Origin of the sequence: Flavonifractor sp. An52 (genome assembly GCF_002159385.1) — a bacterium.
GTDB lineage: Bacteria > Bacillota > Clostridia > Oscillospirales > Oscillospiraceae > Flavonifractor > Flavonifractor avicola.
This window is the reverse complement of sequence record NZ_NFIB01000001.1, coordinates 55,025-110,938: the sequence shown is the minus strand read 5'-3', so window position 1 is coordinate 110,938 and position 55,914 is coordinate 55,025. Positions and strand designations below refer to the sequence as shown.

54 protein-coding genes (1 of these 54 running past the window's edge) are annotated in these 55,914 nt (G+C 59.8%); 22 read left to right on the top strand and 32 right to left on the bottom strand.

Annotated features, from left to right (window positions below; all coding sequences use genetic code 11):
• The first annotated feature begins 216 nt into the window (after positions 1–216).
• Entirely contained in the window at positions 217–390 is a 174-nt protein-coding gene (locus B5G06_RS00555; RefSeq protein WP_158094644.1) for a transposon-encoded TnpW family protein, read from the top strand.
• 91 nt (positions 391–481) lie between these two features.
• Entirely contained in the window at positions 482–2,164 is a 1,683-nt protein-coding gene (locus B5G06_RS00550; RefSeq protein ID WP_087187166.1) for a recombinase family protein, read from the top strand.
• A gap of 103 nt (positions 2,165–2,267) precedes the next feature.
• Here B5G06_RS00550 and B5G06_RS00545 read toward each other — a convergent pair whose 3' ends face one another.
• From B5G06_RS00545 to B5G06_RS00520, 6 genes are all read right to left on the bottom strand, one after another.
• Positions 2,268–3,086, bottom strand: a complete 819-nt coding sequence (locus B5G06_RS00545) for a cyclase family protein (RefSeq protein WP_087187165.1) — start codon at positions 3,084–3,086, stop codon at positions 2,268–2,270.
• 45 nt (positions 3,087–3,131) lie between these two features.
• A complete protein-coding gene (locus tag B5G06_RS00540) occupies positions 3,132–3,404 on the bottom strand; it encodes a hypothetical protein (RefSeq protein ID WP_087187164.1) in 273 nt (90 codons plus the stop codon).
• Positions 3,405–3,406: 2 nt separating this feature from the next.
• A complete protein-coding gene (locus B5G06_RS00535; RefSeq protein WP_242955286.1) occupies positions 3,407–4,573 on the bottom strand; it encodes a DUF362 domain-containing protein in 1,167 nt (388 codons plus the stop codon).
• Positions 4,488–4,748 carry a hypothetical protein gene (locus B5G06_RS14120; RefSeq protein WP_087187163.1) on the bottom strand — a complete coding sequence of 87 codons (261 nt, stop codon included), beginning with the start codon at positions 4,746–4,748 and terminating at the stop codon, positions 4,488–4,490. The genes B5G06_RS00535 and B5G06_RS14120 overlap by 86 nt, the downstream gene beginning before the upstream one ends.
• A 236-nt stretch (positions 4,749–4,984) precedes the next feature.
• Positions 4,985–6,151 carry an iron-containing alcohol dehydrogenase gene (locus tag B5G06_RS00525; protein WP_087187162.1) on the bottom strand — a complete coding sequence of 389 codons (1,167 nt, stop codon included), beginning with the start codon at positions 6,149–6,151 and terminating at the stop codon, positions 4,985–4,987.
• A 14-nt stretch (positions 6,152–6,165) separates the two neighbouring features.
• Positions 6,166–7,344, bottom strand: coding sequence for a thiolase family protein (locus B5G06_RS00520; RefSeq protein ID WP_087187161.1), 1,179 nt, complete (start codon positions 7,342–7,344; stop codon positions 6,166–6,168).
• Between the two features lie 302 nt (positions 7,345–7,646).
• Between B5G06_RS00520 and B5G06_RS00515 the strand changes: the two genes are divergently transcribed.
• The 4 genes from B5G06_RS00515 to B5G06_RS00500 are packed head-to-tail and all read left to right on the top strand — an operon-like array spanning position 7,647 to position 10,490.
• Entirely contained in the window at positions 7,647–8,492 is an 846-nt protein-coding gene (locus B5G06_RS00515) for a 3-keto-5-aminohexanoate cleavage protein (protein WP_343214214.1), read from the top strand.
• 19 nt (positions 8,493–8,511) lie between these two features.
• A complete protein-coding gene (locus B5G06_RS00510; RefSeq protein WP_087187159.1) occupies positions 8,512–9,963 on the top strand; it encodes a 4-hydroxyphenylacetate 3-hydroxylase family protein in 1,452 nt (483 codons plus the stop codon).
• Between the two features lie 6 nt (positions 9,964–9,969).
• Positions 9,970–10,281, top strand: a complete 312-nt coding sequence (locus B5G06_RS00505; RefSeq protein ID WP_242955285.1) for a NifU family protein — start codon at positions 9,970–9,972, stop codon at positions 10,279–10,281.
• Positions 10,266–10,490: a hypothetical protein gene (locus B5G06_RS00500; RefSeq protein WP_087187158.1), complete on the top strand. Its 225-nt coding sequence runs from the start codon at positions 10,266–10,268 to the stop codon at positions 10,488–10,490. The genes B5G06_RS00505 and B5G06_RS00500 overlap by 16 nt, the downstream gene beginning before the upstream one ends.
• A 66-nt stretch (positions 10,491–10,556) precedes the next feature.
• Here the strand turns inward: B5G06_RS00500 and B5G06_RS00495 are convergent, their stop codons facing one another.
• The 4 genes from B5G06_RS00495 to B5G06_RS00480 form a co-directional block, all read right to left on the bottom strand.
• A complete protein-coding gene (locus tag B5G06_RS00495) occupies positions 10,557–12,902 on the bottom strand; it encodes an ABC transporter permease (RefSeq protein WP_158094643.1) in 2,346 nt (781 codons plus the stop codon).
• On the bottom strand, positions 12,890–13,552 hold the full coding sequence (locus B5G06_RS00490) for an ABC transporter ATP-binding protein (protein ID WP_087187156.1): 663 nt from the start codon (positions 13,550–13,552) through the stop codon (positions 12,890–12,892). Before B5G06_RS00490 ends, B5G06_RS00495 begins: the two co-directional genes overlap by 13 nt.
• On the bottom strand, positions 13,542–15,263 hold the full coding sequence (locus B5G06_RS00485) for a zinc ribbon domain-containing protein (protein WP_087187155.1): 1,722 nt from the start codon (positions 15,261–15,263) through the stop codon (positions 13,542–13,544). Before B5G06_RS00485 ends, B5G06_RS00490 begins: the two co-directional genes overlap by 11 nt.
• Before the next feature lie 246 nt (positions 15,264–15,509).
• Complete coding sequence (locus B5G06_RS00480; RefSeq protein WP_087187154.1) at positions 15,510–15,827, bottom strand: hypothetical protein; 318 nt, start codon at positions 15,825–15,827, stop codon at positions 15,510–15,512.
• Between the two features lie 200 nt (positions 15,828–16,027).
• Here B5G06_RS00480 and B5G06_RS00475 point away from each other — a divergent pair, with 200 nt between their 5' ends.
• Complete coding sequence (locus B5G06_RS00475; protein WP_087187153.1) at positions 16,028–16,813, top strand: hypothetical protein; 786 nt, start codon at positions 16,028–16,030, stop codon at positions 16,811–16,813.
• Between the two features lie 125 nt (positions 16,814–16,938).
• On the top strand, positions 16,939–18,483 hold the full coding sequence (locus B5G06_RS00470; RefSeq protein WP_087187152.1) for an IS1182 family transposase: 1,545 nt from the start codon (positions 16,939–16,941) through the stop codon (positions 18,481–18,483).
• Here B5G06_RS00470 and bcp read toward each other — a convergent pair.
• From bcp to B5G06_RS00425, 9 genes are all read right to left on the bottom strand, one after another.
• Positions 18,468–18,926 (bottom strand): thioredoxin-dependent thiol peroxidase, encoded by a 459-nt coding sequence (bcp, locus tag B5G06_RS00465; RefSeq protein WP_087187151.1) that lies wholly within the window; start codon positions 18,924–18,926, stop codon positions 18,468–18,470. The genes B5G06_RS00470 and bcp overlap by 16 nt on opposite strands.
• Before the next feature lies 1 nt (position 18,927).
• Positions 18,928–19,677 carry a peroxide stress protein YaaA gene (gene yaaA, locus B5G06_RS00460; protein WP_087187150.1) on the bottom strand — a complete coding sequence of 250 codons (750 nt, stop codon included), beginning with the start codon at positions 19,675–19,677 and terminating at the stop codon, positions 18,928–18,930.
• 14 nt (positions 19,678–19,691) lie between these two features.
• A complete protein-coding gene (locus B5G06_RS00455; RefSeq protein ID WP_087187149.1) occupies positions 19,692–20,858 on the bottom strand; it encodes a pyridoxal phosphate-dependent aminotransferase in 1,167 nt (388 codons plus the stop codon).
• A gap of 24 nt (positions 20,859–20,882) precedes the next feature.
• A complete protein-coding gene (locus B5G06_RS00450; protein ID WP_087187148.1) occupies positions 20,883–21,314 on the bottom strand; it encodes an ACT domain-containing protein in 432 nt (143 codons plus the stop codon).
• A gap of 15 nt (positions 21,315–21,329) precedes the next feature.
• Positions 21,330–22,631: a phenylacetate--CoA ligase family protein gene (locus B5G06_RS00445; protein WP_087187147.1), complete on the bottom strand. Its 1,302-nt coding sequence runs from the start codon at positions 22,629–22,631 to the stop codon at positions 21,330–21,332.
• A 19-nt stretch (positions 22,632–22,650) separates the two neighbouring features.
• Positions 22,651–23,223 carry an indolepyruvate oxidoreductase subunit beta gene (locus B5G06_RS00440; protein WP_087187146.1) on the bottom strand — a complete coding sequence of 191 codons (573 nt, stop codon included), beginning with the start codon at positions 23,221–23,223 and terminating at the stop codon, positions 22,651–22,653.
• Positions 23,224–23,225: 2 nt separating this feature from the next.
• A complete protein-coding gene (gene iorA, locus B5G06_RS00435) occupies positions 23,226–24,968 on the bottom strand; it encodes an indolepyruvate ferredoxin oxidoreductase subunit alpha (protein WP_087187145.1) in 1,743 nt (580 codons plus the stop codon).
• A gap of 153 nt (positions 24,969–25,121) precedes the next feature.
• Positions 25,122–26,699 (bottom strand): sodium:solute symporter family protein, encoded by a 1,578-nt coding sequence (locus B5G06_RS00430; protein ID WP_087187207.1) that lies wholly within the window; start codon positions 26,697–26,699, stop codon positions 25,122–25,124.
• A 42-nt stretch (positions 26,700–26,741) separates the two neighbouring features.
• Positions 26,742–28,379, bottom strand: coding sequence for a class I adenylate-forming enzyme family protein (locus B5G06_RS00425; protein ID WP_087187144.1), 1,638 nt, complete (start codon positions 28,377–28,379; stop codon positions 26,742–26,744).
• Between the two features lie 225 nt (positions 28,380–28,604).
• Between B5G06_RS00425 and B5G06_RS00420 the strand changes: the two genes are divergently transcribed.
• Positions 28,605–29,057 carry a zinc ribbon domain-containing protein gene (locus B5G06_RS00420; RefSeq protein ID WP_158094642.1) on the top strand — a complete coding sequence of 151 codons (453 nt, stop codon included), beginning with the start codon at positions 28,605–28,607 and terminating at the stop codon, positions 29,055–29,057.
• Between the two features lie 38 nt (positions 29,058–29,095).
• Complete coding sequence (locus B5G06_RS00415; RefSeq protein ID WP_087187142.1) at positions 29,096–29,656, top strand: TetR/AcrR family transcriptional regulator; 561 nt, start codon at positions 29,096–29,098, stop codon at positions 29,654–29,656.
• A 44-nt stretch (positions 29,657–29,700) separates the two neighbouring features.
• On the opposite strand, the gene B5G06_RS00410 is transcribed toward B5G06_RS00415, so the two are convergent.
• Positions 29,701–30,402: a zinc ribbon domain-containing protein gene (locus tag B5G06_RS00410; protein ID WP_087187141.1), complete on the bottom strand. Its 702-nt coding sequence runs from the start codon at positions 30,400–30,402 to the stop codon at positions 29,701–29,703.
• Positions 30,403–30,628: 226 nt separating this feature from the next.
• Here B5G06_RS00410 and B5G06_RS00405 point away from each other — a divergent pair, with 226 nt between their 5' ends.
• Positions 30,629–31,456, top strand: coding sequence for a TrmH family RNA methyltransferase (locus B5G06_RS00405; protein ID WP_087187140.1), 828 nt, complete (start codon positions 30,629–30,631; stop codon positions 31,454–31,456).
• 39 nt (positions 31,457–31,495) lie between these two features.
• Here B5G06_RS00405 and B5G06_RS00400 read toward each other — a convergent pair whose 3' ends face one another.
• The 7 genes from B5G06_RS00400 to B5G06_RS00370 form a co-directional block, all read right to left on the bottom strand.
• Complete coding sequence (locus tag B5G06_RS00400; RefSeq protein ID WP_087187139.1) at positions 31,496–32,893, bottom strand: MATE family efflux transporter; 1,398 nt, start codon at positions 32,891–32,893, stop codon at positions 31,496–31,498.
• Positions 32,894–32,964: 71 nt separating this feature from the next.
• Complete coding sequence (locus tag B5G06_RS00395) at positions 32,965–33,204, bottom strand: hypothetical protein (protein ID WP_087187138.1); 240 nt, start codon at positions 33,202–33,204, stop codon at positions 32,965–32,967.
• A 157-nt stretch (positions 33,205–33,361) separates the two neighbouring features.
• Positions 33,362–35,503, bottom strand: a complete 2,142-nt coding sequence (locus B5G06_RS00390) for an ATP-dependent helicase (RefSeq protein WP_087187137.1) — start codon at positions 35,501–35,503, stop codon at positions 33,362–33,364.
• A 250-nt stretch (positions 35,504–35,753) separates the two neighbouring features.
• Positions 35,754–36,200 carry a hypothetical protein gene (locus B5G06_RS00385; protein ID WP_087187136.1) on the bottom strand — a complete coding sequence of 149 codons (447 nt, stop codon included), beginning with the start codon at positions 36,198–36,200 and terminating at the stop codon, positions 35,754–35,756.
• 227 nt (positions 36,201–36,427) lie between these two features.
• A complete protein-coding gene (locus B5G06_RS00380) occupies positions 36,428–36,811 on the bottom strand; it encodes a metal-dependent transcriptional regulator (protein ID WP_087187135.1) in 384 nt (127 codons plus the stop codon).
• A gap of 68 nt (positions 36,812–36,879) precedes the next feature.
• On the bottom strand, positions 36,880–39,258 hold the full coding sequence (locus tag B5G06_RS00375) for a phosphoketolase family protein (RefSeq protein ID WP_204220703.1): 2,379 nt from the start codon (positions 39,256–39,258) through the stop codon (positions 36,880–36,882).
• A 156-nt stretch (positions 39,259–39,414) separates the two neighbouring features.
• Positions 39,415–40,110, bottom strand: coding sequence for a hypothetical protein (locus B5G06_RS00370; protein ID WP_087187133.1), 696 nt, complete (start codon positions 40,108–40,110; stop codon positions 39,415–39,417).
• Between the two features lie 139 nt (positions 40,111–40,249).
• Between B5G06_RS00370 and B5G06_RS00365 the strand changes: the two genes are divergently transcribed.
• The 9 genes from B5G06_RS00365 (at position 40,250) to B5G06_RS00325 (ending at position 49,828) form a co-directional block, all read left to right on the top strand.
• Positions 40,250–41,113, top strand: coding sequence for a class I SAM-dependent methyltransferase (locus tag B5G06_RS00365; RefSeq protein ID WP_087187132.1), 864 nt, complete (start codon positions 40,250–40,252; stop codon positions 41,111–41,113).
• Between the two features lie 12 nt (positions 41,114–41,125).
• Positions 41,126–41,986 (top strand): energy-coupling factor transporter ATPase, encoded by an 861-nt coding sequence (locus B5G06_RS00360; protein ID WP_087187131.1) that lies wholly within the window; start codon positions 41,126–41,128, stop codon positions 41,984–41,986.
• 198 nt (positions 41,987–42,184) lie between these two features.
• On the top strand, positions 42,185–43,048 hold the full coding sequence (locus tag B5G06_RS00355) for an energy-coupling factor transporter ATPase (protein ID WP_087187130.1): 864 nt from the start codon (positions 42,185–42,187) through the stop codon (positions 43,046–43,048).
• Positions 43,049–43,861: an energy-coupling factor transporter transmembrane component T family protein gene (locus B5G06_RS00350; RefSeq protein ID WP_087187129.1), complete on the top strand. Its 813-nt coding sequence runs from the start codon at positions 43,049–43,051 to the stop codon at positions 43,859–43,861.
• 44 nt (positions 43,862–43,905) lie between these two features.
• Positions 43,906–44,655, top strand: a complete 750-nt coding sequence (gene truA / locus B5G06_RS00345; RefSeq protein WP_087187128.1) for a tRNA pseudouridine(38-40) synthase TruA — start codon at positions 43,906–43,908, stop codon at positions 44,653–44,655.
• On the top strand, positions 44,655–45,884 hold the full coding sequence (locus tag B5G06_RS00340) for a DUF5711 family protein (RefSeq protein ID WP_087187127.1): 1,230 nt from the start codon (positions 44,655–44,657) through the stop codon (positions 45,882–45,884). Before truA ends, B5G06_RS00340 begins: the two co-directional genes overlap by 1 nt.
• Before the next feature lie 15 nt (positions 45,885–45,899).
• Positions 45,900–46,607: a CvpA family protein gene (locus tag B5G06_RS00335; protein ID WP_087187126.1), complete on the top strand. Its 708-nt coding sequence runs from the start codon at positions 45,900–45,902 to the stop codon at positions 46,605–46,607.
• Positions 46,608–46,651: 44 nt separating this feature from the next.
• Entirely contained in the window at positions 46,652–47,191 is a 540-nt protein-coding gene (locus B5G06_RS00330; RefSeq protein WP_087187125.1) for a CDP-alcohol phosphatidyltransferase family protein, read from the top strand.
• A 90-nt stretch (positions 47,192–47,281) separates the two neighbouring features.
• Positions 47,282–49,828 carry an ATP-dependent Clp protease ATP-binding subunit gene (locus B5G06_RS00325; protein ID WP_087187124.1) on the top strand — a complete coding sequence of 849 codons (2,547 nt, stop codon included), beginning with the start codon at positions 47,282–47,284 and terminating at the stop codon, positions 49,826–49,828.
• Positions 49,829–49,885: 57 nt separating this feature from the next.
• On the opposite strand, the gene proC is transcribed toward B5G06_RS00325, so the two are convergent.
• Both proC and B5G06_RS00315 read right to left on the bottom strand, forming a co-directional pair.
• On the bottom strand, positions 49,886–50,959 hold the full coding sequence (proC, locus tag B5G06_RS00320; RefSeq protein ID WP_087187206.1) for a pyrroline-5-carboxylate reductase: 1,074 nt from the start codon (positions 50,957–50,959) through the stop codon (positions 49,886–49,888).
• Positions 50,960–50,964: 5 nt separating this feature from the next.
• Complete coding sequence (locus B5G06_RS00315) at positions 50,965–51,918, bottom strand: tRNA dihydrouridine synthase (protein ID WP_242955292.1); 954 nt, start codon at positions 51,916–51,918, stop codon at positions 50,965–50,967.
• Between the two features lie 194 nt (positions 51,919–52,112).
• Here B5G06_RS00315 and B5G06_RS00310 point away from each other — a divergent pair, with 194 nt between their 5' ends.
• Complete coding sequence (locus tag B5G06_RS00310; protein WP_087187123.1) at positions 52,113–52,676, top strand: DUF3793 family protein; 564 nt, start codon at positions 52,113–52,115, stop codon at positions 52,674–52,676.
• A 28-nt stretch (positions 52,677–52,704) separates the two neighbouring features.
• Positions 52,705–53,130 (top strand): flavodoxin, encoded by a 426-nt coding sequence (locus B5G06_RS00305; RefSeq protein ID WP_087187122.1) that lies wholly within the window; start codon positions 52,705–52,707, stop codon positions 53,128–53,130.
• 45 nt (positions 53,131–53,175) lie between these two features.
• Here the strand turns inward: B5G06_RS00305 and B5G06_RS00300 are convergent, their stop codons facing one another.
• The 3 genes in view from B5G06_RS00300 to B5G06_RS00290 are tightly spaced (at most 31 nt apart) and all read right to left on the bottom strand, a layout consistent with a single transcriptional unit that may run on beyond the window.
• The gene (locus B5G06_RS00300) at positions 53,176–54,171 is read right to left on the bottom strand and encodes an asparaginase (protein WP_087187121.1); all 996 of its coding nucleotides are present in this window, start codon (positions 54,169–54,171) and stop codon (positions 53,176–53,178) included.
• Positions 54,172–54,777 carry an FMN-dependent NADH-azoreductase gene (locus B5G06_RS00295; RefSeq protein ID WP_087187120.1) on the bottom strand — a complete coding sequence of 202 codons (606 nt, stop codon included), beginning with the start codon at positions 54,775–54,777 and terminating at the stop codon, positions 54,172–54,174.
• A gap of 31 nt (positions 54,778–54,808) precedes the next feature.
• Positions 54,809–55,914, bottom strand: partial view of a DUF2812 domain-containing protein gene (locus B5G06_RS00290; RefSeq protein WP_087187119.1) — the 3' portion only. 25 nt of this gene lie beyond the right edge of the window; the window shows 1,106 of its 1,131 coding nt (coding positions 26–1,131); its start codon lies off the right edge, out of view — the gene reads right to left on this strand; the stop codon is at positions 54,809–54,811.

Below are 55,914 nucleotides of genomic sequence, written 5' to 3'. Positions count from 1 at the left end.
GAGCGACAAAACCAGGCCGCGAAACAGGTGTGGCAACCTGTGGGCGAAGATGCACAGACAGGACAATGAGACTCCCGCGTTGAACGCCCTCAAAGCATTGCGCGGCGCACCCATCAGCATGGGCCGGGGTGAAATTCCCGTGGAGCTGCGGCCAGCAGCCATCCGTTTTCTGCCTCTTTTATGGTTTTAATGAAATGGCATGAAAGGGGCTTTATCATGCAGAAAAATCAATCTGAAAATAAATATGCCCCGCCTATGCGGAGCAAAAAGAAGATCGGCAACACGACCTTTATCGTCAATTCTTTCTTTCCTCAAAAGGGAAATCAAACGATCGCCTCCAAACTGGAGAACTTGATAAAAGCCGATGTCCAGAAAGAAACTGTGACTTGAAATCCTCCTAACAGGCAGACAGGAAAAAGAAAGCGCGGTATAATGAAGTTGGACTTCAATATCGTGTTTGACTGCCAGATGGGAGGTATTTATGTATTATCAGTCAAACACCGCTGCCGCGCTTCAATTCCCTTACACAGCTATGAGTTCCGAAGAACTTACTGCTCTGTATTGTCGCTTATCCCGTGACGATGAATTGCAGGGTGACAGCAATAGCATTGTAAACCAGAAAAAAATCCTGGAAAAGTATGCCCGTGAGCATGGATATAGCAATTTCAAATTCTATGTTGATGACGGCATCTCAGGTACGACCTTCAACCGCCCAGGCTTTCAGCAGATGATTGCAGATATTGAGGCAGGTCTTGTCAAGCGTGTTATCATTAAGGATATGTCGCGTTTCGGACGTGATTATCTGCAAGTCGGCATGTATACGGAGATCATGTTTCCCGAACATGATATTCACTTTATTGCGGTGAATGATGGTGTAGACAGTACCCAGGGCGACAACGAGTTTACGCCCTTCCGCAATATCATCAATGAATGGTACGCCAAAGACACCAGCAAAAAAATCCGTGCCGTTATGAAAGTGAAAGGCAATGCAGGGGAACATTTGACTGTCTTGCCTCCGTATGGATACATAAAATCGTCTGATGACAAAAAGCAATGGGTGAAGGATGAAGAAGCCGCCCAGGTAGTTTATGAAATTGGTCTCTATATCATGGACGGTTTGGGACCCTCGCAGATCGCAAGAAAACTGACGGAAAGAAAAATCCTTACTCCGGCTGCTTACTATGCGAGTAAAGGCAGGACAACCAATGTCACAAAGAAAGGTTCTCCTTACGCTTGGGATTCTTCTACGATTGCCGACATCATGGATCGCTGGCGTGAATACCTGGGGCACACGGTTAATTTCAAAACCCGTAAAAAATCCTACAAGAGCAAAAAGACTCTGCTCAATCCAGAAAGCGAATGGAAGATTTTTGAGAATACCCACGAAGCTATCTGGACAGAGGCGATTGCCGATGCAGCAAGGCTCGCAAGGCAGACGCGGCGCCGACCAACAAAGATGGGAGAAATGGGGATGTTCTCCGGCATGATGTTCTGTGCCGACTGCGGTTCCATCATGTATCAATGCAGGGCAACCAATTTTCGGCGCGATCAGGAATACTACCTGTGTTCGGGCTATCGGAAAAGCCGTGATGTATGTGGGCAGACACATTCTATCCGAACTGTTATCCTGGAGGAATTGGTTCTGCAAAATCTGCGCGAGATCGTTTCCTTCGCATCACAGCGCAAAGACGATTTTGTGAAGATGGTGATGGATGCGGATATGCGCCAGCGTAACCGAGGTTTGGCAAAACGGCAGAAAACATTGGCTGATGCCGAAAAACGGATCACAGAGCTGGACACCATTTTCAAGCGGCTCTATGAGGATACTATTTCGGGAAAACTTTCTGACGAGCGTTTCCAAAAGCTCTCCGCTGACTACGAGAAAGAGCAGCATCAGCTTCAAGAGGTAGCGGCTGTCCTCCGTGGTGAAATCGAAGCAGAGGAACAAAAAAGCGCCAATGTAGAAAGGTTTCTCTCCGTTGTAGAACGGTATACGGAAATTCCTGAATTGACGCCATGTATCTTACATGAGTTTGTCGAAAAGATCGTTGTCCATGCTGCCAGCGATCCAAAGGGTAAGAACCGCACCCAGGAAATTGACATCTACTATAAGGGCATTGGAGCCCTGGAAGTATCCAAAGTCACTTCATCAAGGCAAGAATGAGAAAAACGGCATAGCCGAAGCTATACCGTTTCTCTCTTGCCTCACGATGTTTTCTTATCGGGAGGCACCTTTTGGCCTGTCATCTCTTTTTTATGGATATGGATCAATACACACCGTACTTGTAGACGCGGTCGGGCACGTCCTTGTTGATCTTGTCCTCGTCGATCATGGCCACGGCCCGGACGATGGTGCCGTCGCCCATGTACCAGCGCAGGGGGAAGGCGCAGAAGGTGAAGCGCTGACCCTTGACCTTCTCGATGTCGCCGCCCAGGTTCTCGATGCCCATGACGTTGTTGCTCAGCAGGATGGTGTGGACGGGCTCCCACTCAGGGAAGTCCTCCAGGGGCTCATGGCCGAACTCCTTCTTGTACTCGTCCACGATGCGGGGGACGTAGGGCCCGGGGCCGTGCTGGGCGGCGTAGGTGTACAGGATGTGATCCAGAGCCTGCAGGTCAAAGCCCACGCCCTTGACCTTGTGATCCACCAGCCAGTGGGCGCCCTCGATGGACATACCGGGGGAGTACATGAAGTAGTCGTCGTTCTCGCCCCAGCGCTTGTTCATGCCGGTGCAGATAAGGACCCAGTCGCCCTCCTGAATGCCGCCTTCCACCTTGGCAGCGGCCTTTTCGATGTCCTCCACGGTGATGAGCTCCCAGTGCTTCTTGGGAATGTCCAGGCAGACAGCGGGGCCGTAGTAATTCTCCAGGGGCAGCTCATGGGTGAAAGCGCCCTCGGGAATCACGTGGGAGGGGGAGTCGGCGTGGGTGGAGTTGTGCATATGGAAGTCGTTAAAGGTCTGCAGCAGGCGGTAGTGCATGGGCATATGCTGCACGCGGTCGATATGGAAATCGCCGTTGGACGGCCACAGGGGATTGCCCCGGCCAAAGGGATGAGACAGGTCTACAAGAACGGTCTTGCTCATAATAATAACTCCTTTTCGTTTAGAATGGATTTGGAATCTTTAAATTCAGGAACAGGCGGCGGGCTGAAAGCACTGGTCGGCGGCGGTGCGCACCATCTCCCCCCAGGAGGAGAACTGGGTGCTCTCCTGCACAAAGCGGTCCAGCAGAGCCTCATTATAGATGAGTTGGTCGGAATTCCAGTTGACGAACACCGCGCTGGAGTAGCGGAAGCCCTCAAAGGATTGGAAGCGGGTGTGGGTCTGCATAAAAGCGTCGCTGAAAATGCGGCTGAGCAGATCCTTCATTTCCTGGGGATAGTCCACATATTGAAACGCCATGGTCAACCTTCCTGACTGCCGTAGAACTTCTTGGCCTGCTCCTCCACATACTTGCGCCACACCGGCTGGTCGGCGGCCATACGGGGACGGATGTACTCGCTCATCTGGCCGCCCTTGCCGTGGACCAGCTCACCGTTGCTGATGGACATATAGAGCAGCGGCTCGGAGGGGGGGCAGCCCTCGATGTGGATGGCGTTGGGGTGATCCTTCAGGTACTTGCGGGTGCAGTTGCCGTGGAGCACCAGCTTCTTGTCGTCCACGTCGGCAGGGATCTGGTTCTTGCCGCCGGCCACCACCACGAAATCGGAGCGGCGCTCGTAGTCGCCGATGGCCTTCAGCGTCTCCATGTTGATGGCCAGCAGGGCCTGGCAGCTGGAGCAGGCGCCGTCGCACAGCACCTTGTACTCGGGCCAGCGGGTGCTCATGTCGCCGATGTAGGGAACCCACATCTTCTTGTAGCAGTCCTTGACGGAGGCACCCACCACGTCGATGTCCTCCCGCTCGGTGATGCCCAGGCCGGTCTCAGCGGCCACCCGGAAGTAGTCCACCGCCTCAGCGTCGATGCCTACCAGGTCACAGGCGATCAGGTCCACGGCCACGGGGTCGGTGGAACCCAGGATGCAGCCCACCTCGATGGGCACGGGGGTGTGGGGGGAGTAGCCGCTGGCGGGACGAATGGCGTCCACGATGTTGATGTCGGCCCGGCAGACGCTCCACACGTCCATCATGGCCATGGTCAGGTTCTGCTGGTGCATCTGCAGGTGAACGGCGTCCTGCACCACGCCCTTGATGTTCTTCAGGGCGCAGGAGAATACCATACTGGCGTGGGCCTTGAGGATGGGCAGGTTGATCAGGTGGTCGGCCTCCAGCAGACGGCGGGGCAGCTTGACGTGGTGCAGGTTGGAGCGGTAGCCCCGGACAGCCACATTGATCAGGTCCTTGTCGGCCTTGATGTCGTAGAGCTCCACGCCCTCCTCCCGGGCCACGTCGGCGATGCCGGAGACCTCATAGCACTCCATGGTATCGCAGCCGATGGCGGCGGCCTCGGCGATGACGATGCTCTTGGGATTGGCCTTCTTGACCTCACGGATGACGGCACGCACCACCTCGGGGTTGGTGCACACGGAGGTGTCGGCGGGGGAGGCGTGACCGGCGTTTGGCTTGAGCATTACGGTAGTCCACGCCGGTGGCCTCGGAAAAGGCCGGGGCCACGATGTTCAGACCGTCAATGGAAAAGCCGATCAGGAAGAAGAACATCAGGGCCTGATAGAGAATGATGCCCCAACCTTTGGAGAAATTCATCTTCATGTTTTCACTGGCGATCTGGGGATTCTTTTTACTCATAGTTTTACTCACTCCTCATTTTCGCTGTAGGATGTGGATGTTGGCTGCGCTGTGCCGGGTTTGCTCCGGCTGCAAGACGTGCCTCCTCTCTCCGCACTTGATTTAGCGAAACAGAATAAAAGCAATCCTGATGCCAACACAAATACCGAAAAATAGGGCCGAAAACGGCTGCTGAGCGGGAGGAAAGGTACTTACCTGTTGCGCAGCGGCAATGAACATTTCCGAATTGCAACAGCTTACCCCTGCGCCAGCTGCAACAAGCTCAGCACCGCGCCGTAATCCAGGGGACGGAAATTGCCGCCCAGAGTGCCGGACCCGCCGGGCAGAGCCTGCTGGGCCAGCTCCTCCAGGGAGACATTGCCGAAACCGGCCTCCCGCAGGGTGACGGGCAGGCCTGCCGAGCAGAGGAAATCCTGAAAGGCTGAGATCCCGTTCTGGGCGGTCTGGATCTGGCTGGAGCAGAGGGGAACCTGCCACACTAGGGTAGAAAAGTCGGCAATGGCCTGGGTCTCGTCGGTGAGCATATACTTGCACCAGGCCGTCATAAGGATGCCCAGGGCCACGCCGTGGGGGAGCCCCAGGGCGGTGGTGAGGACGTGGGAGATGGCGTGACAGGCGAAATCCCCCTCAAACCCCAGCATATCGCTGTGGGCCACGGTGGCGGCCCACATGAGCTGGCTGCGGGCGTCGTAGTCGTCGGGGCGGGCCAGAGCCTTGGGCAGCTCGGCGATAACAGTGCGCATCACAGCGGCGCACATCTGGCTGCGGAGGGTGCCCTGCTGACCCTTGTGGAAGTAGCGCTCAAAGGCGTGGGAAAAGATGTCCACTCCGCAGGAGGCGGTCTGCCGGGGAGGCAGGGAGAAGGTGAGGGCCGGGTCCATCAGGGCGAAGCGGGGGCGGGTCAGCGGCTCTTCCAGAGCTACCTTTAAATGAAGTTCATCGTGACAGAGCACTGATACGCTGTTGGCCTCGCTGGCGGTGGCGGCGGTGGTGAGCACCACCCCGATGGGCAGAGCCTTTTGGGCTTTTCCCTTGCCGGAGTAGATGTCCCAGAGAGGGGCGGTGCTTTTGGCCCCCAGGCTGACGGCTTTGGCGGTGTCAATGACGCTGCCGCCGCCCACGGCCAGCAGGAGGGTGATCTTCTTCTCCCGGGCCAGCCGCCGCCCCTCCTCCGCCTTGGAGAGGAGGGGATTTTCCTGAATACCTCCGAACAGAGTGACCGTCAGGCCGTGGGCCTCCAGATCGGCGGTGAGCCGGTCCAGCAGGCCGCTGCGGCGGATGCGGTCGCTGCCGTAGAGAAGCATGACATTTGGGCCGAAGGGGGCGGCCAGCTCCCCGGCCCGCCCCTCCGCATCCCGCCCGAAGATGACCCGGGTGGGGAAGGAAAATTCAAAATCTTTCATAGGCGTACCGAAGCTCAGGCCATCTCAATGAGGACGGCGGTACCCATGCCGCCGCCAGCACACAGGGTGGCCAGGCCGTATCTGCCGCCACGGCGCTTGAGCTCGTGGAGCAGGGTGACCACCAGACGGCTGCCGGTGGCGCCCACGGGGTGGCCCAGGGAGATGCCGCCGCCGTTGACGTTCAGCTTGTCCTCGTCGATGCCCAACTCCCGCTGGCAGGCCACGCACTGGGCGGCAAAGGCCTCGTTGATCTCAAAAAGGTCGATATCGGCCACAGTGAGGCCGGCCTTCTCCAGGGTTTTCTGGGTGGCGCTGATGGGACCGATGCCCATCAGGTCGGGGGAGACGCCGGTGGTGGCAGTGGCCACCACCCGGGCCAGCACAGGCAGCCCCAGAGATTTGGCCAGCTCCTCCTCCATCAGCAGCACGCCGGAGGAGGCGTCGTTCATGCCGGAGGAGTTGCCGGCGGTGACCCGACCGTCGGCCTTGAAGGTGGGCTTTAGCTTGGCCAGCTTCTCCAGGGTGGTGTCCCGGCGGACGTGCTCGTCGGTGGTAATGACGGTGTCTCCCTTTCTGCCGTGGACAGTGATGGGGATGATCTCCTCTTCAAACTTACCCGCATCGATGGCGGCGGCGGCCCGCTGCTGAGAGCGGAGGGCGTACTGATCCATGTCCTCCCGGGTGACGTGATAGGCGTCGGCCACATTTTCGGCGGTGATGCCCATGGCGGGGCCCACGCCCAGGTTGGTCAGGGAGTCCCACATGGAGTCCCGCAGCTCCATGTGGCCGTATTTCTTGCCGTAGCGGGCGTCAAATACCATAAAGGGAGCGGCGCTCATGCAGTCGGCACCGCCGGCCATGATGCACTTGGCCTCTCCTGCCATGATCTGATAGAAGCCCAGCTGAATGGAGGACATGGAGGAGGTGCAGTTGCGGTGGACGGTGATACCGGGCACGGTTTCGGGCAGACCGGCCTTGATGGCAGCCACCCGGGCCAGGTTGTTCTCCAGATAGGTACGCTGGTAGTTGCAGCCCCAGATCACATCATCAATCAGGGCGGGGTCCACGCCGGAGCGCTTCACCAGGGCCTGCATCACCGGAACGGACAGGTCCAGGGCGGTGAGGGTTTTGAACTGGCCGCCGATGGTTCCGATGGGGGTGCGGCAGGCGGCAACAATGGCAACATGATTCATAAGTATGTCTCCTCTCTGAATGTGGTAAGGTGGATTCAGGAGAGAGATGATGCAAGCCGGATGCCAACAATCTCGGAGCGTTTTTTATAAAACCGCCCGGTTGAGTTGTTGCACGATGCAAATATGCAACAGAGAAGAGAAAACAACGGACGGGTTGTTTCCGAAATGCAATAGCGAAGGTGGATGAAGCTGCAAACCGGCCCGGAAAGACGAAAATAAATTGGCATGAGTCTTGCTTCTTATCTTTGGCGTTATGAGATCCGTCCCAATGGGCGGACATCATGTTTTAAGGAGGAATGGAAATGAGCCAGGATAAGACCATTATTACTGTGGCCACCACCGGCGCGTGGCCCAAGAAGGAAAACAACCCCAACGTGCCCATGACCCCCGCCGAGATTGCCGAGGATATCTACGCCTGCTGGAAGGCGGGAGCTGCCATCGCCCATATGCATATGCGGGACGATCAGGGCAACGGCGCCATGGACAAGGATAAATTCCGTGAAACGGTGGAGCTGCTGCGGGGCAACCATCCCGACTGCGACATCATTTTGAATATGACCACCTCCGGCGCTGCCTCTTTCCCCAACGAGGAGTGCCGTTACGAGCACATTGTGGAGCTGCGCCCCGAGATGGCCTCCTACGACTGCGGTTCCATGAACTGGATGCACACCGGCCTGTTCCTCAATCCCCCCGCCTTCCTGGAGAAGCTGGGCAAGATCATGGAGGACAACCACATCAAGCCGGAGATCGAGGCCTTTGACCCCGGCATGATCGCCAACGCCCAGTATTACCTCAAAAAGGGTGTGCTCAAGGCTCCGCTGCACTTCCAGTTCTGCATGGGCTGCGCCAACGGTATCCCCGGCACCATGAAGAACCTGATTTTCATGAAGGAGACCATGGAGTCCCTGTGCCCCGGCTCCACCTGGAGCTGCTTCGGCGTGGGCCATTCCGCCCTTACCATGTTGTACGGCGCTGTGGCCCTGGGCGGCCACATCCGCGTGGGCATGGAGGACAACGTGATGTACAGCAAGGGTGTGCTGGCTGAGAGCAACGTCCAGTTCGTGGACCGGGCCCGTCGGGTCATCGAGGAGTTCGGCAAAAAGGTTGCCACTCCCGACGAGGCCCGGGAGATCCTCAGCCTGAAGTAAGAGAAAGGAAGGGAACAACATGGCACTGATGACAGGGGAACAGTACATTGAGAGCATCCGCAAGATGCATATGCAGGTCTATATGTTCGGCAAGAAGGTGGAGCATCCGGTGGACGATCCCATCCTCCGCCCCTCGCTGAACAGCGTGCGCATGACCTATGATCTGGCCCAGAAGCCGGAATACCAGGACCTGATGACCGCCACCTCCAACCTGACCGGCCAGCAGGTCAACCGCTTCACCCACATCCACCAGTCCGCCCAGGACCTGGTGAAGAAGGTGAAGATGCAGCGGCTGCTGGGCCAGCAGACCGCCGCCTGCTTCCAGCGGTGCGTGGGTATGGACGCCTTCAATGCTGTTTACTCCACCACCTACGAGATCGACCAGAAGTATGGTACCAGCTATCATGAGAATTTCAAGAAGTTTGCCGCCTATGTTCAGGAGCACGACCTGACGGTGGACGGAGCCATGACCGACCCCAAGGGAGACCGGTCCAAGGCTCCTCATGAGCAGGAGGACCCAGATCTGTTCCTGCGTGTGGTGGAGCGCCGCCCCGACGGCATTGTGGTCCGGGGCGCCAAGGCCCACCAGACCGGCGCGCTGAACAGCCATGAGATCATCATCATGCCTACCATCTCCATGGGACCGGAGGACAAGGACTATGCCGTATCCTTTGCCGTGCCCATGGACGCCGAGGGTATCTTCATGATCATCGGCCGCCAGAGCTGCGACACCCGGAAGCTGGAGGGCAGCGAGCTGGACGTAGGTAACGCCGAGTTCGGCGGCGTGGAGGCCCTGGTGGTGTTCGACGACGTGTTTGTGCCCAACGACCGCATCTTCATGTGCGGTGAGACCGAGTTCGCCGGTATGCTGGTGGAGCGGTTTGCCGGTTACCACCGCCAGAGCTACGGCGGGTGCAAGGTAGGCGTGGGCGACGTGCTGATCGGCGCGGCGGCGGTAGCCGCCGACTACAACGGCTGCGCCAAGGCCTCCCACATCAAGGACAAGCTCATCGAAATGACCCACCTGAACGAGACCCTGTATTGCTGCGGCATCGCCTGCTCCGCTGAAGGCCACGCCACCGCCAGCGGCAACTACATCATCGACCTGCTGCTGGCCAACGTGTGCAAGCAGAACGTCACCCGCTTCCCCTATGAGATTGCCCGGCTGGCCGAGGACATTGCCGGCGGCGTGGTGGTTACAGCTCCCGCCGAGGCCGACCTAAAAGACCCCAAGCTGGGGCCCTATGTGGAAAAGTACTTCAAGGCGGCCCCCGGCGTGTCGGTGGAGAACCGCTTCCGCATCCTGCGCCTCATTGAGAACCTGACCCTGGGTACCGCCGCCGTGGGTTACCGAACCGAGTCCCTCCACGGCGCCGGTTCTCCTCAGGCCCAGCGCATTATGATCGCCCGCCAGGGCAACCTGCCTATGAAGAAAGAGTTGGCCAAGAAGATCGCCCATGTCAAGGAGTGAGGAAACGTGTCTGAGTACAGTGAGATCCTGGACCGGATCGAAGAGGTTTTGGAGGATAAGGTGCGCCCCAACCTGGCCCTTCATGGCGGCAATATCCGCAGCCTGGACTGCAAGGACGGAGTTTACCGCTTCCAGCTCACCGGCCAGTGCGCCGGTTGCCCCTCCGCCATGCTGACCACGGAAAACCTGATCCGCTCCGCTCTGCTGGAATCCATTCCTGAGCTGAAGGATGTGGTGCTGGTGGGAGGCGTGAGCCAGGAGCTGCTGGACCAGGCCAAAGCCATTCTGCGGGGGGAGCGTCCGTGCGGATCGGAGTAAAATACTGCGGCGGCTGCAATCCCCGGTATGACCGGGTGGCCCTGGTGGAGCGCATTCAGAGGGAGCAGCCGGAGGATACCTTTGAGCGGGCGATCCCCGGAGTCTGCTACGACCAGCTGCTGGTGGTATGCGGCTGCTCCGCCCAATGCGCGGATTTGACAGGGCTGACAGGACGGGAGATCCGCAGCCTGTGGCAGGACCATCCCTGAAATTCCAATCAAACAAAAGAAAGCCTGTAACCATTGTGGTTACAGGCTTTTTTTGTAGGCTGGTTGCTATTTTCTGCGTGGACGAAGGCCGATAATGAAGAGGACCGCCGCAGCGCACAGCAGGGCCAGCAAAGCGGGCCAGGTGCCCCGGGAGGCCTCCAGAGCCAGGCCAGGCGGGGTCAGCAGGGAGACGGTCCGCAGGGCGGGGGAGAGTTGGGACAGGTCCATAAAGCACCCACCCAGCAGGCAGAGGATCAGAGCCAGGAAGGGGGCCAGTCCGTCCACCCGCCCATCGGTATTGGTGAACCGGATGAGCATCAGGGCTAGGGCGGAGACGCACAGGGTGTAGGCCAAGGTGGCCGCGGCGGTCCATAGGTCGGTACAGCCGCCGAAGAGCAGAATGCACAGGGAAACCAGAAGCCCCAGCCCCACTAGGGCCAGACAGTCGCTGCCGTAGGACAGCACCCGGCCAAAGGGGAGGGACCACATCCGACGCTCCACCAGACGGCCGTCCCGGCCTCCGGTCCAGGCCGCCGAGGTCAGCAAAGTAAACAGAACCATCAGCGCTGTAAAGCTGATCTGGCTGGGGACGAAGGGCAGGGGAGCGGAGGCACCGTTTTGCATCTGCATCTGGTAGAGAGGCGGCATGGAGGCTTCGGCCTCATCCATCAGGGTCTGGAGCTGAGCAGATTCCTGGGCGGAAAGGGTCCGCCCCAGATGGGCTTCCGCGTTGCCGTTGGCCTGGGCCCGGCTGCGCTGGAGGGAAACCTGCCCGGCGATGATCTCACGGGCGCCCTGGAGGGAGACGGACGCCGAAGCGCCCTCATAGCGGAGGGGGATTTGCTCCTCAGTGGTCAAAGACTGGCTATAGCCCTCTCCAATTGTGAGCAGACCTTCCACCTCTCCCAGCAGGAGCAGGTAAAGCCCCTCCTCTTTGCCGCAGCTGCGTACCGAGAGCTCGGCATGCTGTCCCAGACGCTGGACCAGCTCCTGGGACATAGCGCTTTGATCCTGGTCATAGACCGCTAGGCACAGCTGCTGCCTGCCACCAGACTGAACGGAGGAGGCGGCCATCCCGCACAGCAGCGCCACTGCCAGCAGAGCAACCAGTCCCCGCAGACCGCCGGACATGGCGGTGAGCTTGATGCCGGACAGGCTGGCCAGCCGGGCTGGGAAGGGAAGCAGGGCGGGGACAGCTGTGGGTTTGGCAGGGTTGCCGTGGGTGGTGCGGGCGGATTTGCTCCTCTTGTTCCGGTGCAGCATGAACAGGGCGAACAGAAGGCCGGCGACTCCCATGGCCAGAATGGGCCAGAGCAGACCCAACAGCTTCACTGGCGGCAGACCGTAGGCGGCAGCCTCCAGTCCCAGTCCGGCGTAGTAGGGCAGGGCGAATTTACCCAGCAGAGGCAGGGGCATGGGGAGAAGCTGACGGGACCAGAGGGTGCCCCCCAGTACCAGGGAGAGAAAGAGCAGCAGATTGCCCCACCGCTGGACCGAGGCGGGATTGCCCAGCCACGCGGCCAGCCCCAGCAGAATCCCGAAGGCGGAAGCCAGCAGGAGAAGGGCAAGGCCTAGAAACAAAATGGGGTGTTCCGGCTGAAAGACTGCCAGCATCAGGATCTGGGTGGGCAGGGTCAGCAGATAGGCCACCAGGAACTTGGACAGTACAAAGGCTCCCGTGGAACCGCCCAAAGCCCTGTAGCGGGGGAGAATACCCAATCCCAGCTCCTCGGGCAGGGTTTTGACAGCGGCGATGGAGAAGAAGAGGGCCAGCACCGACAGCACACAGGCTGCCAGCCGCCGCTCCAGCGCTCCTTGAAGGTCGGCCTGGACTGCCTCATTTTCAAAAACATTCTGGCGGCCCAGGGCGTCATGAAGCAGATTGACGGAGGATTCCTGATAGAGGGCCCACTGCTGCTCATTGTCCAGGTCGCCGTAGCACAGCTGGTATACGGCGGTGTAGGCCACCTGATTGCCCCGAATGATGTCCATCACAGAGCCGAAGATGGAATAGATCAGGGTGGACTCCAGCTGCATATCTCCGTTGAGGACAATGGAGACTGGGCAATCGGTCATGGTGTACAGATCGTAGAAAAAGTCCTTGGGGATGGTGATAACCGCCGCCGCGCCCTGGTCCAGAGCCTGGGCGTCACTGGTTTCCTCCTCCAGAACGGCCACATCGGAGAACAGTTCGATGCGCTTCATCTGGGCGATGAGGGAGCGGGACATGATGGTATCGTCCTCATCCCGCACGGCGATGGGAAAAGGCTGCACATAGCTCTGGGTGGTGAGATCGCCCAGCCCGATCCGGAAGGCCGCCAGCAGCAGGAAAGGCAGCAGTAGGGCGGCCACCCCGGCGCCGCTGAAAAACAGCTTCAGGTCTTTACAGAGGGCGGCTTTCAGTCCGGACATGGGTTTCCCTCCTCCGGGACAGGCCGGCCGGCTTCCAGGGTGAGGATCCGGCTGCATACCCGCTCCAGCTCGCCGGGCTGGTGGGAGATGATGGCGATGGCACAGCCCATGTCCCGCAGGTGCTCCACCATGGACAGGATAAGCTCCACCGAGCGGGCGTCCGCGCCTACGGTAGGTTCGTCCAGCAACAGCACTTTGGGTGTGATCATCAGAGCGCTGGCCAGATGGAGGCGGCGCTGCATCCCGCCGGAGTAGGCGGAGACCGGCTGCTTTCCCTTGTCGCTCAGGTCCAACTGCTCCAACAGCCAGCGGCTGCGGATAGAGATGGCCTGACGGGGCAGACCGCAGGCTCGCCCCCAGAACCGCAGGTTATCCAGCCCGGTAAGGGTGTGGTAAAGGGAGAGCTCCTGGGGCACATAGGCCACCTTGCCCACGGCCTCCGGTGCCAGATGATATTCTCCGGCATCGGGCCGCAGTACCCCGGCCAGGATGGACAGCAGGGTGCTCTTGCCCGCGCCGTTGGAGCCACGGACGCCCAATACCTCCCCTTGGGACAGGGTCAGGAAAATGGGGCCCAGCACAGGGGCGGCATGGCGGGAGTAGCGCTTTTCCACCTGCCGCAGGGTACATAAAACCGCGTTACCATCCATAGGAAGTATCCAGCAGCGGCTCCAGATTGCGGATCAGATCCTGCTCCACAGCCATACCCAGTTCCTGGAACAGCTCATAGTAGTCCTCATAGGTGAAGTCACTGATGTCGTAGGGGGGCACATCGGGGGCTTTGACGGAAGAACCATCCGTGGTATTGATGTTGATCTCCAGAGAGCTGAACGCACCGTCAAACACATAGGAATCACCCTGGATTTGGAGGGTGTGGTCCACGCTGTTGTCCTGTCCCTGGGTTACGTCCAGCGTCAGGTTCACAGGCAGAATATCCGAGTATACTTGATAGGAGCCCTGGGGGATGCCCAGAGGAGATTTTTTCTCCGAATCCATATCGTACCGCATTTCCAGAGAGCCGCCGTAAGGCTGGGTAAGGCTGATGATGCCATCGGAAACGCTGCCGTTTTTGGTGTAGGAGTGAGTCAGCAGGAACTGGGGCTCACCATAGACCTCTACATAGAAGGCCTCCTGTCGCCGGTCAGACTCCGCGCCCTGGGACTCATAGACCAGAGTGGTATCGGAATAGTCGGTATACAGACGGATCATACGGACCTGGTTGCCCTCCACATAGAGCTCCCAGGTAAAACCGGACTCCTCCACCTCACGGCCTGCATCGGCGGCGCTGTATTCCAGCTCATCCGCCAGAGAGAGCAGGGCATTGTCCAGCTCCTCCTCCAGATCATAGCCGCTGAAAACATCGTAACCGAAGGCGGCGGTCAGCATATCAGGGTTGATGAGCTTCAGGATCAGCTGTCGCAGGGTTTCGTCCTCACGCAGGGTCTGGGCCAGCTTGAGCAGCATGGCCTCCACATCCTCTGCCCGGGGCTGGAAGGTGTAGCGGGTACCAGTCATGGAGCTGCCCAGCTGAGGCAGGTTAAAGGACACGCCGTCCTCCACCATTACATTTTCTTCGTTGACAACTGTATAGACAATATCCAGATAGGACTCCAGCAGAGAGCGCCACTCCTTGCCCGAAATCTCAGGCAGAGCCAGCGCACTCAGGTCTACGTCCTGACCGGTGAGGGCCTCCACTGTCTGGGAGAGATCCATGGTATAATAGGTATCCTGGATCTCGGGCAGATAAAAGCCCAGAGTTCCTTTGTCATAAGACAGCAGGCCTGTGAGGATGGGGCTGCCCATCAGGGTGAACTCTCCGTTGGCCAGTAAGGTGTCCCGGTCCAGATCCACCTTCAGGCAGACGGAGGAGTCCTCCAGGTACTGGTTGATCTCTGCGCTGTCCGTGATGGCGGTGATCGTCAGATCGGAAGAGAACGCGCCGCTGCCGATGGTGTCCACACCTTCCTCCAGCATACCAAGCGCGCGATCAGCAAACAGGTCCTGCTGATAAGAGACGAATTGCTTGGACGGAGCGGAAAAGAGCCGGGGAATCACTAAAATACCCGCAGCCACCACGACTACAGCGGCAATGGCGCCGGCGATTATTTTCCCTTTGGGACGGCGGGCGGCGGGGGCAGCTTTAGCCTCAGGCTGGGGTTCCTGAGATACAGCAGATGCCTGCTCTACGGGAGTGCCGCAGTTGACGCAGAATTTTGTATCCGGGGTGAGCCGCTCGCCGCAGTTTCTGCAAAAGGCAGGGGTGTTGGCGGGGGCGGGGTCCTGAGGAACCGGGGTGCCGCAGTTTTGGCAGAAGGCGGCCCCGTTGTGCAGCGGATGGCCGCAGTTGAGACAGTTTTTCATGGTTCTTCCTCCCTCGATAAGATGGCAGCAGTTCTGCTGCGCATAACGTATATTTCCTCTGTTTGCACACACCTCGATTGTACGGGCAGTAGGAAAAGAAGTCAACAGAAAATTACAAATAGTTCCATAAAAGGCGGGATTTCTTTGCTGGTTGTCTCTGAGAAACCCTTTATGATCGCTATGTTTAGGTATGGTGCGGTATACCTAAAAACACAGCCCGCAAGATTGTACCTGCGGGCTGTGTTTTTAGATTCTGTTGTCCAGAGAATCTGCCTGGGCTTCCAGCTCATCGATGCGGGCAGCCAGACGATCCGCCTGGTCTCTCAGGCGAAGAACCAGCGCCTCCTGGGTGCTGTCACCCGCGGGCCCCTCTGTCAGCCGGGCCAGATCATCCTCCAGATTGTCCAGCTGTACCTGAAGGGTACTGATCTGCCGCTCCAAGACCCGCAGCATCTCACTGTTGTCTTGTTCCTCCTCCAGAATGGAAAAGCCGGTGGATGCCTCCAGCAGTTCGGTTTCATCCGCGTCATCCAGTTCAAAGTTGTGGTTCCAAGGTCCATTCATATTGGCTACGTCCTTCCGGTCAGAATTTATTTGATAAGCTCGACGGCATTCTTGGTTTAGTTCTATTGTAGCAGAGAGCTGTGATCATGAACAGACAGACAAAAATAAAAAATTTTTTTGCCTGGTATAAAACCAGAGGTCATGCCGGTGGCTCTTACTATTGACATCGCGAGATGGACCGAATGACAGGAGGAAAGAAAATGAAAAAGAGAGTGGTTATGATTCTGATGGCGCTGAGCATTGCCTGTACGGCGACAGCCTGTTCTTCCGGTGAGGATCGGGTTATGGAATGGTGTGAAGAGTCCTTTTCCCAGACAGAAGACCAATGGTATCAGGACGCTGAAGAGATTATGGCGGAAGAGGAGCATCTGGACGGCCTGCTGGAGACTGGCCCTGTGGACATAGATCAGCTGCCTTCCATCCTGGAGCCTATCCCTGGATATTACCCCTATGTAATCCGCTTCTATAATCAAGAAGGAGAACTGGCGCGGGATTTGGTACCTGGCTTTTTGGTGGACGGCAGTCGCTATACCATTCAGAACGCGATAAAAGAGGATATCATTACAGGCGTAGCAGCTTATACGGAGGATGGGTATCCCTGCAAGGTTAGTGAACTGGCAGAAGTGGTAGATTGGGAAACCGGAGCCCACCAGGTGACTTGGAGTGCTGTATATGTATTTTATGTGAAGGAAGGTCTGGATGTTGAGATTGTGCCCTACGCGAGTGAGGATCTGCTTATGGCAGGTAGCCTGACCAGCTTTACTATGTATTGGGGAAGAGCAATGCAGGAGAAATTTGGATACGGATGGACTTATCAGGTCTGTGCTCTGGAGCCTGAGATGGGAAGTAGTTTGGATGGTACGGTAGGCGTGATCGAGGATCATATGGACTGGATACAGGGGCCAAGTTCTATCGATGGAGTTATCCACTACTACTGTTATTTGACGAGAGAGAACTTTGAAACCGTAGAAATGGGTGGCTGGTAAACTGTACCACCCCGTAAAAAACGCCTGTGGCCTCTTGGCCACAGGCGTTCAGCCTGTCGAAAAAGTCCAGCAAAAGCTGGGCTTTTTCATTTAGATGAGATAAGATAGAGGTGGAGGTGAGGGAGATGCTGGAACGTGGAAAAAAAGATCGTGATGTAATAGAGATTGTAGGAATAGACAGCCTGGTACCGAAAGATCACCTGCTTCGGAAAATAGATCAGGCAGTGGATTTCGACCGTATATACGAAATGGTGAAGCCGTTGTATAGCGAGGACAACGGCAGACCAAGCGTAGACCCCGTGGTGCTGATCAAAATGGTACTGATCCAGCATCTGTACGGATTGCCGTCCCTTCGGCGGACGGCAGAAGAAGTAGGCTTAAATGTAGCATACCGCTGGTTTTTGGGGTATACATTACAAGAGGAAACGCCCCACTATTCCACGGTGAGCTATAACTTCCGGCACCGTTTTACCGAGGAGACCGTAGACCAGGTATTCCACTGGATTCTGGAGGAAGCGGCGGAAGCGGGCTACCTTTCTCCTAAGGCGGTATTTATTGACGGCACACACATCAAAGCCAGCGCGAACACCAAGAAGAAGGTCAAGGTCCAGATCCCGGTGGTATCCAGGCACTATGCCAAGGAACTGATGGAAGAGGTAAACGCAGACCGGGAGATCCATGGCAAGAAACCCTTTGACGATGATGACGAGCCACCGGCTCCGGCAAAGAAGCCCAGAGACAATACCTCCAAGAAGAAGCTGGCCCGGCGGAAGAAGGAGAAGCTGCGTACGGTGACCCGGAGCGTAACCGATCCAGACAGTGGCTTGTTTGTAAAGGGAGACCACAAGCGGCAGTTTGCCTATGAAGCCCACACCGCCTGTGACGAGCATGGATTCGTTCTGGAGACAGTAATTACCCCTGGAAATGTACATGACAGTGTGGCATTTGATGAAGTCTATGACCGTGTGACAGCGGATTTCCCGGAAGTGGAGACGATCGTTGCCGATTCCGCCTATAAGACCCCGCATATCTGCAAAAAGGTGTTTGAAGACGGATGTGTGCTGTCCACCGCTTATAAGCGGCCTCAGACCATGAAGGGCGGTCACGAGTGGTGGAAGTATGTGTATGACGAGTACTATGACTGCGTGCTCTGCCCGGAGTACCAGGCGTTGGCCTACCATACCACCAACCGGGATGGCTACCGGGAATACAGGAGTGATCCCAGCATCTGCGTCAACTGCCCCACCCGCCATCTGTGCACCCATTCCAAAGACTGCGTAAAAAAAGTACAGCGACACATCTGGAGAGACTATGAGGAGTTGGCGGACGACGCACGCTATACACCAAAATACCGGCAACTCTACAAGCGGCGTAAGGAAACCATTGAACGGGTCTTTGCCGACGCCAAGGAAAAACACGCTATGCGTTATACCCAGTACAGAGGCTTGGCCCAAGTGTCCAACTGGGTGAAGCTTAAATTTGCTGCCATGAATCTGAAAAAACTGGCCAAGTGGTTGTGGAAGGAGAAGCTTTCTCCATTCACGCTTGTACTTCTTTGGCCTCTATATGCCAGAAACCCGGCTTATGCTTCATGCATAAACCGGGTTTCTCGACAGGCTGAAAGGTGCCCTCCTATGGAGGGCACCTTTTTGGTTTATCCGCGCAGGTAGGCCAGAATATCGGCGGCGTTGGTGTCCGGCTTCACCTTGGGCATCACCTTTTCGATGACGCCGTCGGGGCTGATAACGAAGGTGGAGCGGACCACCCCCATGGACACCTTGCCGTAGTTCTTCTTCTCCTGCCATACACCGTAGGCCTGAATGGCGGTCAGCTCCGGGTCGGACAGCAGGATGAAGGGCAGCTCGTGCTTCTGGGCGAATTTCTGGTGAGAGGCCACCGAGTCCTTGCTGATGCCGATGACTACCGTATCCAGAGTCTGGAACTCATCGTAGGCGGCAGCGTAGCCACAGGCCTGCCGGGTGCAGCCGGGGGTGTTGTCCCGGGGGTAGAAATAGACCACCACCCGCTTGCCTCTAAACTGAGACAGGGTGACAGGGTTGCCCTCCTTGTCGGGGAGGGTGAAGTCGGGGGCGACGGTACCCACTTCCAGCATATCAGGGTTCCTCCTTCAGGAAAACGTAGTGTTGGGGATCGGAATGGGCGGGGGAGAAGGTGTAGCCCAGCCGGTCAAAATCTCGCAGCTCCTCCGCCTGTTGGACATGATGCTCCGCCATCCAGCGGACCATCTCTCCCCGGGCCATCTTGCACATGGTGCCCTTCTCCACCACCTTGCCGTTCTTCTTCTCCCCGAAGGTGCAGGTGAGGAAGGCGACGGCGGGGGGCAGGTGGGGGGAGACAGCTTTGCTGTACTCCTTGGAGGCCAGATTGACCACCAGATCGGTCTGGGCGGCCAGGGTCTCTGCCAGCTTGCTCCCCCAGAAGGCGTACAGGTCCTTGTGTCCGTCCACCTTCAGGGGGGCGGCCATCTCCAGCCGGTAGGGGGTCACCCCATCGAAGGGGCGCAGTAGCCCGTAGAAGCCGGAGAGGATGCGCAGGTGTTCCTTCACATAGTCCAGCTGCTCCCGATCAAAGACGCCGGGGGCCATATACTGGTACTGGATGCCCTCGTAGGACAGCAGGGCGGGGGTGAGGCGGCCCTCCAGGTCCATATGGGCCAGCCGCTCCAGGTTGAGGGCGGCGATGGAGTCGTTGCACTTCCACAGCTTTTGCAGGGCGGGGCCGTCCATGGCCTTCAGCGCCGCCAGCAGCCGCCCGGTCTCGGGCAGAAAGGCGGGCAGGCCCTCGGGGGCAAAGCTGTCGGTGTCCACCCGCATTTTCTTGGCGGGGGAGATGATGATGCGCATGGATTCCTCCCGGCTCAGGCCATTTTCTCCTTGATGTGGGACAGACGGTCCAGGGCCTCCAGCAGGGTCTCATCCTTCTTGGCGAAGTGGAGGCGGACGATGTTGGGCACGTCCTCCATGAAGAAGGAGGTGCCGGGTACGGCGGCCACGCCCACCTTCTGGGTCAGCTCCTCACAGAACTCCACGTCGGTCTGGCCCTTCTTCAGGTAGGGACCGATGTCGGCCAGCACGAAGTAGGTGCCCTGGGGATCGGTGTAGGGGATGCCGATGTTGTCCAGCCCCTTGGTGAAGAGCTCCTTCATGTGGGCGTAGTGGGCCCCGAACTCCTCATAGTAGCTGTCGGGCATCTCCAGACCAGCGATGGCGGCCTCCATCAGGGGAGAGGGGGTGCCCACGGCATTGAAGTCGTGGTACTGCTTGATCTTGTCCATCAGGTGCTTGGGGGCGATGGCGTAGCCCAGCCGCCAGCCGGTGATGGAGTAGGTCTTGGACAGGGAAGAGCAGGACACGGTGCGTTCCCACATACCGGGGATGGAGTTCATATAGGTGTGCTTGTGGGGGGCGTAGACGATGTGCTCGTATACTTCATCCATAATGGCGTACACATCGTACTTGATGCACAGGTCCGCGATGAGCTTCAGCTCCTCCTCGGTGAACACCTTGCCGCTGGGGTTGGAGGGGTTGCAGATGAGGATGGCCTTGGGGTGCTGCTTGAAGGCGTCCTCCAGTACGTTGGCGTCGAAGCCGAAGGCGGGGGGCACCAGAGGCACATAGATAGGCTCACAGTCGGCAAAGAGGGCCTGGGCGTGGTAGTTCTCAAAATAGGGGGAGAAGAGGATGATTTTGTCCCCGGGGTTGGTGAGGGCAAAAATGGTATCCACCATGGCCTCGGTGGAGCCGATGGTCACTACCATCTCAGTCTCCGGGTCCAGGGTGCGGCCCATGAAGCGGCCGCACTTCTTGGCCAGAGCCTGGCGGAAGTTGGGGGCGCCCATGGTGATGGGGTACTGGTGGGGGCCGGCATGGGCCACCTCAGCCAGCCGGTCCAGCAGCGCCTTGGGCGGGTCGAAGTCAGGGAAGCCCTGGGCCAGATTGATGGCGTTGTTGGCAATGGCGATGCGGGTCATCCGGCGAATGACGGAGTCGGTGAAATACTGGGTTTTCTTGCTCAACGGCTGCATAACAGTTCAACCTCGCTTTTCTCGTTAATGGACGCCCAGCGCCTCGCCCCGGGCGGGGGGCATGGCGTTGGCCTGGAGCAGGCTGGCCAGCCCCACGGCGTCGGCCACACGGAAGATCATGCAGGCCTGGCCGTCCACCTGGCCAAAGACCGAGTAGACGTACTCCACATCAATGGATTCCTTAGCCAGCAGGGACAGAATACGGCCCAGGCCGCCGGGCTCGTCGGGTACCAACACTGCTACAACCGGGGTCATGGAGACGATGAAGCCGTGTTCCAGCAGCAGGGAGGCGGCCTGCTGGGGCTGATCCACGATCATGCGCAGCACGCCGTAATCGCTGGTTTCGGCGATGTGGAGGGCCCGCATATTGATCTGATGTTCGGACAGAATGGCGGTGATCTCCGCCAGCTGCCCCGCCCGGTTTTCCAGAAAGACAGAAATCTGTTGGATGGTCATAACCTTGCTCCTCTCTTAGATCTTCCGCTTGTCGATGACGCGGACCGCCTTGCCCTCGGAGCGCTGGATGGACTTGGGGGCCACCAGACGGACCTTGGCGTAGATGCCCAGCATGGCCTTGAGAGCGGCCACAACCTGCTTCTCCTTTTCGGCCACCTGGCTCAGCTGGTCGGAGAACATCTCCGGGGTCATCTCCACCAGCACCTCCATGGTGTCGGTGTTGTTCACCCGGTCCACGATGATCTGATAGTTGGGGGCGAAGCTCTGGCCCATGAGTACCGTCTCGATCTGGGACGGGAACACGTTGACGCCCTTGATGATGAGCATATCGTCGCTGCGGCCCATGGGCTTGCTCATCTTGATGTGGGTGCGGCCGCAGGGGCAGTCCTCATGGTGAAGCACACAGATGTCCCGGGTGCGGTAGCGCAGCAGGGGGAAGGCCTCCTTGGTGATGGAGGTGAACACCAGCTCGCCCTTGGACCCCTCGGGAAGGACCTCCCCGGTCTCGGGATCGATGATCTCGGCGATGAAGTGGTCCTCGTTGATGTGCATTCCGCTCTGGGCGGAGCACTCAAAGGCCACGCCGGGGCCGGACAGCTCGGTGAGGCCGTAGATGTCATAGGCCTTGATGCCCAGGGTTTCCTCGATGTTCTGCCGCATCTCCTGGCTCCAGGCCTCGGCGCCGAAGATACCCGCCTTCAGGGGAATCTGGTCGGGGGTGAGGCCCATCTCCTTCATGCTCTCAGCCAGATAGGCGGCATAGGAAGGGGTGCAGCACAGAATGGTGGCGTTCAGGTCCCGGATGAACATGATCTGCCGCTCGGTGTTGCCCGAGGAGGTGGGAATGGTAAGGCAGCCCACCTTGTGGGAGCCGCCGTTGAGGCCGGGACCGCCGGTGAACAGGCCATATCCGTAGCTCACCTGACACACGTCCTCGTTGGTGCCGCCGGCGGCCGTAATGGCGCGGGCGCAGCAGTCCTCCCACAGGTCGATGTCGTGCTGGGTGTAGAAGGCCACCACCCGCTTGCCGGTGGTGCCGGAAGTGGACTGGATGCGGACGCAGTCCTTCAAAGGCCGGGCCACCAGGCCGTAGGGATAGGCCTCCCGCAGGTCGGCCTTGGTGACGAAGGGCAGCTTGTGCAGATCGTCCACACCCTTGATGTCCTCGGGGGTCAGGCCCTTCTCCTCCATCTTCTTGCGGTAGTAGGGGACGTTGTCCCATACGTTGCGCACCTGCTTGACCAGACGCTCATCCTGCCAGGCGCGGATCTGCTCCCAGCTGGCGCACTCAATGTCTTTCTGATAGTAACGCTCCATGCTTCTCTCTCCTCGCGGCTCAGGAATTTCTGCCCAGGTGGAAGGCTTTGCGGTTGAGTTCCAGGAATTTTTCCGGTACGCTGCGGGTCAGAGCCTGCTGCCAGGCCTCCTCCGGCAGGTCAAAGTACCGGGACAGACGGCCCATGAGCACCAGGTTCACCGCCTTGGGAGAACCGGCCTCCTCGGCCAGAGCCAGGGCGTCCATGGCGTCCACCAGCACCCCGGCCTCCTTCATCTGGCCCACCAGGTCCTGGGGATAGGCGGCGGCGCCGGTGATAACAGGCATGGGGTTGATCTGCTGGGTGTTGGTGATGATATGCCCGCCGCTCTTGAGAAAGGCGGTGTAGCGGGCGGCCTCCAGCAGCTCAAAGGAGACGATGAAATCGGCCTCCCCCTGGTCGATGATGGGGGAGTATACCTTGTCGCCGAAGCGGACATAGGTAACCACGCTGCCGCCCCGCTGGCTCATACCGTGGACCTCGGATACCTTCACGTCATAGCCCTGGTCCAGCAGCAGACGGCCCAGCAGCTTGCTGGCCAGCAGGGAACCCTGGCCGCCCACGCCTACGATCATAATATTTTTCGTATCCATGTTCACACCTCCTCACCCGTCTGGAGGGCGTCAAACTTACACAGCTGCTGGCACACGCCGCAGCCCACGCACAGGGTGGCGTCCACCCCGGCCTTGCCGTCCGTCACCGAAATGGCGGGGCATCCGATCTTCATGCAGGCCTTGCAGCCCACGCATTTGCCAGTGTCTACCGTCAGGGGCGCCTTGTGCTTGACGTATTTCAGCAGGGCGCAGGGACGGCGGGAGATAACCACCGATGCCTCGGGGGCGGCCAGCTCCTCCTTGATGACCTGCTCGCACTGGCTCAGGTCGTAGGGGTCCACCACCCGCACCCGGCGGATACCCACGGCCTTGCACAGGGACTCCAGGTCGATCTTGGTGCAGGGGTCTCCCTTCAGGTTGAAGCCGGTGGTGGGGTTCTGTTGATGGCCGGTCATGCCGGTGATGGAGTTGTCCAGAATGATAACGGTGGCGTTGGACTCGTTGTAGGCGATGTTGACCAGGCCGGTGATGCCCGAGTGCATGAAGGTGGAGTCGCCGATGACCGCCACCGTCTTGCCGTCCATCTGGCCGCCGGAGGCCTTCAGGAAGCCGTGGATGCCGGACACCGAGGCCCCCATGCAGATGGTGGAGTCAATGGCGGACAGGGGAGCCACCGCGCCCAGAGTATAGCAGCCGATGTCGCCCAGCACGGTGAGCTTCATCTTGTTGAGGGTGTAAAACAGACCACGGTGGGGGCAGCCGGCGCACATGACGGGGGGACGGTTGGGGATGTCGGTCTCCAGGGTTTTGCCCGCCTCAGGTTCGGTACCCAGCTTGGCGGCCACCTTATTTTGGCTGAGCTCGTCGATGAGGGAGAAGGAGGCCTTGCCCTCTACATCCAGGCCCAGCTCCCGGCACCAGGTCTCCAGGAAGCCGTCCAGCTCCTCCACCACCACCAGCTTGTCCACGCCGGCGGCGAAGTCCCGGATTAGCTTGGAGGGCAGGGGCCACACCATGCCCAGCTTGAGGACGGGGTACTTGTCTCCCACCACTTCCTTTACATACTGGTAGCTGGTAGAGGAGGTGAGGATACCCATGCTGTGGTCGGTGCCTGCCTCGACCCGGTTGAAGGGGCAGCTCTCCGCCCAGTCGGCCAGGGCCTGGGTGCGCTGCTCCACCACCGGGTGGCGCAGCTTGGCATAGCCGGGCATCATGATGTACTTGGCGGGGGTCTTCTCGTAGGGCCGGGCGGGAGGCTCTACCCGCTCTCCGGTCTCCACCACGCTCTGGGAGTGGGACACACGGGTGCACATCTTGAGGAGCACCGGGGTATCGAACTGCTCGGACAGCTCATAGGCCGCCTTGGTGAAGGCCAGAGCCTCGGCGGAGTCGGCGGGCTCCAGCATGGGCAGCTTGGCCGAGCGGGCGTAGTGGCGGGAGTCCTGCTCGTTCTGAGAGGAGTGCATCCCGGCGTCGTCGGCCACAGCGATAATCATACCGGCGTTGACGCCGGTATAGGCGATGGTGAACAGGGGATCGGCGGCCACGTTGAGGCCAACGTGCTTCATACCGCAGAAGGACCGCTTGCCCGCCAGACAGGCGCCGAAGGCGGTCTCCATGGCCACCTTCTCGTTGGGGGCCCATTCGGCGTACACCTCGGGGAACTTGGCTACTGCCTCGGTGATTTCGGTGCTGGGGGTGCCTGGGTAGCTGGAGACAACGGCGCAGCCTGCCTCATAGAGGCCCCGGGCCACGGCTTCGTTGCCGAGCATCAGGGTTTTCATGGTGCATTTCTCCTTTTCCAGAGGCTATCGGAAAATAAAAAACGTCCTCTGCATCGGATGCAGAGGACGACGATTTTCCGGCGAAACGGCCTCTACCTGGTTCCGTTCTCGCAAATTTGAACGGTATTACTTTATCACTTTTTGTCGGTAAAGTCAAATCTTTTTTACAGGACCTTCCTCTGCCAGATCGTCCCTGGGACCGATGGAGTCGGTGACTGCCACGGTGACGGTGCGCTCATAGCAGGAGAAGATCTCCTTCACCCGGCCGGAGCCGGGGGCGGGGGTAAACAGGCTGACCACCGGTACGATGATCAGGCCTGCCAGCATACAGAAGGCGCCGCAGTTGATGGGGGACTGAAGTACCGGCGGGAACCAGGCCCCGGCGAAGATGTTGGCCAGCATGACCACGGTAGAGAAGAGGAAACATACGGCGCAGGCGGCCTTGGTGGTGCGCTTCCAGTACAGTCCGTAGAGGAAGGGAGCCAGGAAGGCCCCGGCCAGTGCGCCCCAGGACACGCCCATAAGCTGGGCAATGAAGGTCAGGTTGGACCGGTACTGAACAATGGCCAGTACCACGGAAATGGCGATGAACACCACCACCAGGGCCCGCATCCAGCGGACCTGCCGCTTCTCATCCATGTCCTTGATGAGGTTGTCCTTGATGAAGTCCAGGGTGAGGGTGGAGCTGGAGGCCAGCACCAGGGAGGACAGGGTGGACATGGAGGCGGAGAGCACCAGAATGACCACCACCGCAATGAGGATGGAGGGCAGACCGGAGAGCATGGCGGGGATGATGGAGTCGTAGCCTTGAGCGGCCACCGTCTCCGGGGTGGAGAAGAGCCGCCCGAAGCCACCCAGGAAGTAGCAGCCTCCCGCCACCACCAGGGCAAAGGCCGTAGAGATCACAGTGCCCTTGGTGATGGCCGACTCGCTTTTAATGGCGTAGAACTTCTGCACCATCTGGGGCAGGCCCCAGGTGCCCAGGCTGGTGAGCACCACCACGCCCATGAGGCTGGGCAGGTCGGGGCCGAAGAAGGAGGCGAACACGCCGGGGGTATCGGACACGGCAGGGTCGCTGACCCGGGCCAGGGCGTCCAGGGCTCCGGTGAGACCGCCCTGGGTGTTGAGCACCGCAGCGATGACGGCGATGATACCGAAGATCATGATAATGCCCTGGATGAAGTCGTTGATGGCGGTGGCCATATAGCCTCCGGCGATGACATATACCCCGGTGAGCACCGCCATTACTACCACGCACACGGCGTAGTCGATGTCGAAGGCCATGGCGAAGAGCCGGGACAGGCCGTTGTACAGGCTGGCGGTGTAGGGGATGAGGAAGATAAAGATGATGACGGAGGCGGTGATCTTCAGCCTGCTGCTGTCAAAGCGGCGGCCGAAGAACTCGGGCATAGTGGCGCTGTCCAGGTGCTGGGTCATAATGCGGGTGCGGCGGCCCAGCACCACCCAGGCCAGCAGGGAGCCCAGAAAGGCGTTGCCCAAGCCTGCCCAGGTGGCGGCGATGCCGAAGCGCCAGCCGAACTGGCCGGCGTAGCCCACAAAGACCACGGCGGAGAAGTAGCTGGTGCCATAGGCGAAGGCGGTGAGCCAGGGGCCCACCGACCGGCCTCCCAGCACGAAGCCGTTGACGTTGGTGGTGTGGCGGCGGCAGTACAGCCCGATGCCCACCATGACGGCGAAAAACAGGACAACTAGAGATACTTTGATGAGCATATCGGTCACAGGGGAACACTCCTTGCTGCCCGGCGGACTGGATCAGTTGGAGATCTGTGCCTCCACCAGACGGCCGTGGCAGTATTTCTCACGCAGCACCGGCTTTTCGATCTTGCCGGTGGGGTTGCGGGGTACATGGTCGAAGATGATCTTCCGGGGCCGCTTGTACCGGGGCAGCTCCTGACAGAATGCGTTGATCTCCTCTTCGGTGCAGGAGACACCCTCCTTCACCTCCACAATGGCGGCGGCGATCTCGCCCAGCCGGGGATCGGGCAGGCCGATAACCGCCACGTCCTTCAGCTTGTCGAACTTCCGCAGGAAGTCCTCGATCTGCACCGGGTACAGGTTCTCGCCGCCGGAGATGACCACGTCTTTCTTCCGGTCCACCAGATAGATAAAGCCGTCCTCATCCACCTCGGCCATGTCGCCGGTGTACAGCCAGTCGCCCTTAAGGACCTCGGCGGTGGCCTCCGGGTTTTTGTAGTAGCACTGCATCACGCCGGGGCCGCAGACGATAAGCTCGCCCACCTGGCCCTGGGGCACCTCCACACCGTGCTCGTCCACCACCTTGGCGGCCCACAGATAGCCCGGCTTGCCGATGGCGCCCACCTTGTCGATGTTCTCCACCCCCAGATGGACGCAGCCGGGACCGATGGACTCGGACAGACCGTAGTTGGTGTCGTACTGGTGGTGGGGGAAGAACTTCTTCCACCGGTGGATCAGGCTGGGCGGTACCGGCTGAGCGCCGATGTGCATGAGCCGCCACTGGTCCAGCAGGTAGTCGTCCAGATTGACCCGGCCGCTGTCGATGGCATCCAGGATGTCCTGGGCCCAGGGTACCAGCAGCCACACGATGGTACACTTTTCCTCGGTGACCGTTCGGAGGATCCACTCCGGGGACACCCCTCGCAGCAATACCGCCTTGCCGCCGCTGGCCAGGGAGCCGAACCAGTGCATCTTGGCGCCGGTGTGGTACAGGGGCGGAATGCACAGGAATACGTCCTCATGGGTCTGGCCGTGGTGGTGCTGCTCGGTGAGGCAGGAGGAGAGCAGGGCCTTGTGATTATGTAGAATGGCCTTGGGGAAGCCGGTGGTACCCGAGGAGAAGTAGATGGCCGCCAGATCGCTCAGCTCCAGATGGACCGGAGGGGGCTCAATGGTGCAGTACATGACAAGCTCCCGATAACTTTCAGCGAAGGCGGGGGTGTGGTTGCCCACATAGAACCACTGGCGCACCCGGCCCAGGTCGGGAAGGATGGGCTCCAGCCGGTCGATGAACTCAGGGCCGAACACCAGCGCCTCCACATCGGCCAGATCCAGGCAGTAGCGGATCTCGTCGGAGGAATAGCGGAAGTTCATGGGGACGGCCAGACAGCCCGCCTTCAGGATGCCGAAATACACCGGCAGCCACTCCAGGCAGTTCATCAGCAGGATACCTACCTTGGTGCCCCGCTTCAGTCCCCGGCTGAGCAGCAGGTTGGCAAAGCGGTTGGCCTTCTTGTCAAACTGGCCCCAGGTGATCTCCCGGCGGTAGGGCTCGTCGGGACGGTTGCGCTCGATGAGGCTGAACTCCCGCCAGGTGGTGGCCTTGTCCCGCTCCTCCGAGGGGTTGATCTCCACCAGGGCGGGCTCGTCCCGGTACAGCCGGGCGTTGCGCTCCAGAAAGTCTGTGATAACCATGACAGCTGACTCCTTTGCGCCTCCCGGTTCCGCACAGCGGGGGAGGGGAGGCGGATGTTTTTCCAACTGGAAATTGTATCGTTGTGTATTTTACTGCTTTAAAGCGAAAAAGTCAAGAGGGAACAGGACAGTTTGCTCCGGTTGAAAAAGAGGGGCGGCTATGTTATATTGTGAGGGAAATCAAATCCAGGCCCCACCTGGAGGTGGGGAGAAAGGAGCATGAGTATGTCTCAGTTTTTGGATGGGATCGGCAAGCGGCTGTCCGATGCAGGGCAGGGAGTGGCCAAGCACACCAAGAACTTTACGGAGGTGACCCGGCTCAACGGAGCCATTGCCGAGCAGGAGCGGCAGGCAGCAGCCCTGCTGCGGGAGCTGGGGCAGGCCTGCTATGACCGGCACCAGAACGACCCGGACTATGAATATGCCGCTCAAATTGAAGGAATCCGGGCCGCCTATGCCCAGATTGCCCAGTATCAGGCCCAGATCCGCCAGATCAAGGGCATTCGCATCTGCCCGGAGTGCGGGGCAGAGGTGGGACCGGATTCCGCCTTCTGCGGCGGCTGCGGTGCCAAGATGGAGCCGCCTGCCGCCGAAAGCGGACGGGTATGTCCCAAGTGCGGCAGCCCGGTAGATGGGGACAGCCTGTTCTGCGCCACCTGTGGGACACGGCTGGAGTAATGCCGCCGGACCGGTGATCAAAGAGAGAGGTGAGTCTGATGCGGAATGCGGTGATTTCCCGGGACGAGATCCTGGAGGCCAGCCGCCTGATGCTTCAGGAGAAGGGGTGGTCAGCCATCCATATGCGCTCGGTAGCGGTACGCTGTGGCGTGTCCGTGGGATCGCTGTACAACTATTTTCCCTCCAAGACAGAGCTGGTGGCGGCCACGGTGGAGAGCGTATGGCAGGAACTTTTCCATGTACCGGAGGATCTGACGGGGGAGGAGCGTTTTTGCAAGGTAATCCAGTGGCTGCATGACAGTATACAGGAGGGAAACCGCCGTTATCAGGGATTTCTGACCCTCCATGCCATGGGCTTTACCACCGGGGAAGGCAAGGTGGAGGGCCGCCGGATGATGGAACGGGTTCAGGGCCAGCTGCGGGAGTCCCTGTGCCGGATGCTCCGGGAGGACGGACAGGTCAACCAGTCGGTATTTGACAGCCGCCTGACCCCGGAAGGATTTGTAGAGCTGGTATTTTCCATGCTGATTACCGCCCTGCTGCGGGGGGAGGAGGATTGCGAACCCCTGCTGGCGGTGGTCCGCCGGGTACTCTATTAAAGAAAAAAGCCGGATGGCCATGCCATCCGGCTTTTTTGTGCAAATCAGTTGACAAACAGGGAAGCGCGCTTTTTGAAGTAGACGTTGTTAAGTGCAATCATCAATACGGAGAGTACAAGTCCCAATACATACGAACCTGCAAGCGAAGAGGAAAAGAAGATGTCGCCAGCCAACGCGGCTGTCAAAATCAGACGGGCAGCTGAATGTGCGGTGCTAATACTTAAAAATATAAGCAAGTAGGAAGGGGCATCTTTCCGAAACTGAACCAATTTTTGCCGGACAAAAATGGCCATTACACCCAGCGCGATCATAACAATTCCGCTAAGCAAATCAACGATCCGCAATTCACCGAAGAAGAGATAAATTAACTCCGACTCTTCTCCATAAGCTTTTCCGGCTATTAAAAGGATACCGGAAATCACACCACCCACACAAGATGCAAACAGCGAAAAATAAATTAAAAATTTATACCATTTCATGGGATAACCGTTGAAAGCGGAGACGCTGCTGGGGCTCTGGTAGCCGCCGTTGGGACGGTAGCCGCCGACAGGCGGGGGCGTAGTGGGAGTGTAGTTGGGATAACTGCCGGGCTGGCTGGGGGGTGTTTGCTGGGTAGGGGGAGTCTGCTGGTAGGAGGAAGCCCCAGCCTGGGGCGGTGTTTCCTGCGCGGAATTCAACTGGTTTCCACAGCCTGGACAAAACAGACTGCCGTCTGCGATCTGACGACCGCAATACTTACAGAACATGATATGACCTCCTGCTCTCTCTCTTAGTCCTCCCGATGGGAGTATCCTTATTTTAAACACTTTGACGAATTTTGTAAATAGCTAGAAGAAGATTTGCAGAAAGACCGTGCCGGAAGAATGTGCGTTGCCACAGGCGAGCGGGTGCGGTATAATAAAAAATAACTCTGTACCAAGAGAGAACAACCTTCTGAATGAAGGGTGAAGAGAAGGCAGGAGAAGAGACACCATGGCCAACATTATTGAGATCACCGACTATTCCGATCCTCAGCTGGACTGCTACGCCCGGCTTACCGAGGCCCAGCTGCGCAACCGGCTGGAGCCGGAGAAGGGCATCTTCATCGCCGAGAGCCCCAAGGTGATCCTGCGGGCCCTGGACGCCGGGTATGAGCCCCTGTCTCTGCTGATGGAGCGCAAGAAGATCGACGGGCCCGCCAAAGAGGTGGTGGCCCGGTGCGGTGACCTGCCCCTCTACACCGCCGACCGGGAAGTGTTGGAGGGTCTCACCGGCTATGAGGTGACCCGGGGTGTGCTGTGCGCCATGCGGCGGCCGGTGCTGCCCACAGTGGAGGAGCTGTGCGCAGGTGCCCGGCGGGTGGCGGTGCTGGAGGGTATTGTGGATTCCACCAACGTGGGGGCCATCTTCCGTTCCGCTGCCGCCCTCCACATGGACGCGGTGCTGGTTACCCCTACCTGCTGCGACCCCCTGTACCGCCGGGCGGCCCGTGTGAGTATGGGCACCGTATTCCAGATCCCCTGGACCCGCATCGGGGACGACCCCTCCCAGTGGCCCAAGCCGGGGCTGAGCCGCCTGAATGCTCTGGGCTTTAAGACAGTGGCCATGGCCCTCAGCGATACTGCCATCAGCATTGAGGACCCACGCCTGCGGCAGGAGGACAAGCTGGCCATCGTGCTGGGTACCGAGGGGGACGGCCTGTCGGATCACACCATCGCCGCCTGCGACTACACCGTGTGCATCCCCATGTCCCACGGGGTGGACTCCCTCAACGTGGCGGCGGCCAGTGCCGTAGCGTTCTGGGAGCTGCGGGCCCGGTAAGAATCAAAAACGCCTGTGACGCTTGTCACAGGCGTTTTTTCAGGCCCTGAGGGTCCGGTAGGTGGACCGGATGAGTACGACTGCAATGAGAAAGGTCAGCAGGTCAGATACCGGCATGGAGTAGAGCACGCCGTCCAAGCCGAAAAAGCGGGGAAGCAGCAGGGCGAAGCCCACGCCGAATACCACCTCACGGATCATGGAGAGGGCAGTGGAGGCCAGGGCCTTGCCCAGGGACTGGAGGTAGATGAAGGTGCCCTTGTTGACGCAGGCCAGGATCATCATGCACAGGTAGATGCGGAAGGACTTAACGGCAAAATCGGTGTAATAGCTGCTCTCATTGGCGGCACCGAAGATGGCGATGAGCTGAGTGGGGAGGAGCTCCACAATGAGCAGGGCTACCGCGCCTACTGCCGCCTCGGCCAGCAGCAGGTGGGTAAAGAGGTTCCTGGCCCGGTCCTTCCGCCCGGCGCCGATGTTGTAGCCCACAATGGGGATGCACCCGGCGGCAAGCCCCACGGCGATGGAGATGACGATCTGGAAGAACTTCATGACGATACCAACCACTGCCATGGGGATCTGGGCGTACTGGGTCTGGCCGAAGATGGGGTCCAGGGCACCGTATTGCCGGATCATGTTGTTAATAGCAGCCATGGCTGCCACCAGAGAGATCTGGGACAGCAGGCTGCATACCCCCAGGGAGAGAAACTTTGCGATGACGTTCCACTGGAGGGCGAAGCAGCTTCGGTTCAGGGATACCGCCTTCATATGGCACAGATACCACACGGCCAGAGCGGCGGTGAGGATCTGGCCCAGTACGGTAGCCACGGCGGCTCCCATCATGCCCCACTGAAAGCCGAAGATGAACACCGGGTCCAGGATCAGGTTGACCACCGCTCCCGCCAGGGTGGAGGCCATGGCAAACCGGGGGCTGCCGTCGGAGCGGATGATGGGGTTCATGGCCTGACCGAACAGATAGAAGGGTACGCCCAGGGTGATGTAGAAGAAATACTCCCTGGAGTGGAGGAAGGTCTCCTCGTTGACCCGCCCGCCGAACATGGTGAGGATAGGGTCCTGGAAGAGAAGGTAGAGGGCGGTGAGGATCAGACCGGCGGCCAGGCTGAGCACCACGGCGTTGCCGACGCTGCTGCCCGCCCGCTTGTGCTCGCCGGCCCCCAGGCAGATGCTGACCAGAGCACAGCAGCCGTCGCCGATGAGCACGGCGATGGCCAGGGCTACCACCGTCAGGGGAAACACCACCGTGTTGGCGGCGTTACCGTAGGAGCCCAGATAGGACGCGTTGGCGATGAAGATCTGGTCCACGATGTTGTACAGGGCCGCTACCAGCAAGGATATGACGCAGGGCACGGCGTACCGGGCCATCAAAGACCCGATGGAGTCGGTGACCAGGAAGGAATTGGAGCGCTGTTCCTGTTCCATTTCAAATGACCTCCCAACAAAAGAAAGTGTGTGGCCAGTGCTGGATTTACGCCGTTGGCCACACGCTTTTCTTAATTCAGATAATCGCCCACCGGGCTTTGATTGTACTGCTTTATAATCTTCAGCAGGATGGAGCCGTCGGGCAGCGTATTCTCCTCCAAAATCTTATATTGGGTGCCGTTCCGCTCCAACTGCCTTTTGTAGTAGGCTACTTCCTGACGGACCGACTCTACCGCAAAGTTGTGTTCCACGCCTTCTTTCAGCTGAAAGTGCAGGGTCTGGCAAACACACGCCGCTTTGATCCGTTTCATATAAGTTCCGCCCATTCAGTGTATAAAAGAAACAACGTGCAGATATCAACCGGATTTACGCCGATGATAGCTACACGTTGTATTTTTATTATAACTTATGGGATGGGGACATTCAAAGGTGGTTTTCCACAAAAATAGCGCCCTGAATTTTGGACGGTCAATCATCAATCTGACCATAGTCTCCAGACGGCAGCCGGTGGCCCTCCAGGGTGAACTGGCCCATGCCCAGGGCGGTTGGGAGAGAGAAGGGCTTTACCGTGCCGTCGTCAAAGCGGACGGTGATCCGGTCCCCCTCCCGGGTGGTGAGCAGGCCGGGACCATAGCGGGCGTGGCGCACCCGGGCGCCGGGGATGTAGTCCTTGGCGGCGGCGGCCAGTTGGGCGGACAGCACCGCCGGGTCGGGACTTTTGCGGACAGGGGACTTCTTCTTCTGGAACTGCTGATCGGGGAAGAGGAAGGAGGAAAAGCTGGAGGCCAGCTCCGGCTTGCGGAAGCGCATGACCCACAGCTCCCGGCGGGCCCGGGTCATGCCCACATAGAAGAGCCGCCGCTCCTCCTCCCGCTGATTGATTTCCTCCTCGGTCTCGTCCTCCTTGGGTGTGGGAGGCAGCTTGGGCAGCAGACCGTCGGCCACGTCCATCAAAATCACCCGGTCGTACTCCAGCCCCTTGCTGGAGTGGATGGTAGACAGAATGAAGGGACAGTCCGGGTGGGCTGAGCCCCGGCGTACCACCTCCTCCAATTCATCCAGCCGCTGAAGCAGTCCGGCGGGGGTGGGCTCGTTGGCCCCCAGAGCCTCCAGAATGGGCAGCTTGCTGTTGTCTGCCCCCCGGTCTTCCAGGTAGGCCCCGTAACCCATGAAGTGGACGATGCGGTATACCGCCTTGTCTGCCCGCTCCTCCAGCAGGTTATTCATGTGAGTCTGAAGAGCTTTACACTGCTTGCGGCTCCAGGGAGAGAGGGTGGAGCAGCCCGCCAGATATTCCAGCAGGGTCTCCCCGGTGGGGGAACACTGGCTGACTGCCTCCTGGGCGGCGGCACGGCTGATGCCCGCCCCCAGCTTGTAATATAGGTCCAGGAACAGCTCTCCGTTCCAGGGGTTCTGGGCCAGTCGGATGATGTTGGTCACATCCCGCACCACCCGGTGGGTGAAAAAGCCGCTGTCCACCTGGCGGCAGCGATAGGGGGTACCGGAGCGCTCCAGCAGGTCCATGAGGGGGAGGGCGCTGTCGTTGTCCCGGTAGAGCACCGCCGTCTCCTGATCGCAGTTCTCCGCCACCTTGGCCAGATACTGATACTGCCGCTGCCGGTCGTACACCTCTACCTGCCGGATGGCCGGGCCGTCCCCTCCGGCGGCGTGCATGGTCTTGGGGCGGCGCTGGGTGTTGAGCCGGATGAATTTGTCCGCCGCCGCCACGATCTGGCGGGTGGAGCGGTAATTCTGCTCCAGCAGCAGCACCTGAGCACCTGGATAGGTGTTCTCAAAGGCGTGGAGAGCCTGGGGACAGGCGGCCCGGAAGCCATAGATGCTCTGGTCCTCGTCCCCCACCATGAAGAGCTGTACCTGATTCCCCGCCAGCAGGCGGATGATGGCGTGCTGGATTTGGGAGGTATCCTGTGCCTCATCCACACACAGGTAGGGGTAGCGGCGCTGCCACTCCTGAAGGATTTGAGGGTAGCGGCGCAGAATTTGATACGCATAGCCCAGCTGATCGTCGTAGTCCATGAGCCGCCGCTGCCGCAGAGCTTGGTTGTAGGCCTTATAGACAGCGGGAAATTCCACCCCCTCCACCTCAACGTCGTTCAGATCGATCTGGCCGGGAAGATGGTTTTTTACATAGGTGATGGCAGTTTGAATGGCCTTGATGGTGGCCTCCGGGGCGTATTCCTGGGTGAGATTACGGCAGATCTCCCCGATGAGGGCGGCCTGCCGCCCGGTGTCCTCCAGCAGATCGAAGGCCTTCTGGTCCACCAGCTGCTCGCACCGGCGGATGATGGAGGAACATACCCCGTTGATGGTGCGGAAGGACAGCCGTTCCGCCAGCTCGGGGCCAAAGAAGGAGGCAAAGCGCTGGCGCATATCCCGGGCGGCGGAGACGGTGTAAGTCATGGTGAGGATGGACCGAGGGTCCACACCCAGGCCCAGCACCAGATAGCCGATGCGGCTCACCAGTACGGTGGTTTTGCCGCTGCCGGGCACCGCCAGCAGCAGCACTGGGCCGTCCACAGCCTGAACGGCGGCCTCCTGCTGCTTATCCAGGCACAGACCGTAGGCTTTTTTGAATTGGGCAAAGGTCATACTTGTTTCTCCTGTGGCAGATGAAGGATTCCCACGAAAAATGGCCGCCATTGGCGGCCATTTTTTCAGAATGACAGGGGATAGGGGGCACTTAGGGCTGGGAGAGCCCGCCGTTGCCCAGAGCGTGCTCCTTGATCTTCTGGAAGGTCTCGTCGCTGAGGTCGTGCTCCACCTTGCAGTATGCAGTATAAAGGGTATTATAGAATAATGTCGCTTAAACATTATTCTAGTATTGCGCAGTGTGACATTATCAATTATCGATCAGTATGACAATTACGCTACCGCCTCCTCCGCCAAGTGCTGCGATCAGACCCACTATGGAAAGGATGGAAAATAGTTCAGAGTTACTTATGCTTAATATAGTAAAGAAAAAAGCAAGAGCCATTACAAGGATAAACCCAACGATAAGCATCAGAATAGGTAAAAAAATAGCAGTTGCAATAATTGATCCAATGCTATTATCATCGTTGATGATTGAAGCAAATAACAGTCCAAATACGGCACCTAAACCGGCGCCTAGGGTTACACAAAAGAATATATCGTCAGGCTTACTAATATAAGGAGATAGAAAAACAGTAGCCATGATGAGCCCAACTACTACACAGTATAAATAACCTAAAGCTAAAGGTGGGCATTTCACTAACATAATTATTGCCACAATAGCGGTAATGGCTAAAACAATAATCATTATTTGCATAAAACGCCTCCTTAACAACCATGATAAAATGATACTAACATCAGGAAATTGACGCACAAAATAGTTTATAAAAACGAGTTTGCTGCGAAATCTGCTCAATGATAATATTTAAAACCAATGCATATGACTTGTTAAATGCACTTCTCTTGTATGGAAAGTTAAAAATGAATGATGTGGCTTTCATACAATAGATAAATATTTAAAATGGCAAGATAACAGTGGTACAGTTACAGCTGGGAGACCCCGCCCTTGCCCAGGGCGTGCTCCTTGATCTTCTGGAAGGTCTCGTCGCTGAGATCGTGCTCCACCTTGCAGGCGTCGGCGGCGGCCACCTCGGGGCTGACACCCAGGAAGGTAAAAAACTGGGTGAGCAACTGGTGGCGCTCGTAGATCCGCCTGGCGATCTCCTCCCCGGCGGGGAGGAGGGAAATGAGCCCGTCCTTGTCCATCTCGATATAGCCGCTCTCCCGCAGCTTCTTCATAGCCACGCTGACGCTGGGCTTGGAGAAGTGAAGTTCATTGGCGATGTCGATGGAGCGAACCGTACCGTGCCGCTGGCGGAGACTGAGGATGGCTTCCAGGTAGTTTTCGGAGGATTCGTAGATATTCATGACAGATTCCTTCCCATCCATACTATTTCTATAAGATTAGCACAGAACGGGCCCTTTGGCAAGGTGGATCAGATCCCTGCGCCGCCGTTCCATCTCCAGTCCCGAATCTCGGGCATATCCTGGCCGTGGGCGGTAATGTACTGCCGGTGTTCCACCAGCTTGTCCTTCATCAGCTGGATGAGGAAGGCGCCACGGTTACCCAGCTGGGGCAGCCGCTTGACGGTGTCGATAACCAGGTCGAAGCGGTCGATGTTGTTCTGCACCCGCATATCAAAGGGGGTGGTGAGGCCGCCCTCTTCCTTATAGCCCCGGACGTGAAGGTTCTTGTTGTGCCGCCGGTAGGTCAGCTCATGGACCAGGGAGGCGTAGCCGTGGAAGGCAAAGATAATGGGCTTGTCGGTGGTGAAGAGCACGTCGTAGTCCTCGTCGGTGAGGCCGTGGGGGTGCTCGGTGTGGGGCTGCAGCTTCATCAGGTCCACCACGTTGACCACCCGCACCTTCAGCTCGGGCAGATAGCGCCGCAGGATGGTGACGGCAGCCAGGGTCTCCAGTGTGGGCGTCTCGCCGCAGCAGGCCAGCACTGCGTCAGGCTCGGCCCCCTGGTCGTTGGAGGCCCACTGCCAGATGCCAATGCCGTGGGTGCAGTGCTTGATGGCCTCATCCATGGTGAGCCACTGGGGCCGGGGGTGCTTGGAGGTCACCAGCACATTGATGTAGTTGCGGCTCTTGATACAGTGGTCGAAGCAGGACAGCAGGCAGTTGGCATCGGGGGGCAGGTAGAGCCGCACCACGTCCGCCTTCTTGTTGGCCACATGGTCCAGGAAACCGGGGTCCTGGTGGGTGAAGCCGTTCTGATCCTGCTGCCACACGTTGGAGGACAGCACATAGTTGAGGGAGGCGATGTCCTGCCGCCAGGGCAGGGGACCGGCCACCTTGAGCCACTTGGCATACTGGCTCACCATGGAGTCCACGATGCGGATAAAGGCCTCATAGCTGTTGAGGAAACCGTGACGGCCGGTGAGCAGATAGCCCTCCAGCCAGCCCTGGCACATATGCTCGGACAGCATCCCGTCCAGGATGCGCCCGCTGGGGGACAGTCCCTCATCGGAGGGCAGCCGGTCGGCATTCCACCGGCGGTCACTGGCCTCCAGGGCGGCCCACAGCTTGTTGCTCATGGTTTCGTCCGGGGAGAAGATACGGAAGTTTTTGGCCTTCTGGTTCAGCTTGAGCACGTCCTTGACGTACTTGCCCAGCTCGGCCATGTCCTCGGCCTCCGCCTCGCCGGGGGCAGGGACGGCCACCGCGTATTTGGAGAAATCGGGGGTGCGCAGGTCACGCAGCAGCAGACCGCCGTTGGCGTGGGGGTTGGAGCCCATTCGCCGTTCTCCCTGGGGAGCCATAGCCCGCAGAGCAGGGATGGGTGCCCCCGCTTCGTCAAAGAGTTCCTCCGGATGATAGGAGCGCAGCCACTCCTCCAGAAGCGGCAAGCGCTCCGGGTGGGCATCGTCCACCGCCAGAGGCAGCTGGTGGACCCGGCTGGTGCCCTCCAGGGCTACCCCATCCGCCTCTTTGGGACAGGTCCAGCCCTTGGGAGAACGAAACACCACCATGGGCCAACGGGGACGCTCGGTTTCCCCGAAGGAACGGGCGCTCTCCTGGATGCGCTGGATCTCACGCACTGCCCAATCCAGGGCGGCCGCCATCTTCTGGTGCATTTGGGCCGGGTCGTCCCCCTCCACGAAACGGGGGGTCCAGCCGCAGCCCTTGAAGAAGTCCTCCACCTCCTCGGCGGAGATACGGGCGAAGAGGGAGGGGGTGGCGTTCTTGTAGCCGTTGAGGTGCAGAATGGGGAGCACCGCCCCGTCTCCCACCGGGTCCAGGAACTTGTTGCCGTGCCAGGCGGCAGCCAGAGGGGCGGTCTCGGCCTCGCCGTCGCCCACCACGCAGGCGGCGATCAGGTCCGGGTTGTCCATGACGGCGCCAAAGGCGTGGGCCAGAGAGTAACCCAGCTCGCCGCCCTCGTTGATGGAGCCGGGGGTGTCTGGGGCACAGTGGCTGCCCACGCCGCCAGGGAAGGAGAACTGCTGGAAGAGCTTGCGCATTCCCTCCTCATCCTGGCTTACGTTGGGGTAGACTTCGCTGTAGGTGCCCTCCAGATAGGTCTGGGCCAGTACGGCGGAACCACCGTGGCCGGGGCCGCAGACGTAGATCATATTCAGGTCGTATTTGGTGATGACCCGGTTGAGGTGAGTATAGATAAAGTTCTGGCCTGGTACCGTGCCCCAGTGTCCCACCGGGGTGTGCTTCAGATGCTCCGGCTTCAGAGGAGTACGAAGCAGGGGATTGTCCCGCAGATAGAGCTGGCCGGCGGCCAGGTAATTGGAGGCCCGCCACCAGGCGTCCAGTTTCCGCAGAGCCTCAGGGCTGAGCGGACCTTTTTTGGACATACGGGCCGATGTTTTGACTGTAACTTTGGTGCGGGGTCCGGAGGATTTTGCCAAAGGGATGCACTCCTTCCACAAAAAACAGACTGACGCCGCCGGACAACAGAAGGGGCTGTTGCAGCAGACTGCAACAGCCCCCATGCCCGCGCGGCGGGGTTTTTATTTCTCGTCCAGGGGCAGGGGCGCGGGGGGCGCAAATTGATCCGCGCAGTCCTGAGCCAGCTTGCGCAGGTGCTCGTCCTGACTGCTGAAGTTGGAGGACAGCTGCTCCAGCATCTGGTGCAGCTTGTCCAGCTCCTGACCGGTGCGGGAGATGGCCCCGTCCATATCCGAGCGCAGCAGGTCATAGCCTGCCTGCACCTTATGGAGCCACTGAGTGACCTCGGTGTGGGCCCGACGGACCTTTTCCTCCGCCTCCTGTTGCACCTCCTGAGCCCGGCAGTGGGCCTCGAGTTCGATGCCGGCGGTGCGGTCCTTTACCTGCTGGTAGGCGGCGGCGTCGCGCTCGGCCTGAGCCAGGCGGGCATTGGCGTCAGTCAGCTGGGCGGCGGTCTGCTCGGCCTCTCCACGGACCTGAGTCAGCTGGGCCCGCAGCGCGTCCGCTTCTTTGCGTGCCTCATCCAGCTGGGCAGTCAGGGCCTCCTTTTCTTTGGCCAGCGTCTCAGCCTGCTCTTTGGCCTGCCCGGCCTGCGCCGCCAGCTCCTCCTTTTCGGCCGCCAGCTCATCCCGCTCCCGCTGAAGCTGGGCCAGCTTTTCCAAGTGGGTCTGGTTGGAGGATTCAATATAACTCAGCACATCCTGCTTCTGGAAACCGCCGAAGGTGGCGGTACGAAACTGAAGCTCTGTGGCGCTCATAGGGGACACCTCATTTCCACAAATTCATGCCTATTTTAACACAGTTTTCTCCATAACACAATCCGCTCTTTTCGTTGACTCGACAGGGGTAGAATGATATAATAGGATGATTATGACAACAATGACCGGGAGGATGACTATGTGGGTCTCTGACGGATGGAAAGATTATGAGCTGCTGGACTGCGGCGGGGGAGAGCGTTTGGAGCGCTGGGGCAAGTTTACTCTGGTGCGCCCGGATCCCCAGGCTATTTGGCGCCCCGAAGGGCGGCATCCCGGCTGGAACCGGTACGACGCCCGGTACCAGCGGTCCTCCACCGGCGGCGGGCGCTGGGTGAAAAAGGCCCTGCCCGAGCGGTGGACGCTGGGCTATGAGGAGCTTACCTTTAATATTAAGCCCATGAACTTCAAGCACACCGGCCTGTTCCCCGAGCAGGCTGCCAACTGGGACTTTGCCATGGAGCGTATCCGCTCCGCCGGCCGGCCGGTGAATGTGCTCAACCTGTTTGCCTACACCGGCGGGGCCACCGTGGCCTGTGCCGCGGCGGGCGCCAGTGTGTGCCACGTGGACGCTGCCAAGGGTATGGTGAGCTGGGCCCGGGAGAACGCTGCCTCTTCCGGCCTCACCGAAGCCCCCATCCGCTGGATCGTGGATGACTGCGGCAAATTTGTGGAGCGGGAGATCCGCCGGGGACGGAAGTACGATGCCGTCATTATGGACCCGCCCTCCTATGGACGGGGTCCCTCCGGCGAGATCTGGAAGCTGGAGGAGAACCTGTTCCCCTTTGTGGAGCTGGTGACCGGGGTGCTGTCGGACAACCCCCTGTTCTTCCTCATTAACTCTTATACCACCGGCCTTGCCCCCTCGGTACTCACCTACCTGCTGGAGACACTGGTGGCCCGGAAGCACGGCGGCCATACTGAGAGCCAGGAGCTGGGTCTGCCGGTAACCGCTACCGGCCTGGCGCTGCCCTGCGGCGCTACCGGACGATGGATCTGCGACTAAGAAGGAGACGCTATGGGACAAGCCATTCTTGAAACAAAGGACCTGCGCTTCCGCTACGACGAGGAGGAGGGACCCTCCCCGGTGGTGCTGGACGGGGTGGACCTCCAGATTGAGGAGGGCACCTTCGTGGCGGTGCTGGGCCACAACGGCTCGGGGAAATCCACCCTGGCCAAGCATATGAACGCCATTTTGCTGCCCACCGGCGGCAAGGTTTATGTGGACGGTATGGATACCGCCGACGAGGAAAAACTGATGGATATCCGGCGTACCGTGGGCATGGTGTTCCAGAACCCGGACAACCAGATCGTTGCCAACGTGGTGGAGGAGGACGTGGCCTTCGCTCCGGAGAATCTTGGAGTACCCCCGGAGGAGATCCGCCGCCGGGTGGACGACGCCCTGAAGGCGGTGGGGATGTATGAGTACCGGGAGCACGCCCCCCATCTGCTCTCCGGCGGTCAGAAGCAGCGGGTGGCCATCGCCGGCGTCATCGCCATGCAGCCCCGGTGCATCGTGCTGGACGAGCCCACCGCCATGCTGGACCCCATTGGCCGTTCCGAGGTGCTGAAAACCATCAAGGAACTCAACCGCACTTCCGGGGTGACGGTGGTACTCATCACCCACCACATGGACGAGGCCGCCCAGGCCGACCGTCTGGTGGTTATGTCCAAGGGCAAGGTCATTGCCGACGGTGCCCCCCGTGAGGTATTCAAGCAGGTGGAGGCACTGAAGGAAGTGGGCCTCACCGTCCCCGAGACCACCGAGCTTCTGTGGGAGCTGCGAAAGGCAGGGGTGGACGTCTCCCTGGATGCCCTCAGCGACGAGGAGTGCGCCCAGGAATTGTATCAGCTGCTGAACCAGGGCGTTACCTTGTAGGGTGTATCTGAAAAGTCCTGGCACCCGCCCTTTCAGCCCAAATTTCGCCATGCTTCCGAATTTTTATTTGAAATCCGCCCAGGATTCCTGCATAAAAGTTCGTTGCCTGACAAAATTTTTGCTTGAAATTTCGGGCACCCCGACTTATCAGATGCACCCTAAGAGGAATGCACCATTGTGATAAAGGACTGAAGCAAATTGGAACCGATTATTCAGACGGAGCGCCTGAGTCATATCTATTCCGCCGGCACCCCCTTTGAGCACGGGGCCCTGGTGGATGTGGACTTCACCGCCTACCGCGGGGAGTACCTGGGCATCATTGGCCACACCGGCTCGGGCAAATCTACCCTGATCCAGCACCTCAACGGCCTGTTGAAGCCCACCTCGGGCAGAGTGCTCTTTGAGGGCAAGGACATCTGGGAGAGCAAGGAGCGTACCCGCCAGACCCGCTTCCAGGTGGGCCTGGTGTTCCAGTACCCCGAGTATCAGCTCTTTGAGGAAACCGTTTATAAGGATATCGCCTTCGGCCCCGGCAACATGGGGCTGGAGCCAGACGAGATCGACCGCCGGGTGCGGCAGGCCGCCCAGTTCGTGGGCCTGAAGGAGGAGACTCTGGAGAAGTCTCCCTTTGAGCTCTCCGGCGGCCAGAAGCGCCGGGTTGCTATTGCTGGCGTCATTGCCATGGAGCCCTCGGTGCTTATTCTGGACGAGCCCACCGCCGGTCTGGACCCGGTGGGCGTGGAGTCCATTCTGGGCAACATCCACGACTACCATGTGGCCAAGAATGCCACCATCATCATCGTCTCCCATTCTATGGAGGAGATGGCCCGGACGGTGGACCGCATCGTGGTGGTCAACGACGGCAAGATTCCCTTCTCCGGCGCTCCCCGGGAGGTATTCGCCCACGGGGACGAACTGGAGCGTATGGGACTGGGTGTGCCCGCCATGACCCGGGTGTTCCACCGGCTGCGTGCCATGGGGGTGGACATCGACCCCTCGGTGTACACCATCCAGCAGGCCAGAGACGCGATTCTGGCCAAACTGGGAAAGGCGGTGGTGTAAATGGCGCTGAAAGACATTACCCTGGGCCAGTATTTCCCGGGCAAGACCATCATCCACCGGCTGGATCCCCGCACCAAGCTGATTGGCACCATTGCCTATATCGTAGCCCTGTTTCTGGCCGCCAATGTGGTGACCTACGCCATTTTGCTGGTGCTGCTGGCCGCCCTTATCGCCATTTCCAAGGTGGGGCTCAAGAGCATTCTTCGGGGCATGAAGCCCATCTTCATCATCATCCTCATCACCGCCATTCTGAACCTGTTCTTTACTCCCGGTGAGGGGGAACCGCTGGTGTCCTGGTGGGTGTTTACCATCTATGCGGAGGGCATCCGGGCGGCGGTGTTCATGATCCTGCGGATTATGATGCTCATCACCTGCACCTTCCTGCTGACCTACACCACCTCACCCATCATGCTCACCGACGGCCTGGAGAAACTGCTCAGCCCCCTGAAGGTGATCCGGGTCCCCATCCATGAGCTGGCCATGATGATGTCCATTGCCCTGCGGTTCATCCCCACCCTCATTGAGGAGACCGACAAGATCATGTCCGCTCAGAAGGCCAGAGGCGCCGATTTCGACAGCGGCAACCTGATCCGCAAGGCCCGCGCCCTGGTGCCCCTGCTGGTGCCCCTGTTTATTTCCGCTTTCCGCCGGGCCGACGAGCTGGCGGTAGCCATGGAGTGCCGGTGCTACCACGGCGGCAGCGGACGCACCCGCCTGCGCCAGCTGAAGATGAAGGGTGTGGACATTCTCTCCCTGCTGCTGTCGGTGGCTCTGTGCGTGGGTATCGGTGTGCTGGCCCACTACGGTTGGTAAGGGACCACAATTTTTACCAAAATTTAAGGTTTACTGAAGGACTTATGAGAAATATTGCGTTAAGATTGATGTATGTGGGCACGGCCTACCACGGCTGGCAGGTCCAGAAGAACGCCGTTACCGTGGCTGAAACTCTGGAAAAGGCCCTGGCCACGGTGGTAGGCCATCCGGTGAAGTGTACCGGCGCAGGCCGTACCGACGCCGGGGTCCACGCCGAGACCTATGTGGCCAACTTCCGCACCACCTCCCGCATCCCCTGCGACCGGCTGCCCCTGGCGGTGAATACCCGGCTGCCCGATGACATCGTAGTGGTGAAGGCCACCGAGGTGCCGGAGGAATTCAACGCCATCGGCTCCTGTCTGAAAAAGGAGTACACCTACCGCATCTACAACTCCCACATCCGCAACGCCTTCTATGTAGACCGGGCCTGGTTTTATCCCAAGCACCTGGACGAGGGGATTATGCAGCGGGCGGCCTCCCACTTTGTGGGTACCCATGACTTTGCCGCTGTCCGCAGCGTAGGTACCGAGACCCGCACCACCGTGCGGACGGTCCACTACTTCAATATCACCCGCAGCGGTCTGATGATCGAATGCAAGGTGTGTGCCGACGGTTTCCTGTACAACATGGTGCGGGCCATGGTGGGCACCTGCGTCTATGCCGCCGAGGGCAAGTTCTCTCCCGATGACGTGCCCGCTATCCTGGAGGGCAGGAACCGCACCGCCGCAGGCCCCACGGTGCCCGCCGGCGGCCTGTACATGACAAAGCTATGGTACCATGAGGATGTGTTGTAATGCCTCGCCACATAATTTCCAAGAAGGCGCATAGACTGAACGAGGACAAGGACGCCAATCCCTCCCGCAAGAAGGAGAAGCGGCCCAATCCAGTGCTGCGGCTGCTGGCCTTTCTGCTGACCGTGGTCATGGTACTGGGCGCCATCTTCCTCATCGTCAACTATGATAAATTGAATTTTGACTCCATCAAGCGGTGGTTTGCCTACCGGGATCTGGAGCGGGGAGACAGCGGACAGGCTGAATCTTTCCCATTTGACGGGGACAGCAGCAGCACCTTTGCCAGCCTGGACGGCGATCTGCTGGTGTGTTCCACCACCGGTGTGCGGCTCTATTCAGCCAGCGGTCAGGTGTATGTGGACCGCACGGTCACCATGGAGAACCCGGTTGCGGTAGCCGCCGGGTCCACCGCTCTGGCCTACGATGCCGGCGGCCAGACTCTGTTGGCCTGCCGGAACCGGGAGGAGGCCTTTACCCTGGAGCTGGCGGAGGACGAAGAGGTGCTCTCCGCCGATGTAAACGGGAAGGGCTGGATGGTGACGGTGACCCAGGAGAGCGGTTATAAGGGCGTGGTCACGGTGTACGACAGCCAGTTCCAGCCCCAGATGCAGGTGAGCCTGTCCAGCCGCTTTATCATGGATGCCGCCCTGTCGCCGGACAACAGTACGGTGGCGGTGCTCACCATGGGCCTCACCGACGGCACCTTCACCAGTCAGGTGGAGCTCTATCCCACCGCCGGCGCCGCTTCCGATGCCTCTCCCCAGACCACCTGCACGGTGGGCGGCCAGGTGATCCTGGACATGACCTGGGACGACAGCGGAATCTGGGCCCTGGGTGAGGATGAGATCTATCATCTGGACGATTCCGCCGCCCTGACGGGCAGCTATTCCTATTCCGACCGCTATCTGAAGGGCTTTTCCCTGGCAGGAGACGGTACCGCCGTTCTGCTGCTGGGCAAGTACCGGGCAGGCAGCACCGCTGAGCTGGTGGTGGTGGACACCCAGGGCGAGGCCCGGGCCACCATGGCTCTGGACGAGCAGGTGCTGTCCATCTCGGCGGCCGGGCGGTATATCAGTCTGCTGACCGCCGATCAGCTGAACATCTATGACCAGGATCTGTCGGTCTATCATTCCCTGGAAGAGACCCAGAGCGCACGCAAGGTGCTCCAGCGCTCCGACGGCAGTGTGCTGCTCATCGGCAACGACACCGCACGGGTCTATTTGCCCCAGTAATCACGGAGGAACCCTATGGCAATCGTATTTGAACTGATCGTTGTGGCCATCCTGGCGGCCTTTGTGCTGCTGGGTATCAAGCGGGGACTGGTTTTGTCCCTGTGCGGCCTGGTGGGCGTGCTCATCGCCTTTGGCGGCGCCGGCGTGCTGGCCCGTACCCTGTCTCCCATGGTGGCAGACGCCCTGGAGCCCAAGTTTGCTGCCGCCATTGAGGAGCAGCTGGACCAGCAGATCCAGGCCAGCCTGGAGGAGAACGGCCAGACAGGGGAGGAGGCTCCCACACCGGATACCCTGCCTCTTCAGGACGTGCTCAACGCCCTGCGGGACATGGGTTTCTATGAGCCCCTGATCAACAGCGTCAACCAGGCGGTAGAGAACGGTATGACCGAGGTAGCCGCCAGTGCCGCAGCCAAGGTGGCGGCGGCCATCGCCCAGTCAGTGGCCTATCTCATCCTGTTCCTGGTAGGTTTTGTGGTTATTCTCATTCTGTGGAAGCTTGTAAGCCGGGCTTTGGATTTGGTGGCCCGCCTGCCGGTGCTCCACTTCCTCAATAAGACTCTGGGCGGCGTGTTTGGCCTGCTTCAGGGCTGCCTGATCCTGTTTATCGCCGCCTGGGCCATCCAGTTTATGGGTAATCTGATCCCGGCGGAGACGGTGGAGCACACGGTACTGCTGAAATTCTTCATGACTACCAATCCTATGAGCCTGCTTTCCGGCGTGTAACCGGCAGCGATCTGAGAAAAAGAGAGAAATTCAGGTGAATCGACATGACAGTCCCCAATATTCTGTCCCTGTTCCGGCTGTTTCTGGTGCCGGTGTTTGCGGTGGCGTTTTTCCAGCCCATGCCGGACGCCCATACCTGGGCGGCCCTCATCTATCTGGTGGCCTTCCTCACCGATATTGCCGACGGCTGGATCGCACGCCACTTCAATCAGGTCAGCAAGCTGGGCCGCATTCTGGATCCTGCGGCTGACAAGTGGATGACCTTTACGGTTATTATTTGTATTACAGTGGATGGCATTATCCCCCTGTGGGCAGTGATCGTGTTCTTCTGCAAGGAGCTGTGCATGGCCATCGGCGGTTATCTCATGTACCGCCGCCTGGGGGATGTGATCCCCTCCAACTGGCTGGGCAAGCTGTCTACCGGCGTGTTCTTTGTGGTGTGTGTGGCCCTGATGCTGTTCCCCGCCATCCCCAGAGTGGGGCGCACCGCCATGATCGGCGGAGCTCTGGCACTGACGCTGCTGGCGCTGGCAGGGTATATTTATCAATATTGCCGCATGATGCGGGAAAGAAAGCCGGCATGATTCATACCCAGTTCATAATTTCGGATTAGAATCATCTCTCCGGGGAGAGGGTCCGTACGGGGCCGTCCCCGTCAAAGGAGCTGAACATATATGCAACCCACACTTTGTTCCAGATGTCATAAGAATGTAGCCGTCATCTTCATTCAGAAGATGGAGGGCGGCACCACCAAGAGTGAGGGGCTGTGCCTCAAGTGCGCCAAGGAAATGGGCATCAAGCCCGTGGAAGATATGATGCAGAAGATGGGCATCACCGACGAGGACCTGGAGGGACTGACCAACGAGATGATGTCCGCCTTCGGGGGAGCCGAGGGCATGGAAGGCCTGGTGCCCAGCGACGACGGCGACCAGGACGAGGAGGACGAGGGCAAGACCGCCACATTCCCCTTCCTGAATAAGCTGTTCGGCGGCGGGGCCCAGACTCCCCAGAATCAACCCCCTGAGCGGGACAACAGCCGGGACCAGCGCACCGACAAGGATAAGAAGGGCGATAAGCCCCCCAAGCGGAAGTTTTTGGAGAACTACTGTATCTCTCTGACCCAGAAGGCCGCTGAGGGCAAGTTGGACAAGATCATCGGCCGGGACGAGGAGATCCAGCGCACCATTCAGATCCTCAACCGCCGGCAGAAGAACAATCCCTGCCTCATCGGTGAGCCCGGCGTGGGCAAGACTGCCATTGCCGAGGGCCTGGCCCAGAAAATCTGGGCGAGGGACGTACCCTATAAGCTGCTGGACAAGGAGGTCTACCTGCTGGACCTCACCGCCCTGGTGGCAGGTACCCAGTTCCGGGGCCAGTTTGAGAGCCGCATGAAGGGCCTCATTGAGGAGATCAAGAAGCTGGGCAACATCATTCTGGTGATTGACGAGGTCCACAACATTGTGGGCGCCGGCGACGCCGAGGGGTCTATGAACGCCGCCAATATCCTCAAGCCCGCCCTCAGCCGGGGGGAGATCCAGGTCATCGGCGCCACCACCCTCACCGAGTACCGCAAGTACATCGAGAAGGACTCCGCACTGGAGCGGCGGTTCCAGCCGGTGATGGTGGAGGAGCCCTCCATTGAGGACAGCATTAAGATCATCAAGGGCATCGCCCCCTACTATGAAAAGTACCACTTTGTCTCCATCTCTCCCGAGATGTGCCGCCTGGCGGTGACCATGAGCGAGCGGTATATCACCGACCGGTTCCTGCCTGACAAGGCCATCGACCTCATCGACGAGGCCTGCTCCGACGTGAACCTCCACAACAAGGCTCTGGCCCGTGAGGTGGAGGTGAAGAAGGAACTGGAGCAGCTGGGTCAGGAGCGGGAGAACCTGATGGTGGAGGCCAACGACCGGGACTACAAGCGCCAGACCGCCCTCAAGAACAACGAGAGCCGTCAGGGCGAGATCCGCCGGGAGCTGAACAAGCTTACCGCCGAGCACGACTCCCTCATGGGCAACCCCGCCACCACCGAGGCCCTGGGGGCCAACGAACGCCGTCAGGCCAATTTCCGCAAGGAACTGGACAACCTGGCCGCCGAGCGGGAGAAGCTGATGGCAGACCAGGGCAGCAGCAAGGACTACGAGCGGCTGGCCTCGATCAAGAGCCGGGAGATCCAGCTCCAGGACGAGCTGAGCAAGCTGGATGCCCAGAGCGCCCCGCCCCTGACGGTGGAGCACCTGGCCCGGGTCATTGAGCTGTGGACCAAGATCCCTGCCAGCCAGATCCAGGAGGCCGAGTACGAGCGCCTGGCCAAGCTGGAGGACCGGCTGAAAGAGCACCTCATCGGCCAGGACGAGGCGGTCCACGCTGTGGCCGCCGCCGTTCGCCGGGGTCGGGTGGGCATCGCCTCCAAGCGCAAGCCGGTGTCCTTCATCTTTGTGGGCTCTACCGGCGTGGGCAAGACCGAGCTGGTCAAGCGGCTGGCCATGGATATGTTCCACTCTCCCGAGTCCCTCATCCGGTTGGATATGTCGGAGTTTATGGAGAAATTCGCTGTTTCCCGCATCATCGGCTCCCCTCCGGGCTATGTGGGCTATGACGAAGCCGGCCAGCTCACCGAGAAGGTGCGCCGCAAGCCCTATTGCGTCATTCTCTTTGACGAGATCGAGAAAGCCCACCCCGATGTGCTTAATATTCTGCTGCAGATCCTGGACGACGGACACATTACCGACGCCCAGGGCCGCAACGTGAACTTCGAGAACACCGTTATTGTCATGACCTCCAATGCGGGCAGCGACGCCCGCACCTCCGCCGGCAGCGTGGGCTTCGGCCGCACCGCCGACGAGCAGGGGAGGGAGCGGGCCATGAAGGCTCTGGAGTCCTTCCTGCGGCCTGAGTTCATCAACCGTGTGGACGAGATTGTCTACTTCAACAAGCTCACCGAGGACAACTTCAAGGCCATTGCCGCCATCATGCTGGGCGAGCTGCGTGATACCTTGAAGGAAAAGGGCATCGCCTTCACCTGGGACGACGCTCTGCTGGACCACCTGGTCCGCAAGTCCTACTCCCAGACCTACGGCGCCCGCAACCTGCGCCGCCAGATCCAGAAGGACCTGGAGGACGACATCGCCACCAAGCTCATCGACAGCTATCTCCATCCCATCTCCGCCATCCACGCCACGTCGGACGGGGAGAAGGCGGTTATCACAGCGGAATAAGCGTAAAAAACCAGGGTGTGCCCTACGGCACACCCTGGTTTTCTGTTTGTGGGGTTATTACACTTTTCCCAGATCCACCGTCTTATGGTAGGCGGCCTCCACCGCCTCAATGGCGGCAGAGCGGAAGGCCCGGGCCTCCAGGGCGGCCACACCGGCGATGGTAGAGCCGCCGGGGGAGCACACCTCATCCTTCAGCTGGCCGGGGTGCTTGCCGCTCTCCAGCACCATAGCGGCGGAGCCCAGCACCATCTGGGCGGCGTATACCATGGCCTGCTGCCGGGGCAGACCAACCTTCACCGCGCCGTCGGCCAGAGCCTCAATGAAGGGATAGACGAAGGCGGGGCCGCAGCCCGCCACGGCGGAAAAGGCGTCGATCTGGCCCTCGGTCAGCCGTTCCACCCGGCCCGCCTTGGCCAGAATGGCCTCCACGGCCTGATAGTGTTCCTCCTTAGCATTCAGCTCGCCGGTGAGGGCCAGCATCCCCATACCGATGGAGGCGGGGGTGTTGGGCATGATCCGCAGGATGGTGGGGGAGCAGTCTCCCAGCCAGTCCCGCAGGGTGGTGATCTGAATACCGGCGGCAATGGTCACCAGTACGGTGTCCGGCCTCTCCCGCAGGGCGGGGATCAGGGCTTTCACAACCCCCTCCATCACCTGGGGCTTGACGCACAGAAAGACATACTCGGCCTGCCGAAGGGCGTCCCCGTTGTCCTGAACCGCGGTGCAGCCCAGCTTTCCGGCCAGTTCCTCTGCCTTGGCGTAGGCGTGGTCGGTAATGACCACCTGGTCCGGGCCAATGGCCTGGCAGGCCGCCTGAATGAGGGCGCCGCCCATGTTGCCTGCGCCGATAAATGCCGCTTTTTTCATAAAAGATCCCAGCTTTCTTTGATAATTTGCGATAAGCGCCAGCTTGTCCTGCCGGCGCAGCTGCTTGATGGCGTATTCCCGCCGGAGAGCCACCCCCTTGTCAGGACAGGCCTCCCGGTAGACCACCTCCACCGGCAGGCGGGAGCGGGTGTATTTGGCCCCTCTGCCGGAGTTGTGGACCGCCACCCGCTTGTTTACGTCGGCGGCGGTGCCGGTGTACAGGCTGCCGTCGGCACACCGGAGGATGTAGACCCAGTATTCCATGGCCATCACCAGTTGGGCCGGAGGACGGGGGAGAGCTCCAGGTCCGAAAAGACGGAGCGTACCGCAGACTCGTAGTCCAGCGGGTCCCGGGCCTTCTTGATGGCCTTGGACAGCTTGTCCCCTTCCAGAAACAGGCGGATCAGGTAGAACCAGACCTCCTTCATCCGCAGCATGGCGTTGCGGCGGCTGCCGAAGGCTTCCGCATAGCTCTCATACACCTGGTCCACAAACCCGGCCAGTTCCATCTTGCTGGCGGCGGAACCGCCCTTGAGGCGGCGGGCCAGGGCAGGGTCTCCGGCCAGCCCCCGGCCCAGCATGAGCCGCTCTGCCGCCGGGAAGGCGGCCTGGAGCCTGGCGGCATCGTCGGGGGTGTAGATGTCCCCGTTGTAGCATACCGGGAAGGGGGAGTTCTCCAGCGCCGCCCCGAAGCAATCCCATCTGGGGGTATTTTTATACATATCCGTCCGTACCCGAGGGTGGACGATCAGCTCCGCCAGAGGATATTTTCGGTAGATGGCCAGCAGAGCGGCAAATTCCTCCGGATCCTTCAGGCCGATCCGGGTCTTGATGGAGAGGGCACAGGGGGCCTTTGAAAAAATCTCCTCCAGAAAGGCATCCAGTTCCGCCGGATGGGCCAGAAAGCCGGAGCCCTTGCCCTTGGCCACCACCGTGCCTGAGGGACAGCCCAAGTTCAGGTTGACCTCCCGGTAGCCCATGGCGGCCAGTTCTCCCGCCGCCCAGAGAAAGTCCTCTGCGTTTCGGGTGAGCAGCTGAGGCACAGTGGGAAGGCCGCCGTTGTGCTCCGGCAGGATCTCCCGCAATTCCCGTTTGGTGAAGCGGTGGTCCTGAGTGGGAGTCAGAAAGGGAGTGAAGTACCGGTCCACCCCGCCGAACCAGCGGGCCAGGGCCTGCCGGTAGTAAACTGTGGTCAGCCCCTCCATGGGGGCGAGGGATACCATCAAACAACTCGCTCCTTTTGTCATGCTAAAGAAAATTGTAGCAGGACGGGCCGCCGCCGTCAAGCGGAGGGAAACGCAAAAAAGGGGTTGACAGGGGAGGGGAAGTATGGTATTTTTATGACATGGTTAGCTATAGCTAACCAAAAATAAAACGATTTGGTTAGCGTATACTAACCTCGAAAGGAGCACCAATGATGTCCCTGCAAGCCGCCCTTGTTGAGCATAGCTCTCCCACCCTGGCGGGGCTGAAGCCCGCCAGCCTGTTTCGGTACCAGCCGGAGGAGGGGGGAGACTTTGCCGGGGAATTTCTTGCCTGCCGCCGGGAGCTGGAGGAGCGGGGACTGGTGCTCACCCTGCTGAAGGGCTGCCGGAGGACAGGGGCCTATCTGGTCTATCTCTACCGGAAGGAGGCCCTGACGGGGCTGCTGGATCAACCGGATCACCGGGACTTTCTCCGGGAGATGGGGTATGAACCCTGGACGGAGAGCCGGGGCTGCCTGCGTCAGCTGGCCGCCCGTTTGTGCCTGGAGGGGGAGTTCCCCCATGAAATCGGGGTGTTCCTGGGCTATCCGCTCTCCGACGTGAAGGGCTTCATCCGCCACAAGGGGAAGAACTTTACCCTCTGCGGCTGCTGGAAGTGCTACGGCGATCCTAGGGAGGCCCAACGGCAGTTCCGCCGGTTCAAGGAGTGTACCAATGTCTACCGCCGCCGGTTTGCGGCGGGGGCCACCCTGAGACAGCTGACCGTGGCGGCATAAGTAAGATGATTCAGAAAGGATGGTTCAGATGAGCAAGATTGCAGTGGTTTATTGGAGCGGCACCGGCAACACCGAGGCCATGGCCAAGCTGGTGGAGGAGGGCATCGTGGCTGCCGGCGGTCAGGCCGACCTGCTGCCGCCCGCCCTCTTTACTCCCGATCTGGTGAGCGGCTACGATGCCATCGCCTTCGGCTGTCCCTCTATGGGGGCCGAGCAGCTGGAGGAAGGGGAGTTCCAGCCCATGTTTGACGCTGTCAAGGGCAGCCTGGGGGGCAAGACCATCGGCCTCTTCGGCTCCTACGGCTGGGGAGACGGCGAATGGATGCGTACCTGGGCAGAGGAGTGCGAGGGTCTGGGCTGCAAGCTGGCCGACCAGCCGGTGATTGCCCACGAGGCCCCTGACGCCGATGCCGCCGACGCCTGCCGGGACCTGGGCAAGGCTCTGGTTAGTTAAGAAAAAACGGGCGTGCCGCCTTGTACGGTACGCCCGTTTGCTGTCTTATGCCATTTCTCCCGCCAGGGAACGCTCCATGTAGTCCCGGATGATCTCGGGATCGTCGGTCTGGCCCAGCACCCACATGAGCTTGGTGACCGCCGCCTCGGTGGTCATGTCCCGGCCCTGGATGACCCCCTGGGCCAGTACCTTCTGGCCCACCTCGTAGACTGAGAAGTCGCTGGGCTCGTACAGGCACTGGCTGCATACCACCACCGTCATGCCCGCCTGGGCTGCGGTCTGGAGCTTGGAGATCAGGTCCCGGCGGACGAAGTGGAGCCCGCCGGCGCCGAAGGCCTCGATGACGATGCCCCGGTAGTGCATCTGGAGGAGCATATCGAAGATCTCCGGGTCCAGGCCGGGGGTGAGCTTGATGAGAAACACCTTGTCGCACAGCCTGTCCCGCAGGGTACAGGCCCCCGCGGTGGTGGGGATGGCCTCCCGGTGGATCTGAAGGCCTTTGCCATCCACCGAGGCGGCCAGGGGCCAGTTGACGCTCTCAAAGGCGTCAAAGTCGGTGGTGCGGGTCTTGACCGCCCGGCAGCCCAAAATCACCTTCCGGTCGAAGGCCAGGAATACACCAGCCACACCGGAGGCTGCCATAGCCAGAGCGGTCCGCAGGTTCTCCATGCCGTCGCTGAGAGGGTGGGTCATGGGCAGCTGAGCCCCGGTGAGTACCACCGGGATGGAGATGCCCCGGAGCATGAAGGACAGGATGGAGGCGGTGTAGGCCATAGTGTCGGTGCCGTGGGTGATGACGATACCGTCATAGGCGCCCCGCTGCTCAAAGACGTGGCGGGCGATGGTCTGCCACTCCTCGGGTTGGATGTTGGAGGAGTCCAGATGGAGGATGTCCCGGATGGTGATGTCGTAGGAGTCGGTAACGCCCCGGGGGAGTAGTTCTGCCAGATCCTCTCCGTCCAGACCGGGGGCCAGGCCGTCGTCGGTGGGCAGGGAGGCGATGGTGCCGCCGGTGGTAAGCAGGAGAATGCGGCTCTTCACTTAAAACACCTCCGCCATGGCGTCCGCCCGACCCATGGCCTCGGCCAGAATGGCCTTTTTGTCGTTGCGGATGTCGTCCAGTCCCTCGGCGGCCAGACACTGGAAGGAGGGGATGCCGTACATGGCGCACAGAGCCTCCAGCTGCCGGGCGCCCATCTCCATCCATGTCGTTTCAGGCAGAGAGAAGTTGCCACCCCGGGTGGTGATGAGCAGCAGCTTGTCCGCCTTGCACAGGCCCACGTTGTTGCCCTGCTCATCGTAGCCGAAGGTGATGTTCGTCACCGAGATCCGCTCCAGATAGATCTTCAGGATGGCGGGGAAGGAGAGATCCCAGAAGGGAGCGGCCACCACGATCCGGTCGGCGGCGGCAAACTGCCGGGCCAGGTCGAACATGGGGTCGTCCAGTTTGCCGGCGTTCCACAGTTCGTCCCGCTGGGCCAGCACCTCGGGATACTGAGGCACCGGCCGGTCTTTGCATAGATCCACCTGGGTGATGACACCGTCGGAGTGGTTCCTCTGCCAGTTTTCCAGGAACCGGCGGGCAAGCTTCAACGTGCGGGACCGCTCACCCCGTACACAGGCGTTGATAAAAAGAAGTTGTTCCATGGTGTTCACGCTCCTGCGTCTGTTTTCCTGTCTATGCTATCACAGATTCCAGAAGGGCGCAAGCGGACCGGTCCAATTCCCCCAGCAAGGAGGATACTGTATTGTTATCCGTAAGGTTCAGTTTTTCCGCCTCGATGTGGACCACCCGGTCCCCCTGCCGGAAGATCAGGCCGTTGCCTTCGTCCCAGTGGTAGGTCCAGGCCTGGTCGTAGCCCAGTTCCGCCTGGGTCAGCGCTGCAGGGTCGTGCAGGTGGAAATAGCGGTCCAGGCGGCCCTGGTCGCCCTCGATGGCCCGCAGATCGTCACAGATGATACCGGCCAACCAGCTTGTGCGGCAGTCATAGGATTCCACCCACAGATCCCCATCTTTCTCTGAGAACCGGCGATACTCTGCTGTCTGTCCGAACACGGAGTCTCCAGTGGTCAGGGTGCTGCCTCCTTCAAAGGTTGTATGGCTGTCGGAGATACTTATGAAAAGGCTGATCCCGATGCCCAAGGCTATGAGCGCATAGCACAGGGGTGCAGCGCCCCGGAATCGGGCAGTGCTCCGGCTGGGAATCGGTATGGGAGCGTTATGTTCCACTGCCCGGCGGCATTTCCTCCGGTAGCGGACCACACGCAGCCCCAGATACAGTACCAGGGCGGCCCATGCCAACAGAAGCAGCTGAGCTAACATAGCCCCGTTGGAGAAAAACATCTCCCACACCCGGGGCTGATCCCGGAACAGGTTGATTGCCCCATAGACCGACCAATAGATCACCAAGTAAAAAAAGGTATTGGCCTGATTCCGAAGGCTCTTTTTTAAAACCTCTTCCCATTCCATGCTGCCGTCGGTCTGAATGGGGGCGGGATGGGTACCGGGTTTGGCCTGGAAATAGAACAGACCGCCTGCCTCATCCAACAGATCCCAGCCTGCCTCATTACACAGGGCCAGATAATCCGCCCGGGACTGTTCGTCCTTCCGGCTGTTGCTCTTCCACCGGGCGGGCTCCACCCAGCAGCGGCGGGGCTGCTCTGAGCGGTGGAAGGCGGCGGTGAAAATGCCCAGCTCCGCCAGATCCCAGCCGTTGTCTGCCAGCTGGTCCAGCTCCGCCTGAGCGGCTTTGGCGTCCTCAACAGTGTAGCGGAACCAGCGGG

What these genes read in the sequence shown, in the direction of transcription:
- bcp (WP_087187151.1), bottom strand. Translation starts at nt 18,926, where the DNA reads ATGCTGGAAGTGGGTACCGTCGCCCCCGACTTCACCCTCCCCGACAAG.
- B5G06_RS00385 (WP_087187136.1), bottom strand. Translation starts at nt 36,200, where the DNA reads ATGCAAATAATGATTATTGTTTTAGCCATTACCGCTATTGTGGCAATA.
- B5G06_RS00515 (WP_343214214.1), top strand. Translation starts at nt 7,647, where the DNA reads ATGAGCCAGGATAAGACCATTATTACTGTGGCCACCACCGGCGCGTGG.
- B5G06_RS00405 (WP_087187140.1), top strand. Translation starts at nt 30,629, where the DNA reads ATGGCCAACATTATTGAGATCACCGACTATTCCGATCCTCAGCTGGAC.
- B5G06_RS00295 (WP_087187120.1), bottom strand. Translation starts at nt 54,777, where the DNA reads ATGGAACAACTTCTTTTTATCAACGCCTGTGTACGGGGTGAGCGGTCC.
- B5G06_RS00365 (WP_087187132.1), top strand. Translation starts at nt 40,250, where the DNA reads ATGTGGGTCTCTGACGGATGGAAAGATTATGAGCTGCTGGACTGCGGC.
- B5G06_RS00400 (WP_087187139.1), bottom strand. Translation starts at nt 32,893, where the DNA reads ATGGAACAGGAACAGCGCTCCAATTCCTTCCTGGTCACCGACTCCATC.
- B5G06_RS00360 (WP_087187131.1), top strand. Translation starts at nt 41,126, where the DNA reads ATGGGACAAGCCATTCTTGAAACAAAGGACCTGCGCTTCCGCTACGAC.
- B5G06_RS00375 (WP_204220703.1), bottom strand. Translation starts at nt 39,258, where the DNA reads ATGTCCAAAAAAGGTCCGCTCAGCCCTGAGGCTCTGCGGAAACTGGAC.
- proC (WP_087187206.1), bottom strand. Translation starts at nt 50,959, where the DNA reads ATGGAATACTGGGTCTACATCCTCCGGTGTGCCGACGGCAGCCTGTAC.
- truA (WP_087187128.1), top strand. Translation starts at nt 43,906, where the DNA reads ATGAGAAATATTGCGTTAAGATTGATGTATGTGGGCACGGCCTACCAC.
- B5G06_RS00470 (WP_087187152.1), top strand. Translation starts at nt 16,939, where the DNA reads ATGCTGGAACGTGGAAAAAAAGATCGTGATGTAATAGAGATTGTAGGA.
- B5G06_RS00520 (WP_087187161.1), bottom strand. Translation starts at nt 7,344, where the DNA reads ATGAATCATGTTGCCATTGTTGCCGCCTGCCGCACCCCCATCGGAACC.
- B5G06_RS00430 (WP_087187207.1), bottom strand. Translation starts at nt 26,699, where the DNA reads ATGCTCATCAAAGTATCTCTAGTTGTCCTGTTTTTCGCCGTCATGGTG.
- B5G06_RS00380 (WP_087187135.1), bottom strand. Translation starts at nt 36,811, where the DNA reads ATGAATATCTACGAATCCTCCGAAAACTACCTGGAAGCCATCCTCAGT.
- B5G06_RS00390 (WP_087187137.1), bottom strand. Translation starts at nt 35,503, where the DNA reads ATGACCTTTGCCCAATTCAAAAAAGCCTACGGTCTGTGCCTGGATAAG.
- B5G06_RS00395 (WP_087187138.1), bottom strand. Translation starts at nt 33,204, where the DNA reads ATGAAACGGATCAAAGCGGCGTGTGTTTGCCAGACCCTGCACTTTCAG.
- B5G06_RS00305 (WP_087187122.1), top strand. Translation starts at nt 52,705, where the DNA reads ATGAGCAAGATTGCAGTGGTTTATTGGAGCGGCACCGGCAACACCGAG.
- B5G06_RS00535 (WP_242955286.1), bottom strand. Translation starts at nt 4,573, where the DNA reads ATGCTCAAGCCAAACGCCGGTCACGCCTCCCCCGCCGACACCTCCGTG.
- B5G06_RS00495 (WP_158094643.1), bottom strand. Translation starts at nt 12,902, where the DNA reads ATGTCCGGACTGAAAGCCGCCCTCTGTAAAGACCTGAAGCTGTTTTTC.
- B5G06_RS00415 (WP_087187142.1), top strand. Translation starts at nt 29,096, where the DNA reads ATGCGGAATGCGGTGATTTCCCGGGACGAGATCCTGGAGGCCAGCCGC.
- B5G06_RS00475 (WP_087187153.1), top strand. Translation starts at nt 16,028, where the DNA reads ATGAAAAAGAGAGTGGTTATGATTCTGATGGCGCTGAGCATTGCCTGT.
- B5G06_RS00490 (WP_087187156.1), bottom strand. Translation starts at nt 13,552, where the DNA reads ATGGATGGTAACGCGGTTTTATGTACCCTGCGGCAGGTGGAAAAGCGC.
- B5G06_RS00450 (WP_087187148.1), bottom strand. Translation starts at nt 21,314, where the DNA reads ATGACCATCCAACAGATTTCTGTCTTTCTGGAAAACCGGGCGGGGCAG.
- yaaA (WP_087187150.1), bottom strand. Translation starts at nt 19,677, where the DNA reads ATGCGCATCATCATCTCCCCCGCCAAGAAAATGCGGGTGGACACCGAC.
- B5G06_RS00420 (WP_158094642.1), top strand. Translation starts at nt 28,605, where the DNA reads ATGTCTCAGTTTTTGGATGGGATCGGCAAGCGGCTGTCCGATGCAGGG.
- B5G06_RS00350 (WP_087187129.1), top strand. Translation starts at nt 43,049, where the DNA reads ATGGCGCTGAAAGACATTACCCTGGGCCAGTATTTCCCGGGCAAGACC.
- B5G06_RS00440 (WP_087187146.1), bottom strand. Translation starts at nt 23,223, where the DNA reads ATGGATACGAAAAATATTATGATCGTAGGCGTGGGCGGCCAGGGTTCC.
- B5G06_RS00510 (WP_087187159.1), top strand. Translation starts at nt 8,512, where the DNA reads ATGGCACTGATGACAGGGGAACAGTACATTGAGAGCATCCGCAAGATG.
- B5G06_RS00550 (WP_087187166.1), top strand. Translation starts at nt 482, where the DNA reads ATGTATTATCAGTCAAACACCGCTGCCGCGCTTCAATTCCCTTACACA.
- B5G06_RS00310 (WP_087187123.1), top strand. Translation starts at nt 52,113, where the DNA reads ATGTCCCTGCAAGCCGCCCTTGTTGAGCATAGCTCTCCCACCCTGGCG.
- iorA (WP_087187145.1), bottom strand. Translation starts at nt 24,968, where the DNA reads ATGAAAACCCTGATGCTCGGCAACGAAGCCGTGGCCCGGGGCCTCTAT.
- B5G06_RS00525 (WP_087187162.1), bottom strand. Translation starts at nt 6,151, where the DNA reads ATGAAAGATTTTGAATTTTCCTTCCCCACCCGGGTCATCTTCGGGCGG.
- B5G06_RS00340 (WP_087187127.1), top strand. Translation starts at nt 44,655, where the DNA reads ATGCCTCGCCACATAATTTCCAAGAAGGCGCATAGACTGAACGAGGAC.
- B5G06_RS00425 (WP_087187144.1), bottom strand. Translation starts at nt 28,379, where the DNA reads ATGGTTATCACAGACTTTCTGGAGCGCAACGCCCGGCTGTACCGGGAC.
- B5G06_RS00315 (WP_242955292.1), bottom strand. Translation starts at nt 51,918, where the DNA reads ATGGTATCCCTCGCCCCCATGGAGGGGCTGACCACAGTTTACTACCGG.
- B5G06_RS00485 (WP_087187155.1), bottom strand. Translation starts at nt 15,263, where the DNA reads ATGAAAAACTGTCTCAACTGCGGCCATCCGCTGCACAACGGGGCCGCC.
- B5G06_RS00455 (WP_087187149.1), bottom strand. Translation starts at nt 20,858, where the DNA reads ATGCAGCCGTTGAGCAAGAAAACCCAGTATTTCACCGACTCCGTCATT.
- B5G06_RS00325 (WP_087187124.1), top strand. Translation starts at nt 47,282, where the DNA reads ATGCAACCCACACTTTGTTCCAGATGTCATAAGAATGTAGCCGTCATC.
- B5G06_RS00555 (WP_158094644.1), top strand. Translation starts at nt 217, where the DNA reads ATGCAGAAAAATCAATCTGAAAATAAATATGCCCCGCCTATGCGGAGC.
- B5G06_RS00330 (WP_087187125.1), top strand. Translation starts at nt 46,652, where the DNA reads ATGACAGTCCCCAATATTCTGTCCCTGTTCCGGCTGTTTCTGGTGCCG.
- B5G06_RS00480 (WP_087187154.1), bottom strand. Translation starts at nt 15,827, where the DNA reads ATGAATGGACCTTGGAACCACAACTTTGAACTGGATGACGCGGATGAA.
- B5G06_RS00370 (WP_087187133.1), bottom strand. Translation starts at nt 40,110, where the DNA reads ATGAGCGCCACAGAGCTTCAGTTTCGTACCGCCACCTTCGGCGGTTTC.
- B5G06_RS00410 (WP_087187141.1), bottom strand. Translation starts at nt 30,402, where the DNA reads ATGTTCTGTAAGTATTGCGGTCGTCAGATCGCAGACGGCAGTCTGTTT.
- B5G06_RS00335 (WP_087187126.1), top strand. Translation starts at nt 45,900, where the DNA reads ATGGCAATCGTATTTGAACTGATCGTTGTGGCCATCCTGGCGGCCTTT.
- B5G06_RS14120 (WP_087187163.1), bottom strand. Translation starts at nt 4,748, where the DNA reads ATGAGTAAAAAGAATCCCCAGATCGCCAGTGAAAACATGAAGATGAAT.
- B5G06_RS00545 (WP_087187165.1), bottom strand. Translation starts at nt 3,086, where the DNA reads ATGAGCAAGACCGTTCTTGTAGACCTGTCTCATCCCTTTGGCCGGGGC.
- B5G06_RS00540 (WP_087187164.1), bottom strand. Translation starts at nt 3,404, where the DNA reads ATGGCGTTTCAATATGTGGACTATCCCCAGGAAATGAAGGATCTGCTC.
- B5G06_RS00445 (WP_087187147.1), bottom strand. Translation starts at nt 22,631, where the DNA reads ATGGAGCGTTACTATCAGAAAGACATTGAGTGCGCCAGCTGGGAGCAG.